Raw genomic sequence first — 56,076 nt, forward strand, 5'->3', positions numbered from 1 at the left:
AACATCAATCTGGGTAAATTCAGGCTGACGGTCGGCACGCAGGTCTTCGTCGCGGAAGCATTTGACTATCTGATAGTAACGATCGAAGCCGGACATCATCAGTAGCTGTTTGAACAGCTGCGGAGACTGCGGCAACGCGTAGAATTTACCTTTATGTACGCGCGACGGCACCAGATAGTCACGCGCGCCTTCCGGCGTAGCTTTGGTCAGCATCGGGGTTTCGATATCGAGGAACCCGTGATCGTCCATGAAGCGGCGCACGAAGCTGGTGATTTTGGCGCGGGTTTTCAGGCGCTGAGCCATTTCCGGACGACGCAGGTCCAGATAGCGGTATTTCAGGCGCGCTTCTTCGGTGTTGACGTGGTTGGAGTCCAGCGGCAGCGCTTCCGCGCGGTTGATGATGGTCAGGTCAGACGCCAGCACTTCGATTTCGCCGGTGGCCATCTCGCGGTTGACGTTACGCTCTTCGCGCGCGCGCACGGTACCGGTGATTTGGATGCAGAACTCATTACGCAGTTCGGAAGCCAGTTTTAATGCATCCGCACGATCCGGATCGAAAAACACCTGCACGATGCCTTCACGGTCGCGCATATCGATGAAGATAAGGCTACCGAGATCACGACGACGGTTGACCCAACCACACAGGGTCACTTGCTGCCCCACGTGGGACTGACGTAGCTGTCCGCAATATTCTGTACGCATGAGATATCCCTTAACTTAGCCGCAGGCGGATGTTGCCTGCCTTGCAGGCGACGAGGTCGCAGCTTTGCTGAATGTCACTACTGAATGAAAAAAGGCGGCTATTATACTGGAAATTCTGTCTGACGATAAGCCCGACGCAGTTTGTACGCTGCTTTGCTGCGCGCTTATTGCTTGTGCTCACATAAATTAACAAAATTTGTTACCCTTGAGCTGAATTAGCAACGGTATTGTAGCGGCCTGACAACAGAACAAGATACGGGGATACCATGTTAGAACTCAATGCGAAAAAGACCGCGCTGGTCATTATTGACCTGCAAGAAGGCATTTTACCTTTTGCCGGCGGTCCGCACCGCGCCGACGAGGTGGTGACGCGCGCGGCAAAGCTGGCTGAAAAATGTCGTCAACAGGGTTCGCCCGTCATCATGGTTCGAGTGGGCTGGTCCGCCGATTTCGCCGAAGCGTTAAAACAGCCGGTAGATGCCCAGACTGGCGCCGTAAAATTACCTGAAAACTGGTGGGTCTATCCGCCGGCGCTCGGCAAACAGGATAGCGATATCGAAGTCACGAAACGCCAGTGGGGCGCGTTCTACGGCACCGATCTTGAACTGCAGCTTCGCCGCCGTGGTATCGACACCATTATTCTGTGCGGCATCTCCACCAATATCGGCGTGGAATCCACCGCCCGCAATGCCTGGGAATTGGGTTTCAGTCTGGTCATCGCCGAGGATGCATGCAGCGCCGCCTCCGCCGAACAGCATCAGGGCAGTATGACCCATATCTTCCCGCGCATCGCCCGCGTGCGCAGCACTGAGGACATTCTCGCCGCCTTATGATTTATATCGGGCTCCCGCAATGGTCGCACCCTAAATGGGTGCGCCTTGGCATCACCGGCCTTGAAGAGTATGCCCGCCATTTTAACTGCGTGGAGGGTAATACCACCCTGTATGCCTTACCAAAGGCCGAGATAGTCGATCGCTGGTTTCAACAAACTCACGATGATTTTCGGTTCTGTTTCAAATTCCCGGCCACGATTTCGCATCAGGCGGCGCTGCGCGACTGCGACGACTTAAGCCACGAATTTTTTACTCGTCTGGCGCCGCTGGAATCGCGCATCGGCCAGTACTGGCTTCAGTTGCCCGCCACCTTCGGCCCGCGCGACCTCCCTGCCCTGTGGCAGTTTCTCGATACGCTACCGAAAAACTTCACCTACGGCGTTGAAGTTCGCCATCCTGAGTTTTTCGCCAAAGGCGATGCTGAACAACAGCTTAATCGTGGCTTGCACCAGCGCAACGCCAACCGCGTGATCCTCGATAGCCGCCCGGTACATAGCGCCGTCGCGCGCAACCCGGCGATGATTGACGCGCAAAAAAAGAAACCCAAAGTTCCGGTTCACGCGGTCATGACCGCGGAGCAGCCGATGGTGCGTTTTATCGGCAGCGACGATATGGCGCAGAATCGCGAATTATTTCGCGTCTGGTTACAGACGCTGCCAAAGTGGCATCAGTCAGCCACGCCATGGCTGTTTCTACATACCCCGGATATCGCCCAGGCGCCTGAACTGGTGGATACGCTATGGGAAGATTTACGTGCGGTGCTGCCGGGCGTCGGCGCCGCGCCGTCAATTCCGCAGCAATCCTCGCTTTTCTGATATCCTGCTATGATAGTCGGAGCCACCTGACATAATTAAAGGGAGTTTTGGGTATGGTCAGCGCGCTGTATGCGGTTTTGGGTGCGTTATTGTTAATCAAGTTTTCCTTCGACGTGGTACGTCTGCGCATGCAGTATCGCGTCGGCTATGGCGACGGTGGTTTTAGTGAACTACAGGTCGCTATTCGCGTTCATGGCAATGCGGTGGAATACGTCCCCATTGGGCTCATTCTGCTGTTGTTCATGGAAATGAACGGCGCGCTAACCTGGATGGTGCACGTTTGCGGTATTTTGCTGATTGCCGGACGCCTGATGCACTCGTACGGTTTCCATCATCGCCTGTTCCGCTGGCGGCGTTCCGGAATGAGCGCCACCTGGTGCTCGCTGTTGCTGATGGTGCTGGCTAACCTGTGGTATATGCCCTGGGAGTTGGTTTTCTCCCTGCGTTAGCGCACAATACGCCGTTTTCGTTTTTTCGGGTTTAACGTTATGTCTCACCGCGACACGCTTTTTTCCGCGCCGATCGCCAGTCTCGGCGACTGGACCTTTGATGAACGGGTAGCCGAAGTCTTCCCGGATATGATCCAGCGCTCTGTTCCTGGTTACTCCAATATTATTTCGATGATCGGCATGCTGGCTGAGCGTTTTGTTCAGCCAAACACTCAGGTTTACGATCTCGGCTGCTCGCTCGGCGCCGCGACGCTTTCCGTGCGTCGCAATATCGCGCATCCGGGATGCAAAATTATCGCCATTGATAACTCCCCGGCGATGGTAGAACGCTGCCGTCGTCATATTGATGCCTATAAAGCGCCGACGCCGGTTGAGGTTATTGAGGGCGATATTCGCCATATCGCCATTGAAAATGCCTCCATGGTCGTGCTGAACTTCACTATTCAGTTCCTCGAGCCGAGCGAACGTCAGGCGATCCTGGATAAAGTCTATCAAGGGCTCAATCCGGGCGGCGCGCTGGTGCTTTCCGAAAAATTCAGCTTTGAAGATGCCAACGTCGGCGAACTGCTGTTTAACATGCACCATGACTTCAAACGCGCCAATGGCTATAGCGAACTGGAAATCAGCCAGAAGCGCAGCATGCTGGAAAACGTCATGCTGACGGATTCAGTGGAAACCCACAAAGCACGACTGCGCCAGGCGGGGTTTGAACATGCCGAACTGTGGTTCCAGTGCTTTAATTTTGGTTCATTGGTGGCGGTTAAATCCGAGGAACGGGCATGATCGACTTCAGTAATTTTTATCAGTTGATCGCGAAAGGACCGCTCTCCCACTGGCTGGAAACGCTGCCCGCTCAGGTCGCGGCCTGGCAACGCGAAGCGCTGCACGGCAAGTTTCGCGAATGGGAACGCGCCGTTGAGTTTCTGCCCGAGCTGGCGCCCTGGCGTCTCGATCTATTGCATAGCGTCACGGCGGAAAGCGAAACGCCACTCAGCGAAGGCCACCAGCTGCGAATTGAGAATCTGCTGCGAAACCTGATGCCGTGGCGTAAAGGCCCTTATTCGCTGTATGGCATTAATATCGATACCGAATGGCGTTCCGACCTGAAATGGGAACGCGTGCTGCCGCATCTTTCCGATCTCACCGGTCGTACTATCCTCGATGTCGGCTGCGGCAGTGGTTATCACATGTGGCGGATGATTGGCGCCGGCGCGCATCTGGCGGTCGGTATCGACCCAACGCAGCTGTTCTTATGCCAGTTTGAAGCGGTACGCAAACTCATCGGCAACGATCAGCGCGCGCACCTGCTGCCGCTAGGCATCGAACAACTGCCGGCGCTGGAAGCCTTTGATACCGTCTTTTCGATGGGTGTGCTCTATCACCGCCGTTCCCCGCTGGATCATCTGTGGCAGCTCAAAGATCAGTTAGCCCCCGGCGGCGAGCTGGTACTGGAGACGCTGGTCATTGAAGGTGATGAGAACACCGTGCTGGTGCCCGGCGACCGCTACGCGCAAATGCGTAACGTTTATTTCATTCCTTCCGCCGCCGCGCTAAAACAGTGGCTGGAGAAGTGCGGATTCATCGATGTGCGCATTGTTGATACCTGCGTCACCACCAGCGAAGAGCAGCGCCGCACCGAATGGATGACGACGGAATCACTCGCCGACTTCCTCGATCCACATGACAGCAGCAAAACGCTGGAAGGTTATCCCGCGCCGCTGCGCGCGGTGATCGTCGCCACTAAACCAGAGACGCAGCAGTCACTGGCGAAAAAAGCAGCCGCGGCCAGAGCGTAATTGACCTCGAGCGACTACTGACGCTCGCGGGATAAAAAAAGGCCCCTGTTGAAATTGCAGGGGCCTGGTACGGGCAATCATCATATTGGGCGACATGATGTGCAGCAAAAAACGGTTAGCTTCGCGGGCTAATCCCGCGCGGCTGAAATAATTTGTTTCATTTCCGCCACCGCCTCGCCGTTAACGGCATAGCGGCAATATTCATCGGCATCTGCGTCGGTGGACATCGATAACCCCGGATTACGAAAGCGCATCGGCGATGGCAACCACTGCCCCGCTGAGCTATGCACCTCTTTGAGGCCTGCCTGCAGAAACTTTTGCAGATTGGCAGCCCGCACTCCCGCTCCGGCCATAATGATTGGAGTATCGCCCAGCGCAATTAGTTCCATAATTTTTGCAAGACCTTGCTCCGCCGTTGGCCGTTGTCCAGAAGTGAGGATACGCGCAACCCCCAGTTCAGCAAGCGAATGCCATGCCTGACGCGGGTCGGCGCACATATCAAAGGCCCGGTGGAAGGTCACCGCCAGCGGCCCCGCCGCCGCCATAATTTTTTGCATGCGGGGGATATCCACCTGGCCGTCAGCATCGAGTACGCCGATCACCAGACCAGCAAAACCCAGATCTCTGACCGTCGCTACATCATCCAGCATGGCGGCAAACTCGCCGTCGGTGTAACAAAAATCGCCGCCGCGCGGACGGATAATCGGATGAACCGGAATCGAGATATTGTTTCGCACCGAACGCAGCACGCCCAACGACGGCGTTAACCCGCCCTCCTGCGGCGCGGCGCAAAGTTCAATGCGATCGGCGCCGCAACGCTGCGCCTCCAGCGCGCATTCCATGCTATAGCAGCAAACTTCCAGTAACATCGATTCCTTCTCCATTTTCATCACGGGCAACACAGCATGTCACGATTTTTCCCCGCAGACGCCGCGCGGCTTCACACTGTTAAGTATCGGATCGCTCGCTGGCGACGATTTGCTCGATCGACCAGGGGTGGAATTTAATGGTCACTTTGCCGTCCGTGACCGCCAGCGTCGGGTTCGGCAAACGTTCACGCTCCCCTTTCGGCGAACTGGTTTTCACGAAAATCCCCGGCTGGCTGAGTCCATCATCGGAAAGCGAGGCCAGGGCGCGAGCGTTGAGGGTTTCCGGGTCACCCGGCAGAACGATTTCGATATGTTCCCAGCCTTCGTGCGGGTAACGTTTTTCACCCGGCCAGGGCAACTCCACAACCGTAAAGCGCCAGTGGGCGACACAGATAGGTTCGGCAAGCTTAAATAAGCAAATGGGGCGGCCATTAATGATATTTTCCGATAGTAACGTGCCGCAACGCTCCAGCCCCTGCCGCCAGCGCTCCGCCGTCGTATTTTGATGACAACGCAGCGAAATATGGTCGGCGTCCAGCGGCGCAAGCTCCAATCCCAACCGTTCGGCCAGCGCTTGCAGCGCATCGCTAAAACGCGGTAAATCCGCCGAAATATCATTCAGTTCATCAATTTGCTGCCAGTTCGCCATCTTGCGCCTCGGTGATCGCTAAAAAGGCTAATTTATCCTGTTTCGCCGCCCCGACCAACCGTCAATCCGCGCGCCGAAACAACGAATGGTTATTGATTAAGCGTGCTGCCCGGCAACTTGCGTGTGGTGCTGACGACGGGGCGCAAATGCAGTATACTCCCGCCTTAATTTGTCCATGTTCCGGCGCCGCCCCACAGGGGTTCTCGCGCCTTAAAAGTAAGGTATTCCGGTGAATATTCAGGCTCTTCTCTCAGAAAAAGTCAGCCAGGCCCTGATCGCGGCAGGCGCGCCTGCCGATTGCGAACCTCAGGTCCGCCAGTCAGCAAAAGTTCAGTTCGGCGACTATCAGGCCAATGGCGTGATGGCGGTGGCCAAAAAACTGGGCATGGCGCCGCGACAACTTGCAGAGCAGGTACTGTCTCATCTCGATCTGAACGGCATTGCCAATAAAGTCGAAATCGCCGGACCGGGCTTTATCAATATTTTCCTCGATCCAGCCTTCCTGGCGGACAACGTCAATCTCGCGCTTCAGTCCGAGCGCCTGGGCGTGGCGAAACCACAGCCGCAGACCATCGTTGTTGACTACTCCGCGCCGAACGTGGCGAAAGAGATGCACGTCGGCCATCTGCGTTCAACCATCATCGGCGATGCCTCGGTGCGTACTCTGGAATTCCTCGGCCATCGCGTTATCCGCGCCAACCACGTCGGTGACTGGGGTACCCAGTTCGGGATGCTGATCGCTTATCTGGAAAAGCAGCAGCAGGAAAACGCCGGCGAAATGGCGCTGGCCGACCTCGAAGGTTTCTACCGCGAAGCGAAAAAACACTATGACGAAGACGAAGCGTTCGCCGAGCGCGCGCGTAGCTACGTGGTTAAGCTGCAGGGCGGCGACGAGTACTTCCTGCAGATGTGGCGCAAACTGGTCGACATCACCATGTCGCAAAACCAGATCACCTACGATCGCCTGAATGTCACCCTGACCCGCGATGATGTGATGGGTGAAAGCCTGTACAACCCGATGCTGCCTGGGATCGTTGCCGATCTTAAAGCAAAAGGCATGGCCGTCGAGAGCGAAGGCGCGACCGTGGTCTTCCTTGATGAATACAAAAACAAAGAAGGCGAACCGATGGGCGTCATCATCCAGAAAAAGGATGGCGGCTACCTCTACACGACTACCGATATCGCCTGCGCAAAATACCGTTATGAAACGCTGCATGCCGACCGTGTGCTCTACTACATCGACTCTCGTCAGCATCAGCATCTGATGCAGGCATGGACTATCGTCCGTAAAGCCGGCTATGTACCGGAATCCGTACCGCTGGAACATCACATGTTCGGCATGATGCTCGGTAAAGACGGTAAACCGTTCAAAACACGCGCCGGCGGTACCGTCAAACTGGCCGATCTGCTGGACGAAGCGCTGGAGCGCGCACGCCGCCTGGTGGCTGAGAAGAACCCGGATATGCCGGCCGATGAGCTGGAAAAACTGGCCAATGCGGTGGGTATCGGCGCGGTGAAATATGCCGATCTGTCGAAAAACCGCACTACCGATTACATTTTCGACTGGGACAACATGCTGGCGTTCGAAGGTAATACCGCGCCTTACATGCAGTATGCCTATACCCGTGTGCTGTCGGTGTTCCGTAAAGCCGGTATCGACGAAAGCGCGCTGGCTGCCGCGCCGGTAGTTATTAGTGAAGATCGCGAAGCGCAGTTGGCTGCCCGCCTGCTGCAGTTCGAAGAAACGCTGGCCGTCGTCGCCCGTGAAGGTACTCCGCACGTAATGTGCGCCTACCTGTACGATCTGGCCGGTCTGTTCTCTGGTTTCTACGAACACTGCCCGATCCTCAGCGCCGAAAGCGAAGAGGCCCGTAATAGCCGCCTGAAACTGGCGCTGCTGACGGCGAAGACGCTGAAGTTGGGCCTCGATACTCTGGGTATTGAGACCGTAGAGCGGATGTAAAAAACAAACCCGGTGAAAGCCGGGTTTGTTTTATTAGTCGCCCCGGTACGCGCAACGCGGCCGGGGAATCTATGCCGCTATCAGAAATATTTGCGCAGATACTCCGTCAGACAAAGAATCGCCATCGCCTGGCCGTACGGCATAGAGGTGAGCGGAATTTGCCGGTAAAAATCGAGATCGGAGCCCATCCCGGTACCAAACGAGGTTTGCAGCAGTTCCCCCTCTGGTGAAATATTTCGCACAATCCCGCGTATCGCCTTTTCGGCAACCTCGATGTACTCCGCCCCGACATAACGCTTACGTATCGCTTTCAGGATGCCGTAAGCGAAGCCCGCCGTCGCCGACGCTTCAAGATAGGAATGCGGATCGTCGAGCAGGGTATGCCAGAGCCCACTCTCATCCTGACATTTCGCTAACGCGGCAATTTGCGCATTCAGTACCTGTAGCAGATAGCGGCGCACCGCACTCCCCTCTGGCAAATCCACCAGCTCAAGGAAGTCAGGGATCACGATAGTGAGCCAGCTGTTACCCCGTGCCCAGCGCGCACGCGCAAAGTTGTGCCGACCGTCGTAATTCCAGCCGTGGAACCACAGGCCTGTCTCTTTGTCCATCAGGTTCTGTACATGCAGCAAGAACTGATAGGTTGCTTCTTCAATGTATTGCGGACGATTTAGTAATTTACCGATTTTGGCTAGCGGCAGCACCGTCATCATTAGCGTGTCATCCCACATCTGCTGATGGTTCTCTTCCGCCAGGGTAATGTGCTGCATGCCTCCCTGCTCGGTGCGCGGCATCTCATGCATCGCCCACTCGGCCCAGCTATCGAGCCACGGTAGATACTCCTGGCGCCCGGTCTCTTCATAGCGATAAGCCAGCGTCAGAAACGGCGCCATGGTATTAACGTTTTTGGTGGTTGCACCTTCGGCGAAGCGATCGGCGAACCAGCCGTCAATGATATCGCGCATCGCGGTATCGCCGGTTTGTTGATAATACTGGTAGATGCCGTACAGCCCAACGCCGTGGGTCCACTCCCAACCGGCCCAACCTTTGGTATCGATGACTCGCCCATCGTCCAGCCGCAGTAAAAACTGCCCGTTGTCATCCTTAATATTCACCAGGTTTTGCGTCACATTACGGATCAATGCCTGCAGCTCACTGCGAGCGATAAAGCGCTCAGGCTGACGCAGTAATGGGCTATGTTTGACCGGCCAAACTTTCATGTTCTTAACCTCTGGTATATGTCGAATTCAAAGTGCCGCCCTGATTCAGCGCCGGGGCGGCAGGTTTATTGCGATTCAGGTAGCCAATGTTGTTATTACCCCACAGGCAGTCGTAAGGCATCCCCGCCAGCAGCTCAACCACCGCGCGGTTTTCGGCAGTCGTCTGCTCGGGCTGTGCGTAACCGATATCACGCATCACCATCGTCTCGGCGCGGAGCACGCTGTGCGTATGCAGATTGAGTTTAAAGCGCAGGGAGACCAGGAAGCCGCAGGCCAGCACCACCAACGTACCGACGCTAAGGATCAACAGAATGGTATGACTGACGCCTGCCGGCTGAATTTTTTGCCCGGAGACAAAGCCCGATAGTTGCATGATAATGCCAACCAGCATCACCGCCCCCGCCTGCGACGCTTTGCGGGTCAGCGTCATAATACCGGCGAAAATGCCCTCCCGACGCTGGCCGGTAATGACTTCGTCGACATCGGCAATATAGGTGTAAGTATTCCACGGCACGTAGTTAATGCCGCCGCGTCCCAGACCCGCGATAGCGGAAATGAGCAGTAATAATGAATAGACGTCGCTTAGCCCCGCGTAATAGAGCACCGCATAAGAGAGAGAGCTCAAACCAAACAGCACCACTACCATGCGATATGAAGGCGCCGGGCCAAAGCGAATGCAGAGCGGGATCATGGCGATAACCGCGATGAACTGGAAGATAGCCATCGTGCCGAGTAAGTTAGAGGCGACAGAAGCGTCCTGCATCAGCACAAAGACCACGTAATAGGTAAACACGGCGTTGAACACGTCCTGAGCGATATAACCGCCCAGATACATACCAAGATGTTGGCGGAAGATTTTAATTCGCAGCGTAGAGCTGAGCTCAATAAACAGGCGATTAAGACTCTGCGCGAGCGTTAAGTTGCGCTTTTCTTCTTCCGCGCGTAACGCTGCTTCAGACCACGCTTCCCGCGGACGTTCCCAGGTGAAAAACCAGACGAAGGTCAGCATTAGCGCGCACAGGACCGAAAAGACCAGGCTCGCGTAAAAAAATGAGCTGGCGTTATCTTTACCCAGTTGGGTGAGCAGGATCCCCGGTAAAAACGAGGCTAATATCGCCGACATTTGCGCCATGGAAATGCGCGCGCCGGAAAATTTGGTCTTCTGTTTGAAATCATCGGTCATCTCCGGCACCAGCGTCTCGTAGGGCACCAGAATCATGGTATAGACAATATCAAACAGCAGATAAGTTGCGAGGTAGTACCAGAACCCCATATCGCCTACCCACATCATTGAGTAGCTAAAAACGCAGGGAATACCGAGCAAAATAAAAAATTTGCGTCTGCCGAACCGCTTACCCAGCCAGGTAGAGCCAAAGTTATCGGTTAAGAAGCCCATCAGCGGGCTGACGACCGCGTCGAGCACGCGCGCGGTGGCGAAAATGAGCGTCGCCTCAATGGGCGATAGCCCGCAGAAGGTGGTGTAAAAATAGAGTAGCCATGCTGCGGTCAGCGCGGTGGTTCCCGCGCCGAGAAAATCGCCGGAACCATAGGCGAGATAATTAGCCAAACCGATTTTTCGTGTTTTCATCGCCGTAAATCCTGTCTCTTTTTATTAGATAACTTCGGTCTTACCACGGGCTATACCGAAGTTTTGCGGATACATGGCTACAGTAAGATCATGAAAACCGGCTTACCTTTGCGTTTTTGCCAGTACCAATAATTCAGTGGCAAAAAAACAAAGGGGCGGGCAACATGCATCACCGATTTATAAAACAGCGTTTCTTTTAAAGCAAAAGAGAGAATCATTTTTGCGAGTCGGCTGCCAGAATCTGATACCACATGGTCGGAGAAAGGCGTTTTTAACCGCGCGAATAACCCTTGTGGAAAAATGGAATTAGGAGTAAAGAAGGAAGAAAGGTCCCGTTGTGTATCTCAAGGAGGCTAGATGCCCTACTCTCATCTGTTAGTCGCCGTCGCCCCAACGCCGGAAAGCCGCATGTTGGTCAATAAAGCGGTGTCTATCGCACGTCCGTCCAATGCGCAGGTCAGCCTGATCACGCTGGCGACAGATCCGGAAATGTATAATCAGTTCGCCGCGCCGATGATGGAAAATTTGCGAGAGATAATGCAGGAGGAGACCCGTAGTTTTCTTAATGAACTCGCCGCCCAGGCGGACTACCCTATCAGCAAAATGACCATCGCCAGCGGCGAACTTTGCCACCACGTGAAGGATTTTTGCCTTCAGCATCACGTCGACCTGGTCATCTGCGGCAACCATAACCAGAGCCTGTTTTCCCGCGCTACCTGTTCAGCGAAGAATATCGTCGGCAGCAGCGGCGTCGATGTTCTGTTGGTATCCCTGGAATAAGCTGATGCCGAAGCATCAGCCGTTTTGACTACGCGGAGGGAGTAACTACGGTTGGCTGCTGGCAGCTATCTTCAGGCGACTTTACCCGCTTTAGATCGGCAACGAACTGCGCCTGCCAGTTATCAATATCATTACTCTCGATCGCCTTGAGCATTTTGCCATGGCGAATAATTCGCTCGGCAAGCGGCATCGTTAGCGCGCGATCCAGCGCCGCCGCCACTTCATCGCGATCGTAGGGGTTGACGATGAGCGCGGAAGTCAGTTCATTCGCCGCGCCAGCGAACTGCGATAGCACCAACACCCCAGGGTTCTCAGGGTCCTGCGCGGCGACAAACTCCTTGGCCACGAGGTTCATGCCATCGCGCAGCGGTGTGACCAGGCCCACGTCGGAATAACGAAATACCTTCATGAGCAGTTTGCGATCGAAGTGCTGATTCAGGTAATACAGCGGCGTCCATCCCAATTGGCCATAGTGGCCGTTGATGCGTCCCGCGGCGGTTTCCAGTTGGTGGCGGATATCCTGATAAGCCTGTACATCACCCCGCGAAGTGGGCGCTATCTGGGTATAGCGAATTTTCCCACGATGCTGGGGGTAGTTTTCCAGCAGCGCTTCGTAAGCCTGAAAACGCTCCGGCAGCCCCTTGGAGTAATCCAGGCGCTCAACGGAAAAAATATTCTTCACCCCTTTCAGTTCAGCTTTCAACTGAGCCAGCTTCGGCGGCAGCGGCCCGCTGGCGCTGCGCGCGACTTCCTGAGGTTCGATGCTTATTGGATAGACCGCAGTACGGAACGTCTTACCCCAGGCACGGTATTGCTGGTGACCCACTTCGCACAAGGTAGTTTGTTGGGCGACGCAATCAACAAACGCCTGCCGGTCGTTTTCGGTTTGAAAGCCCAAAAGGTCATAATCACACAGCTGCTCAAGTAGTTCGGCATGCGGGGGCAACGCATTGAATATTTCAGGCGTTGGAAACGGAATATGTAAGAAGAAACCAATGCGGTTCTTCACACCGTTTTTGCGTAATTCGCTGGCAAATGGCAACAGATGATAATCATGAACCCATACCATATCGTCATCGGCTAGCAGCGGCAGCAGCTTTTGCGCCACGGCGGCGTTAACCCGCAGATACCCCTCCCACGCCGGACGCTGAAAATTGACTAAGTCGAGACGATAGTGAAATGCGGGCCATAGCACCGCATTGGAAAACTGATTGTAGTAGAGCTCGTGATCTTCTTCGCTAAGGTTGAATGAGGCCCACGAAATATCCCCTTTACTCACCTTCTTCAACGGCTGGCTATCATCACCGATTTCCCCACTCCAACCAAACCACGTGCCGCCGCTCGCTTTCAGCGCACCTAAAATACCCACCGCCAGGCCGCCTGCGCTGGCCTTTTTATCATTTGGCGTTGCAATACGGTTAGATACTACGACTAAACGACTCATGGTCATCCCTCCCGTTAGTGAATACATCCAGGCTTTGCATATTGCCGACAACATGGCGTAACCACTGATGTACGGCGGCAACATTCGCCAGCCGCCAGCGCGCCTGTGTGTCGCCTTGTCCAACTTTAATCGATACTCCGCCTAATTGATTAACCATAGTAAAACCCGCCTCATCAGTCAGGTCATCGCCGATAAATACCGGCTTTCGTCCCGCAAAAGGCGCTTCCCGCATAAACGCGGCGATTGCTTCACCTTTGTTAATGCCACGTGGTTTGATCTCAACGACACACTTCCCTTGCTGAATGGCCAGAATCGGATAACGCTGCACGATATCCTGCGCCAGCGCCAGGATGGCGCTCTGGTGTTGTGGTGCCTGACGGTAATGCAGCGCAAAAGCGATGCCTTTATCCTCCAGTTCACTGCCAGGCAGCGCCTGTAGCGCCGAAGTTAATGCTTCGCCGATCTCACGGCTCAATGCCGGCGGCAGTGATACATCGTGCCTTTTTCCATTGATATCGCGGCGTTCAGCCCCGTGGACGCCGGCAAGCGGCAGTCGCCAGTGACGGGTTAGTTCATCAAGCTCTGTTAGTGAGCGCCCTGAAATCAATGCCACAGCATCATGTTGTCGCTGTGCCAGTAATCGCAACATCTGAAGGACGTCTTCGGGGATAACAACCTGATCGGGATGAGGTTTGATATCGGCAAGCGTGCCGTCAAGATCCAGAAAAAATGCGTGGTTTCCGGTTAGCTCAGGCGGTACAGATATCTGGTCAGCCACCCTGTGTTCCTCCTTATCATGGCCAGCATTACGCTGGTTGTTAACTAATTGTTAGCCATGTAAGTATAGACAGTGTGACCAGCCTCGCCATTTTTGATAGTCACCGCCAGCGCAGCGGGCGCCGGCGGCACATTATGATGTAGACTTAAAAGTTGCGCGCAATTAAACCGCACGTTTCGCTTTTTGCTTGTATCGGTCGAAGATAACCGCTGCCAGCAATATCACCCCGCGGACTACATATTGTGAGAATGGCGAAATATTCAGCAGGTTCATCGCATTCTCCACGGTACCCAGGATTAGGATCCCGGCCACCACATAAGAGATCTTACCGATCCCGCCTTTTAGCGATACGCCGCCCAGGACACATGCCGAGATCACAATCAGTTCATAACCAATTGAGGTCATAGGCTGGCCACTGGTCATGCGCGAAGCCAGGATAATCCCCGCCGCCGCCGATACCAGACCTGAAAGAACAAAGATGATGATCTTGGTACGAACAACCGGCACCCCTGCAAGTCGCGCCGCCTCCTCATTGCCCCCTATGGCCAGCGTGTTGCGGCCAAAGGTGGTTTTATTCAGCAGCAGTCCAAAGACGATCAGGCAGGCAACCGTCAGCCAGATTGGCGCCGGCAGCCCCAACCAGTTGGCATAACCCAGAGTGAAGAAACGTTCATCCTCAATGCCAACCGCTTTACCATCGGAAATAATATAGGCCAGCCCACGGACGATTTGCATGGTAGCCAGAGTTGTGATCAGCGCGTTGATCTTCAAACGCGCAATCACAAAACCATTTACCAACCCGCTGACAGCACCCAGCAAAAGCCCGGCGGCAATGCCAATCCATAAGCTTTCGGTAAGGTTAATCACTACCGCCGTCGTCACACCGGCGCAGGCAATGACCGAAGCGACTGACAAATCAAAATCCCCGGAGGCCAGGCAGAACAACATGCCGCAGGCCACCATTCCCGACATGGAAATCGCCAGCCCCAGCCCTTTCATATTGACGAAAGAGGCAAAGTTGGGAACAAAGATCACACAGCCGATGAACAACACTGCGAAGACCACCAGCATACCAAACTGATCCCAGATTCGACCGAAGCTGAAGGAGGATCGTGCGGCGCTCGGCGTAGTTACAGATGACATCATTCACTCCTTACTCAGGCTACGGCCTGGCTGACTTTAGGCATCGCAAGGCTCAGCGCCTGCTGTTCATTCGCATCTTCATGCAGCAATTCACCGGCCACTTCACCTTCGCGCATCACCACGATGCGGTCGGCGACGCCGAGCACCTCTGGCAGGTCGCTGGAGGCAAAAACAACCGCCACGCCAGAAGCGGCCAGCGCATAGATAACGTTGTAGATTTCATGCTTTGCGCCGACATCAATGCCGCGGGTCGGTTCATCAAGCAGAATCACCTTCATCTCTTCCGACAACCAGCGGCCCAGAATGGCTTTTTGCTGATTACCACCGGAGAGATTCATAATTAACTGCTCAGCTCCCGGGGTTTTGATATTGAGCGATTTGATATGTTGTTCGGCATTACTCGCTTCCCAGGCATTGTTAATCAGGCAGCCGGCATGAATATGCTTACGCCGCGCGCTGATATTGATGTTGTCACGCACCGAATGTACCGGAATGATGCCCTCGGCTTTACGATCCTCCGGACACAGCATCATGCCCGCCTGAATCGCCTGCGCCGGTTTGCGAATACTTATCGCCTGACCATCAATATAGACCTGACCGCTGGTAATTCTACTGCCGCCAAACAGCCCCTTCATTAGTTCGCTGCGCCCGGCGCCAACCAGACCAAACAGGCCGACAATTTCACCGCTGCGTACCGATAAACTGATTGGCATTCTGACACCTGGCGCTTTAACCTGATCCAGTCGCAGCCGCTCGCTGCCATATTCACGCGCTTTCCAGCCATAGATATCGCCAAGATTACGCCCCACCATCGCCTGCACGAGGGCATCGTGATCCACCAGCCGCATGTCGTCAAAGGTCCGCACGTAGCGGCCATCTTTAAACACGGTAATGGCATCGCTGAGGGCGAAAATTTCCTCCATACGGTGCGAGACGTAAATAATCACTCGCCCTTCTTCACGCAACTCGCGAATCACGCGAAAAAGGTTGTCGATTTCGCGCGCAGAGAGTGAGCTGGTTGGTTCATCAAACGCAATAATCTTCGCGTTACGCGCCAGCGCCTTGGCGATCTCCACCATCTGCCACTGGCCGATCGACAAATACTTCAGCGGCGTTTCCGGGTCGATATCCAGTCCCAGATGTTCCAGCTGCAGCCGCGCTTCATAATTCAATAAAGACCGATTCACAATGCCGCCTTTATGCGGCAACTGACCAAGATAGATATTCTCGGCAACGGTCATTTCCGGGATCAGATGAAGTTCCTGATAAATAATCGCTACGCCAGCATTTAGCGCAGCGGTAGTATTCGTAAATGCCATTTGCTGACCATCAATTTGCAGATGCCCGGCAGTTGGAATGTAGTTACCGCTGAGAATTTTTAAGAGGGTGGACTTCCCGGCGCCGTTTTCACCCATCAACGCGTGGATCTGCCCGCGATAGCAGTCAAAGCTGATGTCAGACAGTGCTTTAACGCCCGGGAACGTCATGGTGATACCGCGAAATGAGAGATAAGGGATAGATTGTTGCATAACGACTCCGCTCTTCTACGCATAACCTCCCGCCAGAGCGGGAGGCAGAATGAACCCGGCCTTACAGCCCTTTCTTCGCCAACTCTTGTTTAAAGTTGTCGCGGGTAATCAGCACCACGTCAGTCACGGCGGTAAATTTCGGCGGCTCGGTGCCTTTGGTCACCCAGTTGTAGAGCATCTCACTGGTTTTATAGCCATGGATATCCGGGCTTGGCAGCAGAGATCCATAGAACCCCGTCGGCTGGGCTTTCGAAAGCTCGTTCACCGCGTCGACACCGTTAATACCGATGCCGATAACATCCGGCGCTTTAAAGCCCTGGCCTTCAGTTGCCCTTACGCCGCCCAGCACGGTGTTATCGTTCATACCCACGATTAACCAATGCTTAACCTGCGGATGCTGCACCAACATGGAGTTACCGGCATCGAACGCTCCTGGAATGTCGTTAGATTTGGTCGGTACACGATAGATCTGTTTTTCCGGGAAACCCGCTGCTTTCAGCGCGTCAATCGAGCCGGTGGTGCGGCGGCGGGCAGTATCCAGTTCATCGGCGGTAATCGCCATCACGCCGGTATCTTTCACATCCCAGCCGCGTTTTTGCATCTCTTTATATAATTCCTGCCCCTGACGAGCGCCGATTTCGCTGGCGGCCATCATGACCAGCGGCACGCTCTCCATCGGCTTACCTTTGGCATTCACAAACTGATCGTCAACGGTGATAACTTTCATGTCATAGCCGCGAGCCTTCGCAACAATCGCCGACCCCAGTTTTGGGTCCGGCGTGCAGATGACAAATCCCTTCGCGCCGCTGGCGGCGAGACTGTCGATCGCATTAAGCGTCTTTTCACCATCTGGCACCGCGATTTTAATCACCTCAAAGCCCAAATCCTTGCCGGCTTTATCAGCAAACTTCCACTCGGTCTGGAACCAGGGCTCCTCTGGTTGCTTCACCAGGAAACCGAGCTTGAGGGTTTCAGCCATAGCTGATTGTGACATAACCGCCGCGAGGCCAATGGCCGCCAGCGCTTTAGTAAATTTGTGCATGGTAAACTCCAGCTTTAATTCGCTTTTCTGTAGGGGAAAATCGGACTTAAATTTTTTATCGGTCTTAAAACAAGGCATTAGAAAAATCGCAATCAATATTGCCGTTGTTAAAATAGTTTTAACTGGAAATTATTTATCCATACGAGAGCGTCATCACACCGCAGAATTACAGTAGTTGCGTACATAAATTCAGCAAAAAATGACATAAAAAAAACGCTAATTGTCAGACAATTAGCGTTATGCGTGGCACAATAATCCATATCACCAGCAGACTTATCCTTGTAGGTTCGCTAACGCCATCCCGGGCTACTCTGTCCTGCGATTTGCCGCCAGCTTATATGTTATTCTTCAACTTCCAACAAAAGATGATCTATCACAAGTTCATTATCCTCTCGCTATTTTCGAATAATGAATAAGCTATGATCGATATATGAATTTACCGTTAAATCAACTTCATTAATACAAATTTACCAGCCCTACGAACCCTTAAATATAACCATTTAAATTCAATGTATTACGATTTAAATCCACAAAAAAGACAATTAAAACAAGCAGTAAAACTGATGTTGTAACAAATCGTAAATAACGCATGTTGAGAGTTTTCTTATTCGGCACATAAGGGTATTCTTGATGTATCGGCAGATATAAATAAATAGTCACGTGCAAATGGATTGCACCGTGTTTATTTCCTGCCTATTGCGTTGCGCTTGCAAAACTCGCCTGTGCGAGGCGATGGTAGCGCGTCATACTTCCCTTGCGGATAAATAAGGATATTGTTATGGCAGTTCCAGGAATGGTTCAGAAATTAAATACCCAGATTAATCTTGAGTTTCACGCATCAAATGTTTATCTACATTTAGGTGAATGGTGCGCGCAACAACGTCTCAACGGCACAGCAACCTTCTTGCGCACCCGTGCGCAATCCAGCGTGACGTTAATGATGCAGGTTTTTGACTATATGAAAAAGGCCGGCGCCTGGCCAATTGTCAAAGCCGACGAAAGCTATCCCCCGCAATGCACAACGCTTGAAGAAGTGTTTGCCAAAACTCTCGAAGAGTATCAGCAACGTAGCAGCATGCTGTCCGGCCTGGCGCAGGAAGCAAAAGCGCAGCGCGATGACACGACATGGCGTTTTTTGACCCTGCTGGAGAAAGAGCAGCAGCAAGATGGGCGGTTACTGCAAACCGTCCTTGAAGAAATACGTACGGCTGATAAAGCCGGGCTCGGTATGGAGCAGACAGACCGTCGACTACTTAATCTCATCTCGCCACAACAGCACTAACTGAATTTGGCCGTTCCAGACTGGAACGGCCAGACAATCAACTTCTCAGAGTTAGAGCTAGTGCGCTTCACCCTGCGGGGTAAATTTCAGTTCAATCAGTGCAATTGCTTTTTGTACTGCGCGCAGCGTCACCGGATCCGCCGAAGCAGGGTTACTCGCAAAATCAATCGCTTTTAACTGCGTCGCCATTTTTTCGCGCACTTCGACCGGGGCGATAACGTCAATCACATCAAGGATTTGTTTGATGACCAGCTGGCATGCGACGACATCGGAAACCAACTCATCTTGTTCAGTGAAAGGTTGAGACATTTTTTACTCCTATTTTCAGGAGCGTAATAGTAACCTAAATCGCACCAGATAAAAAAACATGTACGGGAGCGGCGAAAAGAAAACGTACCGCAAAGATACTTATTCATTTTGCTATGGCAACGACACAATGGGTACAACAACAATTACGCCAAAAACAGGCGCTTTTTCCGCCCCGGCATTATTGGTGGCTGGCGCTTTCTTTATGGAATTTCTCGATGGCACGGTCATCGCTACCGCCCTGCCTGATATGGCGAAGGATTTTGGCGTAGCGGCGGTCGCGCTCAATATTGGCATCAGCGCCTACCTGATCACCCTCGCGGTACTGATCCCCGCCAGCGGCTGGATCGCCGACCGCTTCGGCGCGCGGAAAGTGTTTACTCTGGCCCTCGCCATTTTTACCCTCGCCTCCGTATTCTGCGGTTTATCGCGCAACATCGAAAGCTTTGTGACAATGCGCATTCTACAGGGCGTTGGCGGCGCGCTGATGGTCCCCGTCGGGCGCCTGGCGGTATTGCGCACCACTCCCAAAGATCAGCTCATCAAGGCAATAGCCACGCTGACCTGGCCGGCATTGGTCGCACCTATAATCGGCCCGCCGCTCGGGGGTTTCATTACCAGTTACGCCAGCTGGCACTGGATCTTTTTTATTAACGTGCCGCTCGGGCTACTGGCGATGGCGCTCTCGCTACGCATCATTCCCAATATCCGTGAAGAAGAACGCCGCCCCTTCGATCTACCCGGTTTTCTGACGACGTCACTGGCGATGATAAGCCTGGTGGCAGCGATGGAACGACTCGGCGACCGACAGCCACAGAGCTGGCAAACGCTGGCGCTCATGGCGACAGGTATCGGCTGTATGTTTTTCGCTCTACGCCATTTCCGCCGCGCCGCCTGGCCAATGGTACGGTTGGACGCTTTGCAGGTTCCTACATTCCGGGTAACCATGTACGGCGGTTCACTGTTTCGCGCGTCGATAAGCGCCGTCCCATTCCTGCTTCCATTGCTATTCCAGGTGGGTTTCGGCATGGATCCTTTTCATTCTGGACTGCTGGTGCTGGCCGTTTTTGTCGGCAATCTCACTATCAAGCCTGCAACCACGCCGCTCATCCGCTGGTTGGGGTTTCGCCGCTTATTGCTGATTAACGGTGCGCTGAATGTTGCCTCGCTACTTGCCTGCGCGCTGTTAACGCCGCAAACGCCGGTATGGCTGATAATGTTGATCCTCTATCTTGGCGGGGTGTTCCGTTCCATCCAATTTACCGGCGTCAGTACGCTCGCTTTTGCCGACGTTCCTTCCGCGCAGATGAGTTATGCCAATACGCTGTTCAGCACCGCTTCACAGCTGGCGGTTGGGCTCGGTATCACTCTCGGCGCCATCGGCATCCGCATCGGTGAACAGTTGAGCGAGTGGTTGAATCTGACGACTCTACCGGGAATTAGCTTCCGCTTGGCGTTTGTCTTTATTGCGCTGATTTGTTTGGTAGGGATGATTGATACGCTACATCTTACGCGAGATGCCGGCAGCACGGTATCCAGTAAAACACGACCATAACAAACAGGCCCGCGTAGTGATGCAGGCCTGTTTGAAAAGCCCTATTAGCCTATAATCTGGCGTACGAAAGCTTCGATTTCTTTATCCTGGCAGTTTTCGAAGAAGCATTGCTGGAACCGCGGCCCGGAAACGGCGGTTTTTACCAGTTCCGGATCGATAGCTCGTAAGGTATCAAGATAATTTTCTTTCACCACCGCCGCTTTCACTTTATTCAGGATCCCGGCATTGCGGACCTGCGGCTCTTTACGTTCCGGCGGATACCCCTCCCCATTACGGCCGGTGAACGCCTTCTCAAAAATAAAGCGCACGTTCAATTCCGCCCCCCAGCCAAAGCCTTTAGCAAAAGGCAGAGACAACGCGTTACCGTTGTTGATTTGGGCAAACAGGAAGGCATCCGCAGGGTCAATACAATAACCACAGACCACTCCCGGATGGATATTCAATGACATCAGCGCCCCCTGGCCAGTGCCGCAACCGGTCACCACGAAATCGACCGCTTTAGAATTCAGCAGGATGCTGGCCATGATTCCCAGATGGATATAGGTGAGATGATGATCGTGCTCATCGCTCATTCCTACGTTGTAAACCGGGAAGCCTTTTTCATCGGCAACGGCGTTTAACTCGTTGAGGATGATGGCATTTTTGCTGGCCTGGCTGTTTTCCATCATCAGTGCGATTTTCATGCTTCACTCTCCTGAATGCTCTGCGGGCACGGCCCGATAGTTCGTTAGCGTTAACAGGACTCTACTACTTCATAAATGCGTTTTCAAACTTTATGAAAAGCTGTTTTACAAAAATCTTAGCGCGTCACATTTTGAGCCTCCCTCAGCCCAGTTTTCCCCTTTCAGGTTCAGAACATTAAATATTCGTCGTTTCGCTTCACGCGATAATTTACGAAATAAATATCAAATTAAAACCATTCTCATTTATTATTATATTGCCAATGCGTTTTATTCCCATTTGCATTTTTAATAATTAATTTTTTAATTTACTTTTTGCAAATAAATTACTAACAAATTATAGTGACGGCACATTATGATTTAATCTTTATTTCCGGAGTGGACGCCATGCTGAAAGCAGAAATGATCGAAAAACTTAATGAGCAAATGAATCTTGAGCTTTATTCTTCTTTGCTTTATCAGCAGATGAGCGCATGGTGCAGCTACCATAGCTTTGAAGGTGCAGCCGCCTTTCTCCGCCGCCACGCGCAGGAAGAAATGACGCACATGCAGCGCCTGTTCGACTATTTGACCGATACCGGCAGCCTGCCGCGTATTAACGCCATTAGCTCGCCGTTTGCCGAATATGCTTCACTTGATGAACTGTTCCGCCAGACCTATGAACATGAACAGTTAATTACGCAAAAAATTAATGAACTGGCGCATGCCGCGATGACTAATCAGGATTACCCGACCTTTAATTTCCTGCAATGGTACGTAGCAGAACAGCATGAAGAAGAGAAATTATTCAAATCTGTTATTGATAAACTGACCCTTGCCGGTAAAAGCGGTGAAGGCCTGTACTTTATCGATAAAGAACTGGCAACCCTCGACACGCAAAACTAATTCCCACAGCGGCGGCCGCCCTGGCCGCCGCGCGCTCAATGACGGCAAATTTTACTCTCGCTGGTATTGAAACCCTCTTCCACCGCAATGAATTTACCTTTCTGCTGCAAAAACGTCACCAGCTGCGCCGCGTCCAGATCCTGCGCCGAACAGGTGTGAAAGCGAGCATCTTCGCCAAATTGCCTCTTAATGGCCGCTTCGAGACTGGCAACGCTGTACGACTCGCCCGATGCGATCATCATCTGTAATACTTCATGACCGTGAATAGATGACATAGCTCCTCCTGTAAAGCAGGCAGCATATATCAGCATGCGCCTGGCGGCTTTGCGCCAACGCAGTCTTTTCTGTCCTCCAGAGACGTAAAGATATAATTACACCACTTGTAACCATCATTTGACGAAATCACTCATTTCACATACTCTGCGCGACATAATTATTCGTTCCTTCCTTCATAGATAGAGAAAAGCGTGAAGAACCGCACTCTGGGTAGTATTTTAATCGTTGCCGGCACCACCATTGGCGCCGGTATGTTGGCGATGCCGCTCGCTTCGGCGGGAGTCGGTTTTGGCGTCACCCTGGTATTACTGATCTCGCTGTGGGCGCTGATGTGCTATACCGCCCTGCTGCTGCTGGAAGTTTATCAACATGTCCCTGCGGATATGGGGTTAGGCTCACTGGCGGCGCGCTATCTCGGCCGCTACGGCCAATGGGTTACCGGTTTCTGTATGCTTTTTCTGATGTATGCGCTAACGGCGGCCTACATCAGCGGCGCCGGCGAGCTGCTGGCCTCCAGCCTTAATCAGTGGCTGAACTGGAGCCTACCGCCTTCTGCCGGCGTATTGCTCTTTACCGGCATTGGCGGCGCGGTGGTGTGCATAGGGACTTCTCTGGTCGATCTGTTTAACCGCTTTTTATTTAGCGCCAAAATTATCTTCCTCGCGGTGATGCTGGTGCTGCTGCTGCCGCATATTCACCAGATAAATCTCCTGACTCTGCCGCTACAGCAGGGCCTGGCGCTGTCCGCTATTCCGGTGATTTTCACCTCGTTTGGTTTTCACGGTAGTATTCCCAGCATCGTTAGCTATCTGAATGGCGATATTCGTAAGCTGCGCCGCGTCTTTATCATCGGTAGCTTTATTCCGCTGGTCGCCTATATTTTCTGGCAACTCGCCACGCTTGGCAGCATCGACTCTCCGGCCTTTACCGCCGTGCTAGCGCAGAATTCCGGCCTGAACGGCCTGCTGGCAGCAATCCGCGACGTTGTCGCCTCGCCGCATGTAGAGGTGGCGGTACATCTGTTCGCCGACTTCGCTCTGGCGACGTCTTTTCTCGGCGTCGCATTAGGTTTGTTTGATTACCTGGCAGATTTGTTTCAGCGTAAAAACACCCCTGCCGGACGTATACAGAGCGGCGTCATCACTTTCCTGCCGCCGCTGGCCTTCGCCCTGTTTTATCCGCGAGGTTTCGTGATGGCGCTGGGCTACGCCGGCGTGGCGCTCGCCGTACTGGCGCTGATGTTGCCATCATTATTAGTAATGAAAAGCCGAAAACTGCACCCACAGGCAACCTGGCGTGTTCCGGGCGGCTCGATTGCGCTCTGGCTGGTATTGGGCTGTGGAGTGGCGATAGTGGCCATTCAATTCTGCATTGTGGCAGGATTATTACCCGCTGTGGGGTAAACAAAAGGGGCCTGGTTGGCCCCTTTTGTTATTTAGCTAAACAACACTGCTTATACTTTTTGCCGCTACCGCAGGGGCAAGGATCATTACGCCCCACCTTGGTCTCATTTCTTACCGGTTGCTGCACGGCCGTCGGCTGAGCGTTCTCCATCCAGTAATTATATAAAGCCAGCGCGGCGGGCTTGATGCTATCAACGCTTTCGACAAATTCATCCGCGGTCAGCGTATCGAGCGCTTCGAAACGTTCTTCCGTTCCGTGCAGCGCAATGGCATCAAGCTGTGGCTGCAGTTCCGCAGGTAACGTCGACCAGTCGCAGAGGGCAACGCCACGCATATAGCCGAAGCACCACTCTTCAACAATGGTCAGTTCCTGGCCTTCAAACTCGCGGGTGCCAAACAGCGGATCAAACTGCTCCGGATAGTCAGCCAGGCGTTCAGCGATGTCGCTCATATGCTGCAGCGTCAGGTTAACGAAACGGTCGCGCTCGCGGTCGTTAGCCCAGCGCGGTACATTATCCGCCCCGCCCCAGATAGCAAGCAGCCACTGCGCTGGTTCGATTTCGCTCGGCCCGGATAAGATAGCCGTTAACAGACCATCAAGTTCGGAGACATCAAGGATGGCGCCCTCGGTGGCATATTTCGACAGGATCTCATCCAGCCACTCAAGTTCACTTTCGTTCAGGGGTCCGGTTTTCATTACAGGCTCATGATGGTAGAAAAATGGCGCTTACAGTAGCGAAAATGGGAGGAGAAAACCACCCGCTCTCGCTCACACAGGTGAATTTATTAACGCCGGGCAAGCCCGGCGGCGGATCGGTTACATATCTTTAATGATATTAGCACGCATCACTTCGTATTCACTTGCGCTAATAACGCCGTCATCAAGCATTTTCTTAGCCTGTGCCAGGCGCTCTCTGACATCATCCGCGGCAGTACTCTTGCCCATCGTATTACCGCCGCTGTTGTCATCGTTCTGTTCATCACCAAAGCGGTTGCTGCCAATGGTACCACGGGTGAAAATCATCCAAATCGACATTATCAACGCGGCCAGGCCGCCCAGCGCGATCACCCATACCCATACTGCGGCTCTGCCCTCTTCGACGGTAGCGGCAATACCAATCAGACCGATCAGCATAATGCCGTAGGGCGCCAGCAACCACCAGCCGGATTTGTTGAGATCGTGCAAACGACGCACCGCAACCGCGATCCCCGGAATGATAATAATTAACCCGAAGATACCGCCAACGACGGGGATCAATCCCAAGATCGCGGACAATATAAAGTTAGCAATGGTAAAAACCACATATTCCTGGCGCGCGGATCGGCCGCGGAAAGTGGCATATTTTCGAAAACAGTTCCCGTAGCTTTCAAGCAACGTGGCCATAAGATCCCTCATATATAGTTATCATTGCCATAAAGGCATCACATACCCAAAGAATATCAATACAGCGTTAACATTAACGCCAGTGATATATTACCTTAAATGGCTGGCGAATTACCTGATAAACATAGGTAAGGGAAAGGCGGTAAACTTCAGCGTAGATCCAGCTTATCCATGACCGATTTGACATCGTTAATGGCCTCCGCGGAGAGCGGGGCCAACGGTCGCGGTAAACACTCTACTTCGGCTAGTTCAAGAATAGAGGCGGCAGCGGCAATCACTTTGAGACTACCGTGCTGTCTGAACAATGCCCATAATGGCTCCAGCCGTTCGCTTAGTGCCGATGCCTGCTGCCGCTCGCCACTTAACGCTGCCGCGGTAATATTTTGGGCAATTTGCGGGAACAGACCGGCGCAAACGGAATACCACAGATTACAGCCGCCGTTTAACCCTGCCGCGGCAAAAGCGTCGCCGCTGACGCCAATACTCACTCGCTGCGGCAATCGCTGACGAAGCGTCGCCACTCTGACGCCAGCCTGGTCGGCCGGCAAACCGGGGATCTTGATTGATGCGATATTGGATAACGAAGCAATACGCTCAACAAGCGCATCAGAAAAGGCTCTGTGGGTGGTGCGCGGGTTATCATAGATACAAATAGGTACCGACACATGGCGGTTAACCGTCTGGAACAGTGTAAACACCTCATCATCCGTCAGAGGCTGGTAGTTCAGCACCGGTAGCAGCACAGCATCCGCACCCGCCTGCTGAGCATCCTCAGCAAGACGTAGAATCATATCCGTCGCCATCGCGCCTATCCCGACCATCATCGGGACCCCTTGCGCATGTTGTTTTGCCGCCAGGACCACCATTTTGCGTTGCTCGCGGCTCAAATAGGCGTAGCTGCCGGTTGAGCCCAGAATGCCCAGCGAATCAACTCGCGCCGAGACCAGACGATCGATGATTTTTATTAGCGCGCGGCTATCCACCTCATTATTGCGCAGTGGCGTCAGCGGAAAAGTACACAATCCGGTAAACATATTTCCCCTACTCCTGTTGCCTGGTTCGAAAATCACGTTAAGCGTAGCAAGCACCGCAGGTTTTGTCATAGGACAAATAACGTTTATAGCGCTCAGAGTCTATCTCTGCAGGTGGAGTATGTTAGGAATGATGTCAGGAAATGACGTTTCAGAAATGAAAAAACCACCCGGAGGTGGTTTCACGACACTGCTTATTGCTTTGATTATTCTACTTTATCCCAATGGTACCCGGAGTGGGACTTGAACCCACACAGCGCGAACGCCGAGGGATTTTAAATCCCTTGTGTCTACCGATTCCACCATCCGGGCTCGGGATATAAAGTGGAGGCGCGTTCCGGAGTCGAACCGGACTAGACGGATTTGCAATCCGCTACATAACCGCTTTGCTAACGCGCCTTTAATACCTAAACACCCGCTACTGCCGATGCTTTTAATTTGGAGCGGGAAACGAGACTCGAACTCGCGACCCCGACCTTGGCAAGGTCGTGCTCTACCAACTGAGCTATTCCCGCATCATCAAGTAGATTAGCTAATCACTTGATTTTGTTATCGTCTGGAAGACTGTGCCGCCGTTCGATGCGTTGCATTCTACTTATCTCACGCGGTGAGTCAACGGTATTTTTCGCAACTTCGTGTCGTTTGCTGAAATTTGCGTCGAAACGATCACTGTTCAAGCAAATCGCCGCGCGCAGCGTTCAAATATTGTAACATTGACCACAGCGTCAACACCGCAGCAACCATGAACAGAACGATACCAGCCCACTCCACCCACACATTAGGCCGCCACAGCATCCAGACCAGCGCCGCCATCTGGGCCGTCGTTTTCACTTTACCAATCCATGATACGGCTACGCTGCTGCGTTTACCCAGCTCAGCCATCCACTCGCGCAGAGCAGAAATAATAATTTCACGCGCGATCATTGTCGCTGCCGGCAAAGTCACCCACCAGGTATGATAGTGTTCTGCGACCAGCACCATGGCAATAGCCACCATCACCTTATCGGCAACCGGATCAAGGAAGGCGCCAAAACGAGTGCTCTGGTTCCAGCGACGCGCCAGATAGCCATCAAACCAATCGGTAACAGCGGCTACAAAGAAAATCAACGCGCAGACAAAAGGCGCCCAGCTAAAAGGCAGATAGAACGCCAGTACGAAAAACGGTATCAGAATAACGCGAAACAGAGTGAGCAACGTCGGAATATTAAATCGCATGGTAACGGGTAACTGTATGTTGTAAGTGTTAATTAGCCCTATGGTGCTACAGAGCCCCTAATGTTTCAACGAGTAGTAGATCTTTTCTGCCAGTCCGTGAGATATACCCGGTACTTGCGCAATTTCCTCTACGCTGGCTTTCTGCAACCCCTGCAGACCGCCCATATATTTCAACAACATTTGTCGGCGTTTCGGGCCAACACCTTCAATCGTCTCAAGCGTACTGGTACTTTTCACCTTCGCCCGTTTTTTACGATGCCCTGAGATAGCGTGATCGTGGGATTCGTCGCGAATGTGCTGGATAACATGCAGAGCAGGAGAATCCGGCGGCAGACTAAAGCCCTCACCTTCTGGCTCAAAGAACAACGTCTCCAGCCCGGCTTTACGATCGCTCCCCTTCGCCACCCCCAGTAGCAGCGGATGATTTTTATCCCATGGCACATCCAGTTCGGCAAACACGGCTTTGGCCTGACCAAGCTGGCCCTTACCGCCGTCGATCAGGATAACGTCCGGGATTTTATTCTCTTCAATTGCTTTACCGTACCGGCGTCGTAATACCTGATTCATGGCCGCGTAATCATCACCAGGGGTAATACCGGTAATATTGTAGCGGCGGTATTCCGCCCGTAGCGGACCATTGCTATCGAACACCACGCAGGATGCGACGGTTTGCTCCCCCATGGTATGGCTGATATCAAAGCACTCCATCCGCGTCACCGCCGGCAGCTTAAGTAGTGTCGCCAGAGCCTGCAGACGTTGGCTGATCGTTGATTGTTGCGACAGTTTGGTCGTAAGCGCAACGGCGGCGTTGGTGCGCGCCAGCTTCAGATAGCGCGCGCGGTCTCCGCGGGGTTTAGTCTGCACATTCACCCGACGACCGGCCAGCTCGGACAACGAATCCGCAAGCAGGGTTTTATCGCTCAAGTTGAAATCGAGTAAAATTTCCCCCGGTAAGGTTCGCATCTGGCTGCCCTGTAGATAGAACTGCCCCACAAAGGTTTCCACTACCTCACCCAACTCAGTGCCACCCGGAACTTTCGGGAAATAACTGCGGCTACCGAGAACCTTACCCTGGCGAATAAACAGCACATGCACACAGGCCATTCCGGCATCAAAAGCCACGCCGATAACATCCAGATCGTCACCATTATTGGAAACGAACTGTTTCTCCGTCACCCGACGTACCGCCTGGATCTGATCGCGGATGCGGGCGGCTTCTTCAAATTCAAGCGCCTGGCTGGCCTTTTCCATCCGGGCAATCAGTTGCGTCAATACCTGATCGTCTTTCCCGGCGAGAAACAGCCGCACGTATTCTACCTGCTGCTGGTACTCTTCTTCACTTACCAGTCCGGCGACGCACGGTCCTAAACAACGGCCAATTTGATATTGCAGACAGGGACGAGAGCGATTGCGGTATACGCTGTTTTCACATTGGCGAATGGGGAAAATTTTTTGCAGCAGCGCGAGCGTTTCGCGAACGGCATAGCCGTTAGGGAATGGACCAAAATATTCGCCTTTGGCGTGTTTAGCGCCACGGTGCATCGCCAGTCGTGGATGGGTATCGCCGCTGAGGAAAATAAAGGGATAGGATTTATCGTCACGCAGCAGCACGTTATAACGCGGTTGATACAGCTTGATGTAGTTATGCTCAAGCAGCAGCGCTTCCGTTTCGGTATGGGTAACGGTCACGTCAATTTGCGCGATCAACGCCACCAGAGCCTCGGTTTTACGCGAAGCCAGGTTGCTGCGAAAATAGCTGCTAAGGCGCTTTTTCAGATCTTTTGCTTTGCCAACATAAATGACGGTACCACCAGCATCATACATACGATAGACGCCCGGTTGGCTGGTCACCGTCTTGAGGAAAGCTTTTGCGTCAAAAACATCACTCACTGACTTGCTAACGACTCCGCATTGCACAGGCCATGGCGAATTGCCAGGTGAGTTAGCTCCACATCGCCATGAATGTTTAATTTGCTGAACATTCGATAACGATAGCTATTCACCGTCTTGGGACTCAGATTTAACTGTTCTGAGATCTCATTGACCTTTTGGCCCTTAGTGATCATCAGCATAATCTGCAACTCACGTTCAGACAAACTGGCAAACGGTGATTCCGTTTTTTCCGGTTCAATCTGACTGAGCGCCATCTGTTGGGCGATATCGGAAGCGATATAACGTTGACCCGAAGCAACACAACGAATCGCATTTACCACTTCCTGCGGGGCAGCGCCTTTACTTAAGTAACCGGCGGCGCCAGCCTGCATGACCTTCGCAGGCAGCGGATTTTCAGTATGCACGGTCAACATGATCACTTTGGTATCGACAATGGAGCGCGCGATTTTTCGTGTCGCTTCAAGCCCCCCAATACCAGGCATGTTCATATCCATCAGGACGACGTCCACAGGATTCGCACGGCACCACTTAACGGCATCCTCGCCGCAGCAGGCCTCACCGACAACTTTAATCCCTTTTATATCTTCCAGAATGCGTCGTATCCCTGCGCGCACTAGTTCGTGGTCATCAACAAGAAGTACGTTGATCAAAGGAATAATCTCCAGAATTAGGGATAACGCTACTGATAGTTTATCTCCCATATATTACCGGGTTTTATCGTAACTTTAAAAGCCCAAAAAGTGTCCTGAAGAAGATTTCCCTCCCATTTATGGCAATTTGTCTCCACACCAGGTGGAAACCTATACAGAACATATAGTTGGATTATGTTTCTTTTTTAACATTCACCCTACAGAAGGCGCAAAAAAAGCAACAGAACGGGTTGCGGATTAATAGGATTCGAAAGATGTAACAATAATTAACTTCCGCCAAAAGCGGCGGAAAATATTAACGATGAGCACTTAGATGAACAGATATTATTCAGTAAATTTAACCGCTCAGCGCGCAACATCAGCAACACAAATCACGCGCTCCTTTTTTTTCTACCGCTTGTGGTATACTGCGCCGCCTTAACATTTAGTATTGCGCAACAGCGCTGATAGCAAACGAGGATATCGATGAGCACACCAGATTTTTCCACTGCAGAAAATAATCAACAGCTGGCGCAGGAAGTCTCCTGCCTGAAAGCCCTACTGACGCTAATGCTTCAGGCTATGGGTCAGGCAGATGCTGGCCGCGTGATTATTAAAATGGAAAAGCAAATCGCGCAGATGGAAGATGAGGCTCAGGCTGCCGTATTCTCCAGCACCGTTAAGCAAATTAAACAAGCTTACCGTCAGTAAGAAAGGACCGGCTGAAAGCGATCGCTGACAGCCGGTTTCACGTCTGACACGCAGAACGAGCGATTCGCTCAAATTAATCCTGTTGCGACGGCATAACAGGCAATTTGCGTTTTGTTGGGGGCGTTAAATTTCCGCTGCATATTCTTCTGATGAAAATTGACCGTATTTTCTGAAATAGACAATATCATCGCCACCTCTGCCGAGGTCTTTCCTTCTGCGGTCCATTTTAGGATCTCCAGCTCGCGCCGGCTAAACTTCATCTCCGGCGGCATCACCATTTCATCCTCCAGCCGCAGCAACGCCAGCAGGCTAAGCTCGGTCAGCGTTCTTAGACGTAACTCTAATTCGTCCTCGTGATACGGACCCGGCTGCGCATTTTTAGCAGAAACCGATAAGAAGCCCAACGCATGATTTGGCAAGGTCAGACACTGCGTCACGCCTTTATTTAAACCATGATCGCGCGCGCCATTCCACAATTCTGGGGTCTCGCAAAAAAGCTGGTCATTCCATGGTAGATGTCCACGAAGAAAATTTTCTCTGCGTAATACCGGATCAATAGCAAAATAATTCTCCGCCTGATAATGTGACATCCAGGCCTGAGGATAAGTTGATTGCAACGTCAGTTTCGGGCGTGTAAAAGGCACCGGATGGCGCACACAGAGTGCGTAGTAGTCGTATTCCAGTTCTTCTGTTTGCTGTTGGAGAAGGTTATAAACCGAATCCCCATCATGAGTTGACTGGAATTGTTGCAGCATTTCCCGCCGCCAGCTGAAAAAATCAATGTCCCTCATAGCCTACCAAATAACCCCTGATTGATAATCATTATTATAAATACATAAAACTAACACATAAATCTTATTTATATGTATAAAATAACGTAGCCATCGCATTATTCGATTTTCGCTGACGATTATTTATCGAACTAAGGAAGAAAATATGTTCTGCCTCGCCAGCAACGGCGGTGATTGGCAGGTTGTCCGATCGCGGTCCCCAGCCAATTGTGAGGACCACGATGAGAGAGAAGTGTTACTGCATGAGAAATTTTTCGAGGAACTGGCGCGTACGAGGTTGCTGCGGGTTAGCAAATAGCTCTCTGGCCTTACCTTGTTCGACGATACGCCCCTGATCCATGAAAATGGCGCGGTCGGCGACATCGCGAGCGAAACTCATCTCATGGGTGACAATAACCATGGTGCGCTTTTCCTGCGCCAGTTGACGGATGGTGTTGAGTACCTCGCCCACTAACTCTGGATCCAATGCAGAAGTTGGCTCATCAAAAAGAATAACATCCGGGCGCATTGCTAACGCGCGGGCAATCGCCACACGCTGCTGCTGCCCGCCGGATAAACGACGCGGATAGCTATTCTCTTTTCCCGACAACCCTACCTTTGCCAGCAGTTCACGCGCCAGAGAAATGGCCTCGTTCTTATCTTCGCCTTTTACGATAACCGGCCCTTCAATAATATTTTCCAGCACCGTACGATGCGGGAAAAGATTGAAGTTCTGGAACACAAAGCCAACATGCTGTCGCAGACGGCGGATCAACCCTTTTTGCTGGCCAATACTACGCGAAGTATCGATAGTCACATCGCCTACGCGAATGGTACCGCTTTCGGGGTATTCAAGCAGGTTAATGCTGCGCAACAGCGTGGTTTTACCAGAGCCGCTCGGGCCGATAATCGCCACGACCTCCCCTTCCTGAACCTCGAGATCGATACCGTGCAGCACGGTCTGCCCGTGGAATTTCTTCACCAGTTTTTTGACTTCAATCGCACTCATTTTGGATCACGCTCCTGGCGATTCAGCTGATTTTCAAAATAATTCTGCAAGGTGGATAGTACGGTCGCCATCACCCAATAGATCAGCGAGGCGGCCAGATACATCGTAAATACTTCCAGCGTACGTGAGGTAATTAACTGTGCCTGGCGGAATAGTTCCGGTACCTGAATCGTCGCCGCCAGCGAAGTATCTTTGACAAGGCTGATAAAGCTGTTAGAGAGCGGCGGCAGCGCCACGCGGGCAGCCTGCGGTAAAATAGCCCGTCGCAAGGTCTGCCACGGCGTCATACCGATACTCGCTGCCGCTTCCCACTGCCCTTTATCTATAGAGGCAATCGCCGCTCGCAACGTTTCCGCCGCATAGGCCGCGGTGTTCAATGACAGGCCAATCATCGCCGCCGGAATCGGATCCAACTCAATGCCGAACTGCGGCAGACCGTAATAGATCATAAACAGTTGAGCAATCAACGGAGTTCCGCGGAAAATGGAGATATACATCCGCGCCAGCCATCTGATCGGCCAGATGGACGACATGCGCATCAGTGCGAGGATAAATCCCAGCAGCAGGCCGAAGAACATGCCACCGATGCTCAGTTGTAACGTAAAAACCGCGCCCTTTAACAGGTATGGTGCGGAATCAATGACCAGTTGGATACTTTCGTGCATTCGATTTATTCTGCATTAGACGTGCGGATGATAAGCAAACAGCGCGGGCGCGCCACCGGTATGGATAAACAGAATCGGCCCCTCATCCTTAAAGCGGTTCTGATTAATGCCGTCAATCAGCCCGGCCATGGCCTTTCCGGTATAAACCGGATCCAGCAGGATACCTTCCAGCTGCGCCAGCAGTTTCACCGCTTCCATGCCTTCTTCATTGGGCGTACCGTATCCGGGAGCAAAATAATCATCCCACAAGGTAATCTCCGCTTTGGCCTGCAGCTCAAGACTGTTGGCAACGGCCTGCTGCAGCGTCACCACCTTAGGCAACTGGTCGGCAACGCTACGTGACACGGTCACCCCTATTAATTCTGCATTTGGCATCAGCTGTTCCAGGCCTACCGCCAGCCCGGCATGAGTACCCGCGCTGCCGGAGGCAACCACTACCGAAGAGATCTCCACCGCTCCTTCACATTGCTGGGCGATTTCCAGTGCGCTTTCGACATAACCTAACGCGCCCAGGGCGTTAGATCCGCCAACCGGAATGACATAAGGCCGGTATCCCTGAGCTTCAATACGTGTCGCCAGCTCTTCAAGCTGCGCGTTGGGATCGGTCAATGCATCACACATCTCAACCTGAGTATTGAACAGATCCAGCAGCAGGCGGTTACCGTTAGTCAGATAATTTTCAGCACGCGTGCCTATCGGATTTTCCAACAACGCGACGCAGTGCAACCCCAGTTTCGCAGCCACGGCTGCCGTCTGGCGCACATGGTTCGATTGAATCGCCCCTGCGGTGATCAGCGTATCAGCTCCCTCGCGCAGCGCATCGGCGGCGAGGAACTCCAGCTTACGCAGTTTATTTCCTCCCATCGCCATGGGGGTGACATCATCGCGTTTTATAAAAATATCCCGTCCGAGATGATCGGACAGGCGTGGTAGATATTCCAGCGGCGTCGGCGCGCCAATAAACTCCAGGCGCGGAAAACGCGTTAAATTTTGTAGTGACATGGCACCTCCAGACTCAGTTATCCTTATTATGCACGCAGTTGCTGGCGAAATAAAAAAAGGCGCCGTTATCAGCGCCTTTTTTCATCTTCAGACGTTACTTAGTGACGTCAGCACCAAACCATTTTTCTGAAAGCGCCTTCAGGCTGCCATCTTTCTGCATATCTGCAATAGCGGTGTCCACCGCTTTCAGCAGATCTTCATTTCCTTTACGTAACGCCACCCCGGACTCCTGACGGGAGAATGCTTCACCGGTTACAGCCAGAGTGTTGTTCGTTTTCTTGACCAAATCCAACGCTGCCAGACGGTCAACCAAAATGGCGTCAATACGGCCTACGCGCAGGTCCTGATATTTTGTCGGGTCATCATCATAGGTGCGGATATCAACGCCCTGTACGTTCTGGCGCAACCACTCTTCATAATTGGTACCCAGACCAACGCCGACTTTTTTACCTTTCAGGTCCGCCGCGGTTTTAATCACGCCTTCGTTACCCTTTTTCACCAGCGCCTGAACACCAGAAATAGTATAAGGGGTGGAGAAGTCGTATTTTTTCTTGCGCTGGTCGGAAATAGTGACCTGGTTAATCACCACATCAATACGTTTAGAATCGAGAGAAGCCAGCATGCCGTCCCATTTGGTGGGTTTGAGATCGGCTTTCACCCCGATGTGTTTCGCCAGTTCATTGGCAAACTCAACTTCAAAACCGGTCAATTTGCCATCATCGCCTTGATAACTAAACGGCGGGTATGTACCTTCCAGGCCAACGCGTAGCGTGCCGCGCTCTTTGACCTGATTAAGCAGATTTTCAGCGGCGAAGGTTTTCACGCTTACACCAGCCATCAATGCTACGGCCATTGCGCCCATCAGCGCCTGACGACCCAGAAGTGCTAATTTCATAGATACCCCGAATATAATGAGATTTTCGTGTAGTGTAAGGCGTTTAGCAGCAGCCTACCAACATCTATCCGCTACATCTTATGCCAATTTATTATATATGCGGCCATTTAGGGTATAGCGAAAAAGCAACGAAATTATTCATATTTGCCAGTTATCTCCCATACTGCAAAGGTCAGCTTGATGACGCCAGGAGCATGGAAGATGAAAAATCCCACGTTGTTGCAATGTTTTCACTGGTATTACCCGGAAGGCGGCGAGTTATGGCGGGAAGTAGAAGCCCTTGCGCCAAATCTCAATGAAATTGGCATTAATATGATTTGGTTGCCGCCCGCCTATAAGGGCGCTTCCGGCGGTTATTCAGTTGGCTACGATAGTTACGATCTTTTCGACCTCGGTGAATTCGATCAGAAAGGATCGGTTGCCACCAAATACGGCGATAAAGCTCAGCTGTTAGCGGCGATTAATGCGCTAAAAGAACATCAAATTGCTGTACTTCTTGATGTCGTAGTAAACCACAAGATGGGCGCCGATGAGAAAGAACGCATCCGCGTACAACGCGTTGATGAACAGGACCGCACGCAAATCGCGGAAGAAATCATCGAATGTGAAGCCTGGACCCGCTATACCTTTCCGGGCCGCGGTGGCAAATATTCACAATTTATCTGGGACTATAAATGTTTTAGCGGTATCGACCATATCGAAAATCCCGATGAAGATGGCGTATTCAAAGTTGTTAATGACTACACCGGCGATGGCTGGAACGATCAGGTCGACGATGAAATGGGCAACTTCGATTATCTCATGGGCGAAAATATCGATTTCCGTAACCATGCCGTGACCGAAGAGATAAAATATTGGGCCCGCTGGGTCATTGAACAGACCGGCTGCGATGGTTTCCGCCTGGATGCCGTCAAACACATTCCGGCATGGTTTTATAAAGAGTGGATTGAGCATGTACAGGGGTCCACCGATAAACCGCTATTCATTGTTGCCGAATACTGGTCACACGAGGTGGATAAGCTACAGCAGTACATCGACCTTGTTGACGGTAATACCATGCTGTTTGATGCGCCGCTGCAGATGAAATTCCATGAAGCCTCGCGTCAGGGCCGCGATTACGACATGAGTCAAATCTTCACCGGGACGCTGGTGGAAGCCGACCCATTCCATGCGGTCACGTTGGTCACAAATCATGACACCCAACCGCTTCAGGCGCTGGAAGCGCCGGTCGAGGCCTGGTTTAAGCCGTTAGCCTATGCGCTGATTTTACTGCGTGAAAACGGTGTTCCCTCGGTATTTTACGCCGACCTGTTTGGCGCAAGTTATGAAGATACCGGCGGAGATGGCCAGACATACTCCATCGAGATGCCGGTTATCGAGCAGCTTCACGAACTCATCGATGCGCGTCAGCGTTTCGCCCACGGCGTACAAACGCTGTGGTTCGATCATCCTAACTGTATCGCCTTCAGCCGCAGCGGCACCGATGAACATCCTGGCTGCGTAGTGGTGCTCTCCAACGGCGACGATGGCGAGAAAACGTTACCGCTTGGCGAGAATTATGCAAATAAACGCTGGAAGGATTTTCTCAATAATCGACAAGAGGTTATTGAGACTGATGACGAGGGCAATGCCGTATTCACCTGTAATGCAGGCAGCGTAAGCGTGTGGGTGATTGAAGAGGTGCTTTGAGGTCAGCGGGCTGGCTTTATAGCCGGTCCGCCAACATCGATTACTGCGCGGTCGTACTCGCCGTCTGGTTCTTTTTCCAGGCCTGCTCGCATTCCGGCGTTAAGCGTTCAACACGGGTTAACGTCATTCGATCGTATTCCAGCGTGTTTCCAGTACGTTCAATAGGATAAATATCGAGGCTGCTGGTCACATTATAAACCTGATTGTCGCGGTTCATTAATTTTCCCGGCTCAGCAATTACCCGCTGCCACTGACGGCAATCGAGAGTATCTCCGTCTTTGGTAACGATAAACGTCGCTATCGCCTCAGGACTTACCATTGCGCTCTGCGGTCCCTTCGATTGCCAGAACCCTTCCAGCCCTGCAGGCGCCGGCGCTTTGACCACCGCCTCATAGGTATCAACCTGAACGCATCCGGCCAGGGTAAGCAGCGCGCCAGCCATAACAATCTTTTTCATCATCCATCCCACAAACCGATAAAAAAGTATTGTGGCATTAAAGCGTTAAGGCCGCCACCCCTGCGCGATGCTCCCGTTGCTTAGCCTCGCCTTCAATCTCAGCGTTTATTCTTACCGATTATTATTAGTTGTATGAAACCTGAATGACAAATGCATTTTTTGAATAGAATATAGCCAGCGCCAATTTAATAGGCTGCCCCTCCATAAGGATAATCCGAAAATAAATTACAATTCTGGCGATGATATGCCGCGACACCGGGCATTATTACTGTCAGGGTCTGTTTATTCTTTTTCTATGGCTTTACTTTGAGAATATTCCTGGCAAATTATGAGTATTATTAGCAAATAGTTTAGCTTGGCTAATGCTTTCCGCATAAAGTCAGGTGTTACAAAAATGGACTTCATCACACGGCCTGGGCCAGATGAATTATCGTTACGTGTTGATTGAGGATGGGTCATGTCAACGATTATCATGGATTTGTGCAGCTATACCCGGCTAGGTTTAACCGGATATCTGGCAAGCCGGGGAATAAAGAAGCGCGATATCATTGAGGTGCGTAGCGCACAGATTTTGAAAGAGCGCTGCGAATCGCTGCGTCCGGCGGTTGTGTTTCTCAACGAGGACTGTTTTATACATCACGAAGAGAGCAACCAACTTATCCGCGACATCATTACCACCTACCCCGATACTCTATTTGTTATTTTTATGTCGCTGGCCAACATCCATTTTGATCACTATTTACTGGTACGCAAGAATTTACTTATCAGCTCAAAATCCCTTACGCCGAAAGACCTTGATAACATACTGGGTAATTATCTGCAGACCGATAGCGCCAATAATCTAAACCAATTACGCACCCGCATTCCCACTCTATCGCTCAGTCAGGCCGAATCGAATATGCTGCAAATGTGGATGGCCGGCCACGCTACTTCACATATTTCCAGGCAGATGAATATCAAAGCAAAAACCGTTTCGTCACATAAAGGTAATATTAAGAAAAAAATCCAGACGCACAATAAACAGGTGATTTACCACATTGTTCGGTTGGCTGAAAACATTACTTCCGGCATTTACGTCAATATGCGCTGATGGCAAACTGGCGGCGATTACCGCCAGTTTCTGAATGGGGCCTACTCTGCTTTCTCAACAAAGATGCCGTCCGGGTGCCCCACTTCATTGAAAAACCAGATCCCCAGCGGGTAATCTTCCAGCGCCACAAGATACATGGTTCCTTCACTAAACGACTCAATTGCCAGTACTACCCCCGATCGACGTGGGCCACCGTCGGTCTTTACCGTGACACGATCGTTTACCTGCATAACTCGCCTCCTCTCGTTTTGAGCCAGTGTAGAACAAAAGCTGACTTCACGCAGCGTTCAGCCAGCGCAACTGGCGTTTTTATAGACCGTCTATACTTAAAGAGGCCCTTTCAGAGCCGAGCGAGGTAGTGATGATGAAATCCGCTAAAGACCACGGTGTGATGAATACCGACGGGATTGACGTTAATGTCGATGCCCTGCTGGCGGCGATCAATGAGATTAGCGAAAGCGAAGTACATCGTAGTGAAGATGATCCGCATCATGTCAGTATCGATGGCCGTGATGAACACACATGGCGCGAGCTGGCCGAAGCCTTTGAGCTTGATATTCATGACTTTAGCGTTACTGAAGCCAATCGCTAAGCTCAGATGAAAAAAAACCCGACTCGCAGGAGTCGGGATCAAACTTGCTAATGCAAGAAGCACTTGAAAATTCGTTACACCGGGAAATCCGATGCATGGAAGACATTATCCTCAATTATTTTGCATGACAAGAAGTATTCATGATGAGAATTATTGAGAAATGCGGCTTATATGTACAACCTATTTAATAACCCAGGCGCGACAAGGCTTGCCTGTTATCGTTCTTTTACGAACGGTATGCTTGCGCCATGCATTTTTTAAGAATTTTCCCATACCGAAGAGCAACAACACGGCAATAAAGGTGAGCATCCTCACATTACCAGGCCCTACCCAGCCGAACAAACCCGATTACGTCCATTCTGCTTTGCCAGATACAGGCGATGATCGGCAATCGACTGCAGCTCCTCAAAGTTAAACTCATCTGATGTTTCGCTACTACTGATCCCCAGCGAGGCGCTGATCCGCAAACTAACGCTATTGTGCAACAATATCTCCCGGCTATGGATACGCAGACGAATACGCTCAGCAATCGCACGCGCTTGCGGCAGTTGGGTATTGGGTAGAACGATACAGAACTCTTCACCACCAACGCGTCCGGCAATATCCTGCTCGCGAATCTGTCCCATAATAGTACTGCCAACCAACGTCAAAACACGGTCCCCTGCCTGGTGACCATGTTTATCATTGATGCCTTTAAAATAATCCAGATCCAGCTGTATGACGGATATCGGTTGATTATTCCGCCGGCAGCTTCGGGCCGCCGCGATCGCCCGTTCAAACAGAGCGCCGCGATTTAGCAGCCGCGTTAATGCGTCATGCCAGGCCTGCCACTCAAGGGACGCCTGCAACACGCTCATGTTGATGACCATACGGCGAATAACCCCCCACGACACAATCAACATGAGGGTAAACATTAACCACATCAGGGTCAGTGCGATGGAAATCGTCCCGAAATCACCACGCACTCCTTCCTTCAAAGTATGAATATGCAACAGTACGCCGTCAAAGTTGCGGATCTTTTCCCAACTGATATAGCGAGTTAACTGACGTATGCCGCCATGGTTATCATTGGTCAACGCATAACGAAGTTGTTCTTGTTCCTTTGGCGAGAGCGGCGTCAGGACATCATCCGGCGCCGAAGAGGCGAGCAAATTGAGCTGCTTGTCATACAGTTGATACTCGCCCATTTGCCCTCCTTTTACCGCACTGACCAGAAAATTCTGCAGGTCGCGGATGGAAAAATCCATCGCCAGCACCCCCAGCCAGTAGTGCTCATAATCAAGAGGGATCGAGGCCGTAACCACCTGCGGTTGCGTATACCCGTCTTCTTGTTGAGTCGTTTGCCAGAGGATCCCTCGCCCTGGATTATCACGCTGGGTTTGCCGCATAAACCATGCTGACCCCGTATCTCGCGAGAACTGCGCCAGCACCTGGCTGGAACTGCGCGGGGCATCGGTAGTGGTATAAAACCCGCTGCGAGAAACGTAGGACATGCGCTCGCTGAAAATTCTGTTGTTATTGGTCAAACGCAGAAGATAGCCCAGCTCAAGGGTAGCCATCAGTTCATTGCTGGCCTGAGGATTATTACGCGACAACAGATCATCAGCGTCGACAAAAGAATCTGAAACCCCGTATACCGTCAGAGTACGCCGGTTGTTTAGCTCGACTGACCAGATGGGATCATGACGTTTACTGATGTACTCCTGTTCGGCCCGGCGCAGAATGGCGAAATCCAGCGGATTCTCCAGTGCTGATTGCATGCTGTTGCGAAAAAAGAGCAGACGATTGAGATTAAATTGCAACAGCCCATCCATTTCATGGGCCACGTTCTCAAGATTATTACGTTGGTTGGCGACGTAGGCTTCTTCCAGTACGCGGATTTCTCGCCAGATGAGCAACGTTGAAAAGAACAGCACCACGATGAAACAGATATTGACCACTCGCCCCGGATTGAAGAGGCGATGAAACTTTTTTGGCCAGAGCGGCTTATCCATTATTTACTCGCAGTACGGTCAAAGAAACCAACAACATCAACGCTCCTTGTCCGAACGTAATCAATATTAAAAGCGCCCGCACCAGCGGGCGCTGCACATCTAATTATGCTGCGAATGTTGCCCTTCGCCGCGGACCAACTCATCTTCACGGAAGGCTTCACGCTGTACGACCTGTCCGTCATACCACCGGCACTCGACCATATCGTCGGCAATGCCGGTGACGACCATTCGCGGCCCGCCATTTTTTCGTCTGACTTCATCACTGACCAACAAGACCATTTTTGCCTCCGGTATCAGGAAGAAACTGTTTCACCTTAGACGACCCCGGCCCATTTTGCGTAGCCGGCGCAGGGATTTATTTCGCTTTACCGCGTAACGCGGTGATAGCTTTAACGACGCCAAAGACGATAGCGCCAATGATAAATCCTAGCACCAGATTAGCGGCCACAGGCAATGTGGATGCCAGCATTCCGCTTAGCCCATGGGCAAAATTCTCGATGAAATGATGCAGCGGCGCTACGCCGTGAACCACGATACCGCCGCCAACCAGAAACATCGCCAGGGTACCGACGAAAGTCAGAATTTTCATCAATCGCGGCGCGATGGCCAGGAGCGCTTTTCCAACCCACTGCGCCAGTGCGCTTTTCTTCTCCGCCAGCCAATATCCCATGTCATCGAGCTTAACAATGACGCCCACCAGGCCATAAACCCCAACGGTCACGAGAATGGCGATGCCGGATAAAATCAGGATCTGATTAAGCAATGGCGCATCAGCTACAATACCCAGGGTAATCGCGACGATTTCGGCTGATAAGATAAAGTCGGTACGGATCGCCCCTTTTACTTTATCGCGCTCAAAGGCCTGCGGATCCTGGGCTGCAAGCGTTTCCAGCCGCTGCTTGCGCAATTTCGGATCCTCCTTATTCTTGCGCGCGTGCAGGTTATGCAGCACTTTTTCAAAGCCTTCAAAGCAGAGAAATGCGCCGCCCAGCATCAATAGCGGCGTAATGGCCCAGGGAATAAAGGCGCTGATGAGTAACGCCAGCGGCACCAGAATCACTTTATTCAGGAACGAGCCTTTTGCCACTCCCCATACCACCGGGAGCTCGCGGTTGGCTCTTACGCCTGTGACCTGCTGCGCATTGAGAGAAAGATCATCGCCCAGTACGCCAGCCGTTTTCTTGGCCGCCAGTTTTCCCATGACGGAGATATCGTCCAGCAGCGTGGCAATATCGTCCAATAAGGTTAAAAGACTACTTCCCGCCAAAATGTGCTTCCTTCAATTTCTGTTTATGAAACATAGAGTATGAGGCAAAAGCGCCCTCTCGCCCAGAGATGTCATTAGTCAACAAAAATATAACAAAAAAAGCACATTGAAAGCGCTCGCCAGCACGTTAGTTTTCACGTTAACTATATGTTCCCTTTCTATCTCTTTTCGTCGCGAGGAAGTATGTCTACCCGTCAGCTGTTACCCCTTATCGGCGCGCTGTTTGCGCTGTATATCATTTGGGGTTCAACCTATTTTGCTATCGCTATTGGCGTTGCCAGCTGGCCGCCGTTGATGATGGCCGGGATCCGCTTTCTCTCTGCCGGCGGCGTGTTGCTTATCTATTTACTGGCCACCGGCCATAAACTCCCGGCCCGCCGGCCGCTACTTAATGCGGCCCTGATAGGCATCCTGTTGCTTGCCGTCGGCAATGGCTTCGTCACCCTTGCAGAACATCAGCATGTACCATCAGGCATCGCAGCGGTGATGGTCGCCACCGTACCGCTGTTTACGCTCTGCTTCAGCCGTTTTTTTGGCATTGCTACGCGCAAGCTGGAATGGTTCGGTATTGCGATCGGTCTGGCGGGAATAGTGATGCTCAATAGCGGCGGCAACCTCAGTGGCAATCCCTGGGGCGCATTGCTGATTCTGATTGGTTCCCTGAGCTGGGCATTTGGCTCGGTTTACGGTTCCCGTATTGAATTACCAACCGGGATGATGGCGGGCGCGATTGAAATGCTGGCGGCAGGGATGGTGCTTTCCGCGGCATCCTGGTTCTCAGGCGAAAAACTCGCTCAAATGCCCTCCTGGTCTGGAATATTTGCCGTTGCGTATCTGGCCATTTTTGGCTCGCTTATCGCCATCAACGCCTATATGTATCTGATACGTAACGTAACGCCGGCGGTTGCTACCAGCTATGCCTATGTCAATCCGGTTGTCGCCGTGCTGCTGGGGACCGGATTTGGCGGCGAAAGTCTCTCATTTATCGAATGGCTGGCGCTGGCGGTGATTATTTTCGCGGTCGTGCTGGTGACACTAGGTAAATATCTCTTCCCTGCCCGCTCAACCGTTACGCCTTGTCAATCGGATCGATAAAACCGATTCCCTGAGTGTCGATCTGCGCGCAATCGCCACCGCCGCAGATCCACTCCTCCAGACGATCGCATAAAGCCTCATCGCTTAATTTCTGCCGCCCGCGGAGCGCGCACTCCCAGACAATCAGCACCCGCCAGCCTTGTGCTAACAACATCGCTAGATCGCGGCGATCGCGCTGCACGTTAGCGCCAATCTTTTTCAGCCAGAAATCGGTACGGGTCGCCGGTACTTTAAACAGATAACAGTGATGATGATGCCAAAAGCAGCCATGGGTGAAAATAACGCAGCGGTAGTCAGACAGCAGAAAATCAGGCCGCCCCGGTAGCGATGCCTCCTGAACGCGAAAAGTGAATCCGGCCTGCGTTAGCAGCGCCGCCAGCCGCTTCTCAATTGCCGTATCGCGGGTCGCGATAGCGCGCATATTTTTACTACGGGTGCCCTTATCATGAACGTCCGCCATCGCTATCTCCTGCAACGCGCCGCTTTACCGCCTCGGAAATTCGCGGCGCCAGCAGCTTCGCTACCGCGGCAAACACCGGAACAATCACCGAGTTGCCGAACTGGCGATAGGCCTGGGTATCGGAAACCGGAATACGAAAACGGTATTCTCCAGGGGCTTCGAACCCCATCAACCGTGCGCATTCACGCGGCGTTAAACGCCGCGGGCGGCGCTGTTGATTTTGTGGATCGTCAAAGTGCTTTTCGCCCAATGGCTTATCCCAACCGCGATCGACCAGAATCTCAGCGCCATCTTTGTAGTAGCGCGCCGAAAGCGTTCGCGCAACGCTGCCTGGATTGGTCGGGTCGACCAGACCGTAGCCAAAACCGTTGCCACGCGCCTGGTGTTTACGCGCGTAACGGTAGAGATATTTCCATAAAACCGGCGTCAGGATGAATTTAGCATCGACGGTAGGATCCAATAACTCGCCAAAGGTCGGCCGCTGCGGCGGGTACAGGCTGGCGATATCGCGCAGCGTAAATCCTTCATGCAATTGTAAATCGCGACGGAAACCCACCAGCACGATACGCTCACGGTGTTGGGGTAAGAAATGACGCCCATCGATCACTTTTGGATCATCGACGCCCGCATGATCGGCATCCGCCACCTCATAGCCTAGTTCATCCAGCGTCTGCATGATAATACGGAAGGTTCTTCCTTGATCGTGGCTCTTCAGATTCTTGACGTTTTCCAGCACGAAGATCGGCGGACGGTGGGCGGCAATAATTCTAACGACATCAAAAAACAGCGTTCCCTGAGTTTCACAGGCAAAACCATGAGCGCGCCCCATGGCATTTTTCTTGGATACTCCCGCGAGCGAAAAAGGCTGACAGGGGAAGCCCGCGAGCAGTACATCATGTTGCGGGATCGCCTCACGGATAGACTTCGCCGCCTCTTCATCACTGATATCGGCGCGCTGGCTGAGAGTGATTTCGCGGATATCGGCGTTAAAGCTGTGCTCTTGCGGATCGCAATACCAGTTAGCTTTATAGGTACGTACGGCGTGTTTATTCCACTCGCTGGTAAATACGCACTGCCCACCAATAGCTTCAAAGCCGTGACGAATGCCGCCGATGCCGGCGAAGAGATCGATAAAACGAAAGGCATAGTCCGGATGATGGCGCGGCGGGGCCGGTAACAGGCTCGCCAGATGAGCGCACTCCGCGTTAGTCAATCTACTTGCCGCACGGCTCACCGTCGCCACCCGTTTGAGTATCGCCGGGCTCCAGTGCTGGTCGCCAACCGCGACCAGCTGTGCGACCAGGGTTTTGACATCATATATCGTCATCAGCTGGCGCAACAACGCCTGCGCGTGTTCCCCTGACGGTAAAGACAGGAGGTTTTTTTGGGATAAATTTTGCGGCATAACCTCAACCAGCACGGACAATTTTTGCAGAGAGTACCACAAATAGTCGCAACGGATTTAAACCGCTGGCGCAAAGCGGCGTAAAACCGCTTCATCCAACGACAACGGGTCGCCACGCAGTTCGGCGCTCAGCTTCGCCATAAATTGCACCAGAAATTGGGCGTTATGCACCGCCAAGGCTCTTCCCTGCTCCGTTTGCATGGTCTCAGGCAGACGGAGCAATTTGCTCTGGAAATGGTCGAGAGCATATTTCTTGTCATCAAGATCGCGCTGGTCAGCAAAGGGGTCGTTAGCATCAAATAAAATCGTGTTTAGCGCGCCTGAAACGGCAAAGACACGGGCCAGGCCAATTGCGCCCAAAGCTTCCAGACGATCGGCATCCTGGACTATTTTTGCCTCTACGCTTTGTGGCAGTATTGCCGCACTAAAGCTATGCGCTTCAATGGCATGCATAACAGCAGGATAACGGTCGGCTGGAAAGTCGGGGAAAGCGCTTTGCAGGATAGACCGCGTTTTCTGCGCCGCCATGCGTGAAGAATGATGACGTTGAGGATGGTTTTTAGCCAGGCTGACAATATCGTGAAAGTAGCAGGCCGTCAGGATAACCAACTCGTCAGCGCCGCTCTCGTCGACCAGTTGCTGCGCGGTACTCCAGACGCGGCGAAAGTGCGAAATGTCATGCGCCGCATCTTCCTGTGCATGATGCGTATTTAACCAGTTTTCAAATCGTTGTTGCCATTCAGCTAATAACATGAGCGTTTCCTGATGCCTGGGACTAGCCACGAGCATAGCAACTTTAATCGCGCTGTTCATGTACCTGAATAGGGGGACGCGTGTACCAGGCTATCGCCCCAAGGATTAACCCCACTGCCCCCAGCACCAAAAAACCCAGCAGCGCGCCAATCCATTTGCCCGCCGTTGATCCCCATTCACCATCAATGCTGGCGCCGGGAACACTTTGAATCCGCCCCACTATCCACCAGTACCGTACCATCGCCCACACAAAGTAAGCGCAAAAAGCGTAAAAAGCCCATAACGCCAGCTTTCCAACGGGCCCCCGTTTCGCTTTCGTGTCCATTAAATCCTTCTCCATACATCAACCACAACGCATCATCGTCAACCACACATTTGTGACGCAAATCACATTATACAATTATCATGCTTATCTGGAAGCATGAGTGTAGTACTGAGCGCTTTTGGACATCCGTGAACGCAGGAGCGGTACTCCCCTATATATTACGGCTGTGTTCATGCTTTTAAATAAGACGATTTGCTGAAATTCAGCGATGTTCGTTATCAAACAAAATTATTTCAAATGATGACTTATCACTTTATAACCGATGATATTATTATGCCATTTACAATACACATATCATTATCATAAAAAATTAAAAAACCTTTAGTATCAACAACCATAATAAGTCACTAATAAGCCACGGAAATACTCATTACCCAAAGAATAGAAAATACATATATTGAATATAAAATAAATATTTTGAAATATTTTAATATACCTTTATTACATTTTTTATTTAATTAAAAATGAACTTAAGCGGCTAGTATCGATTTGTCATTCCACAGGGAATTAGACAATTCATATTAATTATGATTAAAGGGAATACATAATGAAAAGAAAAGTATTGGCTATTATGCTGCCAGCGTTATTAGCAGCAGGCGCGGCGCACTCTGCGGAAATTTATAATAAAAACGGCAATAAACTGGACCTCTACGGAAAAGTTGACGGCCTGCACTATTTCACTGACGATGCTTCTGAAGATGGCGACCAAACCTACGTACGTTTCGGCCTGAAAGGCGAAACACAGATCAACGATCAGCTGACCGGCTACGGCCAGTGGGAATACAATATTCAGGCTAACACCACTGAAGGTGAAGGCGCTAACTCCTGGACTCGTCTGGGTTTCGCGGGTCTGAAATTTGCTGATTACGGTTCACTGGACTACGGCCGCAACTACGGCGTTATTTATGATGTTGAAGCCTGGACCGATGTGCTGCCGGAATTCGGCGGCGATACCTACACCCAAACTGACGTCTTCATGCTCGGCCGTACCAACGGCGTGGCGACCTACCGCAACAGCGATTTCTTCGGCCTGGTAGATGGTCTGAACTTTGCCCTGCAGTATCAGGGTAATAACGAAAACGCGGGTTCTGGCGAAGGCACCAATAACGGTGGCGATCGTAAACTGGCGCGTGAAAATGGCGACGGCTTCGGTATCTCTACTTCCTACGATTTCGGTATGGGCATCAGCTTCGGCGCGGCATATGCTTCTTCCGATCGTACCAACAATCAGGTGGCTGCCTCTGCCAGCAGCGCATACGCCGGCGGCGATAAAGCCGATGCCTGGACCGTAGGCGCGAAATACGATGCTAACAACATCTACCTGGCAGCGATGTACGCGGAAACCCGCAACATGACCTCCTTCGGTAAATCCACCAGCTATCTCGGCGGCGGTATTGCCAACAAGACGCAGAACTTCGAAGTCGTTGCCCAGTATCAGTTCGATGATTACGGTTTACCGCTGCGCCCATCCGTTGCATATCTGCAGTCTAAAGGTAAAGACCTGTACAACAGCGGCGACAAAGACCTGGTTAAATACGTTGATGTGGGTATGACTTACTACTTCAACAAAAACATGTCCACCTATGTTGATTACAAAATCAACCTGCTGGACGAAGATGACTACTTCTACCGCGCAAACGGCATCGCCACCGATGACGTTGTCGCGCTGGGTCTGGTCTACCAGTTCTAAGATCCCCTCATGACCAAAGCCTGCCACGCGCAGGCTTTTTTATTTTAACGGTCAGCCAATACTGCCTCGCGCGACGTCGGCATCAATTCACTGAATTCATTTAAATTTCGCCAAGGAAGTGGCTCAATAGCACTTCAGCAGCGGAAGGGATACTCGCGAGCGCACGAGAGCGGAAACGCTGAAATTTAGTCCTGGTCTGAGTCAGAAAATGAGAAGATTCTTTGGCGCCCTTGTCTGCTTCAGCGCTATGCTTTTTTGTAAAGGGATTGTCTCAGCGGGATATGCATCACTGAAAAGGATAAGCGTAAGTGATTGAATAGTGGCGGAGAGAGGGGGATTTGAACCCCCGGTAGAGTTGCCCCTACTCCGGTTTTCGAGACCGGTCCGTTCAGCCGCTCCGGCATCTCTCCGCTGTTGAGGTTGCTATAATGCCAGGTTCTTTGGCATTTTAATAGCTCCAGTCCCTTAAATTGAGTTCAAGTGACGACTTTGCGAGCGATATGATGTTTAAATGGCCGTGGAAAGCAGAAGAACAGACAGGCAATGGCGAAATCCCGTGGGAACAAGCGGTTGCCATTCCGGTTTTAGCAAACCTCACTCATCAGGAACAGCAACAGCTGTGCCAAATGGCAGCACGTTTTTTACAGCAAAAACGTCTGGTGCCGTTACAGGGATTTGAGTTAACCCCATTACATAGCGCGCGTATCGCCCTACTCTTTTGTCTGCCGGTGCTGGAGCTTGGCCTTGAGTGGTTAGATGGCTTCCATGAAGTCCTGATCTACCCAGCGCCCTTCGTCGTCGATGACGAATGGGAAGATGACATCGGCCTGGTGCATAATCAACGCATTGTGCAATCCGGGCAAAGCTGGCAGCAGGGTCCCATTATCCTTAACTGGTTAGATATTCAGGACTCTTTCGATGCCTCAGGTTTTAACCTGGTGGTGCACGAGGTCGCGCATAAACTGGATTCACGTAACGGCGATCGCGCCAGCGGCGTCCCTTTTATTCCCTTGCGTGAAGTCGCTGGTTGGGAACACGACCTGCATGCGGCGATGAACAACATTCAGGATGAAATCGATCTGGTCGGCGAAAGCGCCGCCAGCATTGATGCCTATGCGGCAACCGATCCGGCTGAGTGCTTTGCGGTGCTCTCAGAATATTTCTTTAGCGCACCGGAGCTATTCGCACCTCGCTTCCCGGCGCTATGGCAGCGGTTCTGCCTGTTCTATCGTCAGGATCCGCTACAGCGTTTACGGGAAAACGATCTACTGGATGAAGACGACGCGCGCGTTGTTCATTAAAAGCCCACTTTGAACTAAATTTCGCCAATTGAATCAGCTGGTTAAATTTAGTGTTGACACTAAAATGCGAGGCCATTAGTATGCGCCTCGTTCACACGATTCCTCTGTAGTTCAGTCGGTAGAACGGCGGACTGTTAATCCGTATGTCACTGGTTCGAGTCCAGTCAGAGGAGCCAAATTTAAAAAGCCTGCTTTCGAGCAGGCTTTTTGCTTTTTAACATCCACGCCAGTTAAAAACTGCTTTCTACCGCTGAACGACTAATATTCACCGGCATCCCGGAGCGCCTCTGTAACGCTGAATCCGCGCGCCCGACATTCACGCCCGCGCCCTGTACAAACTCACGGATTGCCGGGGTATATGGCAGCGGTACTTTACGGTCTGACTGAAATTCAGCGCGATTACGCGATAACGGTTCATGCACTTCCAGCCAGCGGCTACCGTCCGGTTCAGTCGTGTATTTTACCGGCTGATCGATAATCTGTACTCGCGTGCCAACGGGCACATTATCGAACAGGTATTTGATGTCATCGTTGCGCAGGCGAATACAGCCCTGGCTCACCCGCAGGCCAATGCCAAAATTGGCATTCGTTCCATGAATGGCATACAACCTGCCAATATAGATAGCATACAGCCCCATCGGATTATCTGGCCCGGCGGGCACCATCGCCGGCAGGGTTTTACCTTCTTTGGCATACTCGCGACGGGTATTCGCCGTCGGCACCCAGGTAGGCCCTTCCTGCTTACGTTCCACCGCCGTCACCCAATTACGCGGCGTCTCGCGCCCCGCCTGACCGATACCGATCGGTAACACCTCGACGGTAGTGCCCTCAGGCGGATAATAATAAAGCCGCATCTCGGCGACGTTTATCACGATACCGCTACGTACAGTAGCAGGCAGGATCAATTGCTGTGGGATAATCAACGAGCTTCCCGATTTGGGCAGATAGACATCGACGCCGGGGTTAGCCTCCAGCATATTGCTCAGCCCCTGCCCGTACTGCGCGGCAAAGGTTTCCAGCGGTTGGGTATTACGCTCGGGCACGTTAATTTTCATCGGGCTGCCAACCAGACGACTCCCTTCCGGCGGCAACGGATAACTTACCGCCAATGCGCTGTGGCTGGCCAACATCATCACCAGAGAGCAAAGCAACATCATACGCCGCACCATCATTTTCCCTTCCTCAGTCGCGACTCACGTGAATGAATTATAGCTGCTTTGTCGCCTCCCGCTTGCCCGCTGGCCGCACTCAGATTTGATAATCGATCGCCACTTCCTCCGGCTCCATCGCCTGGCGCTTAATCTCATCCAGCGATAGTCCAGCATTGCACAGTTCAATGAAGCGCCAGACGTAGTTACGTTGTAACTGACCGCGTTTGAGCCCCAACCAAACGGTATTGGCATCAAAGAGATGGCGTGTTTCCAGCCGGGTAAAGGTATCCGCTTCGCGAGCATCGCCGGATTGCTCCGCCACCAGCCCCACGCCCAAGCCCAGCTCCACGTAAGTTTTGATCACATCCGAATCCTGGGCGCTGAGGACGATATCCGGCATCAGCCCTTTACGGGTGAAAGCTTCATCAATACGCGAGCGCCCGGTGATCCCCTGACGGTAGGTAATTAACGGCCAGCGCGCAATAGCCTCGAGCGTGAGCGGCGTAACCTCAATCAGTGGATGATCTTTTGGCACTAACAGACTGTGGTGCCAGCGAAACCAGGGGAATGCCACCAGCGTCGGGTCGTTACTTAAGCGCTCGCTGGCGATACCAATATCCGCCCCGCCGTTGTGCAACAACGCCTCGATTTCCTGCGGCGTCCCTTGCACCAGTTCCAACCGCACTTCGGGGAAAAGTTCGCGAAAAGCTTTAATTACCGGCGGTAGGCTATAACGCGCCTGAGTATGCGTGGTGGCAATAGTTAATACGCCTGAAGCGTCATTGGTAAAAAGATCGGCCAGCCGGCGAACATTGCTGGCCTCGTTGAGGATCCTTTCGGCAATGGAAAGCAGCGCTTTACCGGGTTCGGTCATCCCCAGAAGACGCTTACCGCGGCGGATAAAGATTTCTATCCCCAGCTCTTCTTCCAGCTCACGAATATGGCGGCTGACGCCAGATTGCGAGGTGTACAGCATATTAGCGACTTCCGTCAGGTTGTAATCCCGACGGGCCGCCTCGCGAATAATTTTTAGTTGCTGGAAATTCACCTTTTCCCCCAGGTCTTCAGACATAACATGATGTCTATTGTTAAAGTCTGTTTACCCGGCAAACAAATAATAAAAACCAGCAACTTATTCCTTAAAAGAATATAACCTAACTGACCAGCTGTAATTCACGATTCTCCAACGAAGGACGGCTGACCAGCGACAGCAGGATATCTTTGACCGCCTGAGCCTGAGGAGATAAACCGCCGCGCGCCGAGGTATTCAGTGAGAGCGACAGGCTCATCGACGGGGTGCTGATGCGCGCCATCCAGCCATTTGCCGTAGCACACAGCGAGCGCGCCGCCGATTCCGGCAGTACGGTAACGCCCATTCCACTGGCGATAGCGGCAGTTAATGTAGTGATGGATTCGATCTCGCCGATCACTTTTGCCGACAGGCGGCGTAAGGTAAAGGCTTCCGTCACCCTGGCACAGACAGCGCTATAGTCACGCGGTAAAAACAGACTCATCTCCGCCACCGCAGAGAGATCAACGCTTTGTCCCGGGCAGTTTTGCGTGCCGACCAGATACAAATCCTCTTTTAGCAACGGCTGGCTGACCACTCCCGCTACCGGCGAACGTTCGTACAACACCGCCATATCCAGTTGGCCGCCAAGCAGCTTGTCATTTAAAACGCTGCCGCTACATTCCTGCAGATAGACGTTGACCTCGGGAAGCTCATTACGCACGGTCTGCAGCAACGGCATGGTGATCGCCGAAGCCGCCGTTCCCGGTGCAAGGCCAATCGCCACCTGCCCGCTCAGCGTCTGGCCCACATTATGTACCGCCAGATGCGCCTGTTCACACTGACGCAAAATGGTTCGCGCGTGGGTATAGAGAATTTTCCCCGCTTCGGTTGGCGTAACGCCTCGTTTGGTGCGGATCAGCAGTTTCTGCTCCAGTTCACCTTCCAGGGTCGCTACCTGCTGACTCAGCGCCGGTTGTGCGATATGCAAGACTTCAGCGGCCTGGGTCAGACTGCCGATATCGACGATTTTCACAAAATACTTCAGTCGTCTTAAGTTCATTTTGCCTCCTGTAAGGGAATGCCACTACTGGCCATTAAGTTACAGGGATTTTGCAAGATGCTTGCCAGGTTTTACGTAGCCGCTCACCGCCCTGCTGGCGCGGTAAAATAAGGGTTAGTGATAATACTGCTGGCTTCCATGAGCGCATGATATGCCCCATTAGGGGTATAAATGCACCATTTCGGTGCATTTCCGCCGGCGTTTACTCTAAAAGGGTTTTGATTGTTGAAATTGTCAGCAGTCGAACGCTTTATGGCGATTCAGCCTTTGACAACACCCTAAGTCATCGATAATATGCGCCCCGTTCACACGATTCCTCTGTAGTTCAGTCGGTAGAACGGCGGACTGTTAATCCGTATGTCACTGGTTCGAGTCCAGTCAGAGGAGCCAAATTTAGAAAAGCCTGCTTTCGAGCAGGCTTTTTGCTTTTATTTGCTTTATACACCTTCTGCTTTGATTATCACTTGCGTTAAGGTAGCGTCATCGTTCGTTTCACCAGATGATCCTGCATGTTTATCGTTACCGACACCTTCCGCGATTTACCTTTTATTCAGCATGCCGAGTGCGGCTATCTTCGCGCTGACCCGGCGTTAAAATTCTGTCGGGTACGTTTCGCCAGGACACAATTACAGGACGCACTTTTCAACCAATACGCCGTCCCGTTCCCTTCTTCTCTTGCGGGCGCCGTCGTAAAACGTAAAGCCGAATATCTGGCCGGGCGCTACTGTGCGCACTATTTACTGCGACAAGCCGGCTGCTTAGAGCCGGTGTTAAGCGCCGCCGATCGCGCGCCAGTTTGGCCGGCAGGCTGGCGAGGAAGCGTCTCGCATAGCGAAGATATCGCCATCGCGGTGGTTGCCGCAGAGGCCGACGGCCGGTATCCCGGGGTCGATATCGAGCATCTGCAACCGGGGGTCATGCGGGAAAGCGCCGATATGTTTGTCTCGAAAACGGAACAGGCGCTGCTTTCCTGTTGTGGGCTGGATATGGAGTGGGCACTGCTGCTGGCTTTCTCAGCCAAAGAGAGCCTGTTCAAAGCGCTATATCCGCGCGTACAGCAGATGTTTGATTTTGATGCCGCCGCCATAGTCGCAGTCGACCCGGCAAAACAGCGTTTCACGTTACGCCTCAATAAAACGCTCAGCGACGCCTTTGCCGCAGGTAGCCCGTTCAGCGGCGAATATCACTTCAGTGAAGGTACCGTTCTTACCTGCCTGTGCTAGCTGTTCATTTCGCCCCTTCGGGATTATGATGGCGCTAACTATTTGACCTGCATACAGTGATAGATAAATGGATGTCATCGGCATCATTATGTCAGCGGGGAAATCCTCCGTCGACGTAGCGCTTTATACCTTATTACCCATTATGGTCGTCATGCTGATCATAATGAAATATCTCGAAGTCCGCGGAATTCTCGACATCATCGTGCGCTGGCTGGCGCCGCTGCTAAAACCCTTTGGGTTGACCGGCATGAGCGCCTTCGCGCTGATTCAGATAAATTTTGTGAGTTTTGCCGCCCCGCTCGCCACGCTGGCGATTATGGATAAACGTGGTGTTTCCGACCGACAAATGGCCGCCACCCTGGCGATGGTGTTCGCCATGGGCCAGGGCAACGTTTTCTACCCCTTAACGCCGTTTGGCCTGCACTGGCTGGCCGCAATCACCATTTCTATTGTCGGTGGACTCTGCGCCGCAGCGGTCTGCTGGTACGCCACCGGGCGTAAGTTATCCATTGTCGAGAGCAGCCGGGCAGAAGTACTCCCGGAAAGCGAACAAAATAATCACGGGCTGATTGCGGTGATCAATAGCGCCGGCGCCGACGCTATCCGCCTGGCGCTTGGTGCCGTGCCGATGCTGATTTTATCTTTGACCATCGTCGGCCTGATGCAGGCGGCTGGCGTCATCGAAATGCTGCAGCGCGTGCTGATGCCGCTGCTGCAATGGCTACATATCCCGGAAAACTTCGTTCTGCCCGCGCTGGTGAAATGTGTGGCGGGCGGTACCGCCTATTTTGGGGTTATCTCCGAGCTGGCGCAGCAGGGAAAAGTGACGCTCAGCCAGATTAACGCCTCCGCGGGGCTGCTCATCCAGACTTTCGACCTACCCGGCATCGGCATTTTCCTTGGCGTCAGCTCAAGATTTGTGCGTCTTTTCCGCTTCGTCGCCCCTGCCGCCCTCATCGGTATTGCGCTGCGGACGGTATTGCACATCCTGGTGTTCTGAGCCCAACGGTAGACGCTGATCAATCCGCTGCAGCAGGTAGGGGAAAAACGGGTTAGAGGTGGCGCGCATTAACGTATCAAGACCGACGCTCAGCGTCGCGGTCTCGCCGCGTAGCGAAATGGTGCCAAGACTAATACCGCTAAGGTTTTTCTCCGTCGGCTCGCGGCCATACAGCGAATCGGTGATGGGGAACGGCACCGCGATATGCGAAAGCGAGTACATATCCTGCGGCCAGGACAAATGCAGCGCCTGGGTTCTCTCGGCGGTTTGCCCCGCCAGCGTCAGGCGCGCGACGGTATCGAGGGTGTGCTGAGTCGCATTCGTCACGATCGTCGTGGAGTACGGACGCGGCGCCGGAGGTAACAAGGTATTCACCGCCGAATAAGTCGCCGGACGAAACAGCGCCCGCAGGTTCGCCGCCTGATTAATATCGAAAATCACCAGTTCGCTGCCGTTGTCCGGCAAATAGCGGTATAACGAATCAACCACTGCTCGAGTACTGACCGTAGAATCAATCACCGACTGAAAGGTTAACACCGGCGCAATAGAAGTTAGCCGCTGGCTCTGCGCCGCCTGGATAATCTGTTTTTGTAAGGCCTGGGTCAGCAGCCACGACTGGCGCGCTGCCTTTACCGGAAATGAATTGTACTTATAAGGGTTAAACTCCGGAATGACGTTTAGCCACGCCGCGCGCGCAAAGGCGGGAAACACCGAAGGCAGGCCAGCCAACCCGGCGAAACGGGCGAAAGCGGTGACGCCAATCATCGGCGAAAGTAGAATAATCTGCTGCGGCCTGACCAGCGATTTATCGGTCAGTTCATCAAGCGCATACTTCAACGCCAGCGCGCCGCCGTTAGAATATCCCACCAGATGCAGCGGCACATCCCCACCGGCAAGTCGCGTCGCTTCTCGTACCGCCAGGCGAGTTGTCGCCAGCCACTGTTGCCAATCAACGTGGGTTAATGCGCCAGGCGCGGTACCGTGGCCGGGTAAGCGCGGCGCCACCGCGACAAAACCTTGCCGTTGATACTCTTCCGCCAGATAGCGCACGCTGTAGGGAGAGTCGGTTAATCCATGCAGCAACACCACCGCCCCACGCGGTTTGCCGGATGGCAGTAGGATAAAGGAGCGATTCCAGTCTGGCGTAAAGCGTTGTGGGTAGACCAGGCTGTCGCGATAAAAGCGATTTAGCGGCGTTTTGTCAGCGGCTGATAGCTGGTCACTGACCTCACGCCGCAAATCAGCAAATATTTCATCTTCCCGCTTGAGATAGCTGGCAAAGCTGGCGCGGTCGATTTCACCGGCGGTCATCTCATCCCCA

General features: G+C 52.4%; 57 protein-coding genes and 6 tRNA genes (2 of these 63 cut by a window edge). 22 read left to right on the plus strand and 41 right to left on the minus strand.

All coding sequences use genetic code 11. The annotated features are described in order from the left end of the window. A protein-coding gene (gene aspS / locus ABLV08_RS11175; RefSeq protein WP_020078458.1) for an aspartate--tRNA ligase crosses the window boundary here: on the minus strand, positions 1–702 show its 5' portion. It extends 1,086 nt beyond the left edge of the window; the window shows 702 of its 1,788 coding nt (coding positions 1–702); its start codon is at positions 700–702; the stop codon falls past the left edge of the window. A 266-nt stretch (positions 703–968) separates the two neighbouring features. Between aspS and ABLV08_RS11180 the strand changes: the two genes are divergently transcribed. From ABLV08_RS11180 to cmoB, 5 genes are read left to right on the plus strand one after another with little or no spacing between them, the layout of a single operon-like run. Further along, complete coding sequence (locus ABLV08_RS11180; protein WP_015705959.1) at positions 969–1,535, plus strand: hydrolase; 567 nt, start codon at positions 969–971, stop codon at positions 1,533–1,535. Then, positions 1,532–2,350, plus strand: coding sequence for a DUF72 domain-containing protein (locus ABLV08_RS11185; protein ID WP_015705960.1), 819 nt, complete (start codon positions 1,532–1,534; stop codon positions 2,348–2,350). The genes ABLV08_RS11180 and ABLV08_RS11185 overlap by 4 nt, the downstream gene beginning before the upstream one ends. Before the next feature lie 53 nt (positions 2,351–2,403). Then, the gene (locus tag ABLV08_RS11190; protein ID WP_015365982.1) at positions 2,404–2,799 is read left to right on the plus strand and encodes an MAPEG family protein; all 396 of its coding nucleotides are present in this window, start codon (positions 2,404–2,406) and stop codon (positions 2,797–2,799) included. Between the two features lie 39 nt (positions 2,800–2,838). Continuing rightward, a complete protein-coding gene (gene cmoA / locus ABLV08_RS11195; protein ID WP_015365981.1) occupies positions 2,839–3,582 on the plus strand; it encodes a carboxy-S-adenosyl-L-methionine synthase CmoA in 744 nt (247 codons plus the stop codon). Beyond that, the gene (gene cmoB, locus ABLV08_RS11200) at positions 3,579–4,595 is read left to right on the plus strand and encodes a tRNA 5-methoxyuridine(34)/uridine 5-oxyacetic acid(34) synthase CmoB (protein WP_015365980.1); all 1,017 of its coding nucleotides are present in this window, start codon (positions 3,579–3,581) and stop codon (positions 4,593–4,595) included. The genes cmoA and cmoB overlap by 4 nt, the downstream gene beginning before the upstream one ends. A 128-nt stretch (positions 4,596–4,723) precedes the next feature. Here the strand turns inward: cmoB and cutC are convergent, their stop codons facing one another. Further along, entirely contained in the window at positions 4,724–5,464 is a 741-nt protein-coding gene (gene cutC, locus ABLV08_RS11205; protein WP_015365979.1) for a copper homeostasis protein CutC, read from the minus strand. A gap of 79 nt (positions 5,465–5,543) precedes the next feature. After that, positions 5,544–6,113 carry a VOC family protein gene (locus ABLV08_RS11210; RefSeq protein ID WP_348855844.1) on the minus strand — a complete coding sequence of 190 codons (570 nt, stop codon included), beginning with the start codon at positions 6,111–6,113 and terminating at the stop codon, positions 5,544–5,546. A gap of 229 nt (positions 6,114–6,342) precedes the next feature. On the opposite strand from ABLV08_RS11210, the gene argS reads away from it, so the two are divergent. After that, entirely contained in the window at positions 6,343–8,076 is a 1,734-nt protein-coding gene (gene argS / locus ABLV08_RS11215; protein ID WP_015365977.1) for an arginine--tRNA ligase, read from the plus strand. Between the two features lie 80 nt (positions 8,077–8,156). Here argS and ABLV08_RS11220 read toward each other — a convergent pair whose 3' ends face one another. Further along, positions 8,157–9,296, minus strand: coding sequence for a glycoside hydrolase family 105 protein (locus ABLV08_RS11220; protein WP_348855845.1), 1,140 nt, complete (start codon positions 9,294–9,296; stop codon positions 8,157–8,159). Positions 9,297–9,300: 4 nt separating this feature from the next. Then, positions 9,301–10,884: an MFS transporter gene (locus ABLV08_RS11225; RefSeq protein WP_042893375.1), complete on the minus strand. Its 1,584-nt coding sequence runs from the start codon at positions 10,882–10,884 to the stop codon at positions 9,301–9,303. 357 nt (positions 10,885–11,241) lie between these two features. Between ABLV08_RS11225 and uspC the strand changes: the two genes are divergently transcribed. Further along, entirely contained in the window at positions 11,242–11,664 is a 423-nt protein-coding gene (gene uspC / locus ABLV08_RS11230; RefSeq protein ID WP_015705964.1) for a universal stress protein UspC, read from the plus strand. Between the two features lie 28 nt (positions 11,665–11,692). Here the strand turns inward: uspC and otsA are convergent, their stop codons facing one another. From otsA to ABLV08_RS11255, 5 genes are all read right to left on the minus strand, one after another. After that, the gene (otsA, locus tag ABLV08_RS11235) at positions 11,693–13,108 is read right to left on the minus strand and encodes an alpha,alpha-trehalose-phosphate synthase (protein WP_015365972.1); all 1,416 of its coding nucleotides are present in this window, start codon (positions 13,106–13,108) and stop codon (positions 11,693–11,695) included. After that, a complete protein-coding gene (gene otsB / locus ABLV08_RS11240) occupies positions 13,083–13,886 on the minus strand; it encodes a trehalose-phosphatase (RefSeq protein ID WP_348855846.1) in 804 nt (267 codons plus the stop codon). Before otsB ends, otsA begins: the two co-directional genes overlap by 26 nt. Positions 13,887–14,048: 162 nt before the next feature. Then, positions 14,049–15,029 carry an L-arabinose ABC transporter permease AraH gene (araH, locus tag ABLV08_RS11245; RefSeq protein ID WP_015365969.1) on the minus strand — a complete coding sequence of 327 codons (981 nt, stop codon included), beginning with the start codon at positions 15,027–15,029 and terminating at the stop codon, positions 14,049–14,051. A gap of 14 nt (positions 15,030–15,043) precedes the next feature. Further along, on the minus strand, positions 15,044–16,558 hold the full coding sequence (araG, locus tag ABLV08_RS11250) for an L-arabinose ABC transporter ATP-binding protein AraG (RefSeq protein ID WP_032711937.1): 1,515 nt from the start codon (positions 16,556–16,558) through the stop codon (positions 15,044–15,046). Positions 16,559–16,619: 61 nt separating this feature from the next. Then, positions 16,620–17,600 carry an arabinose ABC transporter substrate-binding protein gene (locus tag ABLV08_RS11255; protein WP_045376344.1) on the minus strand — a complete coding sequence of 327 codons (981 nt, stop codon included), beginning with the start codon at positions 17,598–17,600 and terminating at the stop codon, positions 16,620–16,622. 778 nt (positions 17,601–18,378) lie between these two features. Here ABLV08_RS11255 and ABLV08_RS11260 point away from each other — a divergent pair. Next, on the plus strand, positions 18,379–18,882 hold the full coding sequence (locus ABLV08_RS11260; protein WP_015365965.1) for a non-heme ferritin-like protein: 504 nt from the start codon (positions 18,379–18,381) through the stop codon (positions 18,880–18,882). Positions 18,883–18,939: 57 nt separating this feature from the next. Here the strand turns inward: ABLV08_RS11260 and ABLV08_RS11265 are convergent, their stop codons facing one another. Next, positions 18,940–19,191, minus strand: a complete 252-nt coding sequence (locus tag ABLV08_RS11265) for a DUF2766 family protein (RefSeq protein ID WP_015365964.1) — start codon at positions 19,189–19,191, stop codon at positions 18,940–18,942. Positions 19,192–19,318: 127 nt separating this feature from the next. On the opposite strand from ABLV08_RS11265, the gene ABLV08_RS11270 reads away from it, so the two are divergent. Beyond that, the gene (locus ABLV08_RS11270; protein ID WP_026612266.1) at positions 19,319–20,743 is read left to right on the plus strand and encodes an MFS transporter; all 1,425 of its coding nucleotides are present in this window, start codon (positions 19,319–19,321) and stop codon (positions 20,741–20,743) included. A 44-nt stretch (positions 20,744–20,787) separates the two neighbouring features. On the opposite strand, the gene ABLV08_RS11275 is transcribed toward ABLV08_RS11270, so the two are convergent. Further along, on the minus strand, positions 20,788–21,426 hold the full coding sequence (locus tag ABLV08_RS11275) for an RpiB/LacA/LacB family sugar-phosphate isomerase (RefSeq protein ID WP_015705970.1): 639 nt from the start codon (positions 21,424–21,426) through the stop codon (positions 20,788–20,790). 384 nt (positions 21,427–21,810) lie between these two features. Between ABLV08_RS11275 and ftnA the strand changes: the two genes are divergently transcribed. Then, positions 21,811–22,308 (plus strand): non-heme ferritin, encoded by a 498-nt coding sequence (ftnA, locus tag ABLV08_RS11280; RefSeq protein ID WP_015365960.1) that lies wholly within the window; start codon positions 21,811–21,813, stop codon positions 22,306–22,308. Between the two features lie 35 nt (positions 22,309–22,343). Here the strand turns inward: ftnA and ABLV08_RS11285 are convergent, their stop codons facing one another. Then, positions 22,344–22,583, minus strand: coding sequence for a YecH family metal-binding protein (locus ABLV08_RS11285; protein WP_015365959.1), 240 nt, complete (start codon positions 22,581–22,583; stop codon positions 22,344–22,346). A 192-nt stretch (positions 22,584–22,775) separates the two neighbouring features. Between ABLV08_RS11285 and tyrP the strand changes: the two genes are divergently transcribed. Beyond that, on the plus strand, positions 22,776–23,987 hold the full coding sequence (gene tyrP / locus ABLV08_RS11290) for a tyrosine transporter TyrP (protein WP_064736976.1): 1,212 nt from the start codon (positions 22,776–22,778) through the stop codon (positions 23,985–23,987). A 28-nt stretch (positions 23,988–24,015) separates the two neighbouring features. Here the strand turns inward: tyrP and ABLV08_RS11295 are convergent, their stop codons facing one another. The 9 genes from ABLV08_RS11295 to uvrY form a co-directional block, all read right to left on the minus strand. Further along, complete coding sequence (locus tag ABLV08_RS11295) at positions 24,016–24,684, minus strand: YecA family protein (RefSeq protein ID WP_015705973.1); 669 nt, start codon at positions 24,682–24,684, stop codon at positions 24,016–24,018. 120 nt (positions 24,685–24,804) lie between these two features. Then, positions 24,805–25,383, minus strand: a complete 579-nt coding sequence (locus ABLV08_RS11300; RefSeq protein WP_306767659.1) for a DUF805 domain-containing protein — start codon at positions 25,381–25,383, stop codon at positions 24,805–24,807. Positions 25,384–25,520: 137 nt separating this feature from the next. Continuing rightward, positions 25,521–26,405 carry a dihydrodipicolinate synthase family protein gene (locus ABLV08_RS11305; protein ID WP_348855847.1) on the minus strand — a complete coding sequence of 295 codons (885 nt, stop codon included), beginning with the start codon at positions 26,403–26,405 and terminating at the stop codon, positions 25,521–25,523. Positions 26,406–26,627: 222 nt separating this feature from the next. Further along, positions 26,628–26,714 (minus strand) — tRNA-Leu (locus tag ABLV08_RS11310). Between the two features lie 13 nt (positions 26,715–26,727). Then, positions 26,728–26,801: transfer RNA gene (locus ABLV08_RS11315), tRNA-Cys, on the minus strand. 40 nt (positions 26,802–26,841) lie between these two features. Continuing rightward, positions 26,842–26,917: transfer RNA gene (locus ABLV08_RS11320), tRNA-Gly, on the minus strand. Between the two features lie 151 nt (positions 26,918–27,068). Continuing rightward, positions 27,069–27,617: a CDP-diacylglycerol--glycerol-3-phosphate 3-phosphatidyltransferase gene (gene pgsA, locus ABLV08_RS11325; protein ID WP_015365912.1), complete on the minus strand. Its 549-nt coding sequence runs from the start codon at positions 27,615–27,617 to the stop codon at positions 27,069–27,071. Between the two features lie 57 nt (positions 27,618–27,674). Further along, the gene (gene uvrC, locus ABLV08_RS11330) at positions 27,675–29,507 is read right to left on the minus strand and encodes an excinuclease ABC subunit UvrC (protein ID WP_125992495.1); all 1,833 of its coding nucleotides are present in this window, start codon (positions 29,505–29,507) and stop codon (positions 27,675–27,677) included. Beyond that, positions 29,504–30,160: a UvrY/SirA/GacA family response regulator transcription factor gene (gene uvrY, locus ABLV08_RS11335; protein ID WP_015705978.1), complete on the minus strand. Its 657-nt coding sequence runs from the start codon at positions 30,158–30,160 to the stop codon at positions 29,504–29,506. The genes uvrC and uvrY overlap by 4 nt, the downstream gene beginning before the upstream one ends. Positions 30,161–30,625: 465 nt before the next feature. Between uvrY and ABLV08_RS11340 the strand changes: the two genes are divergently transcribed. Then, positions 30,626–30,850 carry a DUF2594 family protein gene (locus ABLV08_RS11340; protein WP_015365908.1) on the plus strand — a complete coding sequence of 75 codons (225 nt, stop codon included), beginning with the start codon at positions 30,626–30,628 and terminating at the stop codon, positions 30,848–30,850. Between the two features lie 68 nt (positions 30,851–30,918). Here the strand turns inward: ABLV08_RS11340 and sdiA are convergent, their stop codons facing one another. The 5 genes from sdiA to tcyJ all read right to left on the minus strand — a co-directional run bounded on the left by sdiA (position 30,919) and on the right by tcyJ (position 35,191). Beyond that, positions 30,919–31,641, minus strand: coding sequence for a transcriptional regulator SdiA (gene sdiA / locus ABLV08_RS11345; protein ID WP_020078446.1), 723 nt, complete (start codon positions 31,639–31,641; stop codon positions 30,919–30,921). A gap of 235 nt (positions 31,642–31,876) precedes the next feature. Next, positions 31,877–32,629, minus strand: coding sequence for an L-cystine ABC transporter ATP-binding protein TcyN (tcyN, locus tag ABLV08_RS11350; protein WP_020078445.1), 753 nt, complete (start codon positions 32,627–32,629; stop codon positions 31,877–31,879). Further along, a complete protein-coding gene (tcyL, locus tag ABLV08_RS11355; protein WP_020078444.1) occupies positions 32,626–33,294 on the minus strand; it encodes a cystine ABC transporter permease in 669 nt (222 codons plus the stop codon). Before tcyL ends, tcyN begins: the two co-directional genes overlap by 4 nt. 15 nt (positions 33,295–33,309) lie before the next feature. Further along, complete coding sequence (dcyD, locus tag ABLV08_RS11360) at positions 33,310–34,296, minus strand: D-cysteine desulfhydrase (protein ID WP_015365903.1); 987 nt, start codon at positions 34,294–34,296, stop codon at positions 33,310–33,312. A gap of 94 nt (positions 34,297–34,390) precedes the next feature. Continuing rightward, positions 34,391–35,191: a cystine ABC transporter substrate-binding protein gene (gene tcyJ, locus ABLV08_RS11365; protein WP_015365902.1), complete on the minus strand. Its 801-nt coding sequence runs from the start codon at positions 35,189–35,191 to the stop codon at positions 34,391–34,393. Positions 35,192–35,392: 201 nt separating this feature from the next. Between tcyJ and amyA the strand changes: the two genes are divergently transcribed. Further along, positions 35,393–36,880, plus strand: a complete 1,488-nt coding sequence (gene amyA, locus ABLV08_RS11370) for an alpha-amylase (RefSeq protein WP_045365625.1) — start codon at positions 35,393–35,395, stop codon at positions 36,878–36,880. A 40-nt stretch (positions 36,881–36,920) separates the two neighbouring features. Here the strand turns inward: amyA and yedD are convergent, their stop codons facing one another. After that, entirely contained in the window at positions 36,921–37,340 is a 420-nt protein-coding gene (yedD, locus tag ABLV08_RS11375) for a lipoprotein YedD (protein ID WP_026612265.1), read from the minus strand. 454 nt (positions 37,341–37,794) lie between these two features. On the opposite strand from yedD, the gene rcsA reads away from it, so the two are divergent. Further along, on the plus strand, positions 37,795–38,427 hold the full coding sequence (rcsA, locus tag ABLV08_RS11380; protein WP_020078442.1) for a transcriptional regulator RcsA: 633 nt from the start codon (positions 37,795–37,797) through the stop codon (positions 38,425–38,427). A 41-nt stretch (positions 38,428–38,468) separates the two neighbouring features. Here the strand turns inward: rcsA and dsrB are convergent, their stop codons facing one another. Next, complete coding sequence (gene dsrB, locus ABLV08_RS11385; protein WP_015365898.1) at positions 38,469–38,657, minus strand: protein DsrB; 189 nt, start codon at positions 38,655–38,657, stop codon at positions 38,469–38,471. A gap of 134 nt (positions 38,658–38,791) precedes the next feature. Here dsrB and yodD point away from each other — a divergent pair, with 134 nt between their 5' ends. Beyond that, complete coding sequence (gene yodD / locus ABLV08_RS11390) at positions 38,792–39,019, plus strand: YodD family peroxide/acid resistance protein (RefSeq protein ID WP_032705990.1); 228 nt, start codon at positions 38,792–38,794, stop codon at positions 39,017–39,019. A 326-nt stretch (positions 39,020–39,345) separates the two neighbouring features. On the opposite strand, the gene dgcQ is transcribed toward yodD, so the two are convergent. The 3 genes from dgcQ to ABLV08_RS11405 all read right to left on the minus strand — a co-directional run bounded on the left by dgcQ (position 39,346) and on the right by ABLV08_RS11405 (position 42,280). Next, positions 39,346–41,013 carry a cellulose biosynthesis regulator diguanylate cyclase DgcQ gene (gene dgcQ, locus ABLV08_RS11395; protein ID WP_015365896.1) on the minus strand — a complete coding sequence of 556 codons (1,668 nt, stop codon included), beginning with the start codon at positions 41,011–41,013 and terminating at the stop codon, positions 39,346–39,348. Positions 41,014–41,112: 99 nt separating this feature from the next. Beyond that, entirely contained in the window at positions 41,113–41,292 is a 180-nt protein-coding gene (locus ABLV08_RS11400; RefSeq protein ID WP_015365895.1) for a DUF2158 domain-containing protein, read from the minus strand. 76 nt (positions 41,293–41,368) lie between these two features. Beyond that, positions 41,369–42,280: a DUF808 family protein gene (locus tag ABLV08_RS11405; RefSeq protein WP_348855850.1), complete on the minus strand. Its 912-nt coding sequence runs from the start codon at positions 42,278–42,280 to the stop codon at positions 41,369–41,371. A gap of 183 nt (positions 42,281–42,463) precedes the next feature. Here ABLV08_RS11405 and yedA point away from each other — a divergent pair, with 183 nt between their 5' ends. Next, positions 42,464–43,375, plus strand: coding sequence for a drug/metabolite exporter YedA (gene yedA / locus ABLV08_RS11410; RefSeq protein ID WP_015365893.1), 912 nt, complete (start codon positions 42,464–42,466; stop codon positions 43,373–43,375). On the opposite strand, the gene ABLV08_RS11415 is transcribed toward yedA, so the two are convergent. From ABLV08_RS11415 to drpB, 4 genes are read right to left on the minus strand one after another with little or no spacing between them, the layout of a single operon-like run. Next, positions 43,350–43,835: a very short patch repair endonuclease gene (locus ABLV08_RS11415; RefSeq protein WP_348855852.1), complete on the minus strand. Its 486-nt coding sequence runs from the start codon at positions 43,833–43,835 to the stop codon at positions 43,350–43,352. The genes yedA and ABLV08_RS11415 overlap by 26 nt on opposite strands. After that, positions 43,819–45,240, minus strand: coding sequence for a DNA cytosine methyltransferase (locus ABLV08_RS11420; protein WP_348855854.1), 1,422 nt, complete (start codon positions 45,238–45,240; stop codon positions 43,819–43,821). The genes ABLV08_RS11415 and ABLV08_RS11420 overlap by 17 nt, the downstream gene beginning before the upstream one ends. A gap of 57 nt (positions 45,241–45,297) precedes the next feature. Beyond that, on the minus strand, positions 45,298–45,993 hold the full coding sequence (locus ABLV08_RS11425) for a phosphohydrolase (protein WP_325896538.1): 696 nt from the start codon (positions 45,991–45,993) through the stop codon (positions 45,298–45,300). Between the two features lie 43 nt (positions 45,994–46,036). After that, the gene (drpB, locus tag ABLV08_RS11430) at positions 46,037–46,318 is read right to left on the minus strand and encodes a cell division protein DrpB (RefSeq protein ID WP_015705988.1); all 282 of its coding nucleotides are present in this window, start codon (positions 46,316–46,318) and stop codon (positions 46,037–46,039) included. A 547-nt stretch (positions 46,319–46,865) separates the two neighbouring features. Between drpB and ompC the strand changes: the two genes are divergently transcribed. Continuing rightward, positions 46,866–48,008, plus strand: coding sequence for a porin OmpC (gene ompC / locus ABLV08_RS11435; protein ID WP_015705989.1), 1,143 nt, complete (start codon positions 46,866–46,868; stop codon positions 48,006–48,008). Between the two features lie 320 nt (positions 48,009–48,328). Here the strand turns inward: ompC and ABLV08_RS11440 are convergent. After that, positions 48,329–48,418 (minus strand) — tRNA-Ser (locus ABLV08_RS11440). Between the two features lie 90 nt (positions 48,419–48,508). On the opposite strand from ABLV08_RS11440, the gene mtfA reads away from it, so the two are divergent. Next, the gene (mtfA, locus tag ABLV08_RS11445) at positions 48,509–49,309 is read left to right on the plus strand and encodes a DgsA anti-repressor MtfA (protein ID WP_348855856.1); all 801 of its coding nucleotides are present in this window, start codon (positions 48,509–48,511) and stop codon (positions 49,307–49,309) included. A 100-nt stretch (positions 49,310–49,409) separates the two neighbouring features. After that, positions 49,410–49,485 (plus strand) — tRNA-Asn (locus ABLV08_RS11450). Positions 49,486–49,539: 54 nt separating this feature from the next. Here ABLV08_RS11450 and ldtA read toward each other — a convergent pair. The 3 genes from ldtA to nac all read right to left on the minus strand — a co-directional run bounded on the left by ldtA (position 49,540) and on the right by nac (position 52,532). Further along, complete coding sequence (gene ldtA / locus ABLV08_RS11455) at positions 49,540–50,481, minus strand: L,D-transpeptidase (protein WP_058675534.1); 942 nt, start codon at positions 50,479–50,481, stop codon at positions 49,540–49,542. A gap of 76 nt (positions 50,482–50,557) precedes the next feature. Continuing rightward, positions 50,558–51,508: an HTH-type transcriptional regulator Cbl gene (gene cbl, locus ABLV08_RS11460; protein ID WP_015705998.1), complete on the minus strand. Its 951-nt coding sequence runs from the start codon at positions 51,506–51,508 to the stop codon at positions 50,558–50,560. Positions 51,509–51,614: 106 nt separating this feature from the next. Continuing rightward, on the minus strand, positions 51,615–52,532 hold the full coding sequence (nac, locus tag ABLV08_RS11465) for a nitrogen assimilation transcriptional regulator NAC (RefSeq protein ID WP_015365883.1): 918 nt from the start codon (positions 52,530–52,532) through the stop codon (positions 51,615–51,617). A gap of 314 nt (positions 52,533–52,846) precedes the next feature. On the opposite strand from nac, the gene ABLV08_RS11470 reads away from it, so the two are divergent. The 3 genes from ABLV08_RS11470 (at position 52,847) to ABLV08_RS11480 (ending at position 54,755) form a co-directional block, all read left to right on the plus strand. Next, positions 52,847–52,922 (plus strand) — tRNA-Asn (locus tag ABLV08_RS11470). A 119-nt stretch (positions 52,923–53,041) separates the two neighbouring features. Next, entirely contained in the window at positions 53,042–53,755 is a 714-nt protein-coding gene (locus tag ABLV08_RS11475; RefSeq protein WP_045389789.1) for a 4'-phosphopantetheinyl transferase superfamily protein, read from the plus strand. 67 nt (positions 53,756–53,822) lie between these two features. Then, the gene (locus ABLV08_RS11480) at positions 53,823–54,755 is read left to right on the plus strand and encodes a nucleoside recognition domain-containing protein (RefSeq protein ID WP_020078391.1); all 933 of its coding nucleotides are present in this window, start codon (positions 53,823–53,825) and stop codon (positions 54,753–54,755) included. On the opposite strand, the gene ABLV08_RS11485 is transcribed toward ABLV08_RS11480, so the two are convergent. Then, positions 54,666–56,076, minus strand: the 3' portion of a protein-coding gene (locus ABLV08_RS11485) for an alpha/beta hydrolase (protein ID WP_183268816.1). Its footprint extends 158 nt past the window's final position; only the last 1,411 of its 1,569 coding nucleotides appear in the window; its start codon lies beyond the right edge, outside the window; its stop codon occupies positions 54,666–54,668. The two genes, ABLV08_RS11480 and ABLV08_RS11485, sit on opposite strands and share 90 nt — an antisense overlap.

The sequence above is a fragment of the Klebsiella sp. CN_Kp088 genome (assembly GCF_040064335.1).
In the GTDB taxonomy this organism is placed as follows: Bacteria; Pseudomonadota; Gammaproteobacteria; order Enterobacterales; family Enterobacteriaceae; genus Klebsiella; species Klebsiella aerogenes.

What these genes read in the sequence shown, in the direction of transcription:
- ABLV08_RS11180 (WP_015705959.1), top strand. Translation starts at nt 969, where the DNA reads ATGTTAGAACTCAATGCGAAAAAGACCGCGCTGGTCATTATTGACCTG.
- ABLV08_RS11185 (WP_015705960.1), top strand. Translation starts at nt 1,532, where the DNA reads ATGATTTATATCGGGCTCCCGCAATGGTCGCACCCTAAATGGGTGCGC.
- ABLV08_RS11190 (WP_015365982.1), top strand. Translation starts at nt 2,404, where the DNA reads ATGGTCAGCGCGCTGTATGCGGTTTTGGGTGCGTTATTGTTAATCAAG.
- cmoA (WP_015365981.1), top strand. Translation starts at nt 2,839, where the DNA reads ATGTCTCACCGCGACACGCTTTTTTCCGCGCCGATCGCCAGTCTCGGC.
- cmoB (WP_015365980.1), top strand. Translation starts at nt 3,579, where the DNA reads ATGATCGACTTCAGTAATTTTTATCAGTTGATCGCGAAAGGACCGCTC.
- cutC (WP_015365979.1), bottom strand. Translation starts at nt 5,464, where the DNA reads ATGTTACTGGAAGTTTGCTGCTATAGCATGGAATGCGCGCTGGAGGCG.
- ABLV08_RS11210 (WP_348855844.1), bottom strand. Translation starts at nt 6,113, where the DNA reads ATGGCGAACTGGCAGCAAATTGATGAACTGAATGATATTTCGGCGGAT.
- ABLV08_RS11220 (WP_348855845.1), bottom strand. Translation starts at nt 9,296, where the DNA reads ATGAAAGTTTGGCCGGTCAAACATAGCCCATTACTGCGTCAGCCTGAG.
- ABLV08_RS11225 (WP_042893375.1), bottom strand. Translation starts at nt 10,884, where the DNA reads ATGAAAACACGAAAAATCGGTTTGGCTAATTATCTCGCCTATGGTTCC.
- uspC (WP_015705964.1), top strand. Translation starts at nt 11,242, where the DNA reads ATGCCCTACTCTCATCTGTTAGTCGCCGTCGCCCCAACGCCGGAAAGC.
- otsA (WP_015365972.1), bottom strand. Translation starts at nt 13,108, where the DNA reads ATGAGTCGTTTAGTCGTAGTATCTAACCGTATTGCAACGCCAAATGAT.
- araH (WP_015365969.1), bottom strand. Translation starts at nt 15,029, where the DNA reads ATGTCATCTGTAACTACGCCGAGCGCCGCACGATCCTCCTTCAGCTTC.
- araG (WP_032711937.1), bottom strand. Translation starts at nt 16,558, where the DNA reads ATGCAACAATCTATCCCTTATCTCTCATTTCGCGGTATCACCATGACG.
- ABLV08_RS11255 (WP_045376344.1), bottom strand. Translation starts at nt 17,600, where the DNA reads ATGCACAAATTTACTAAAGCGCTGGCGGCCATTGGCCTCGCGGCGGTT.
- ABLV08_RS11260 (WP_015365965.1), top strand. Translation starts at nt 18,379, where the DNA reads ATGGCAGTTCCAGGAATGGTTCAGAAATTAAATACCCAGATTAATCTT.
- ABLV08_RS11265 (WP_015365964.1), bottom strand. Translation starts at nt 19,191, where the DNA reads ATGTCTCAACCTTTCACTGAACAAGATGAGTTGGTTTCCGATGTCGTC.
- ABLV08_RS11270 (WP_026612266.1), top strand. Translation starts at nt 19,319, where the DNA reads ATGGGTACAACAACAATTACGCCAAAAACAGGCGCTTTTTCCGCCCCG.
- ABLV08_RS11275 (WP_015705970.1), bottom strand. Translation starts at nt 21,426, where the DNA reads ATGAAAATCGCACTGATGATGGAAAACAGCCAGGCCAGCAAAAATGCC.
- ftnA (WP_015365960.1), top strand. Translation starts at nt 21,811, where the DNA reads ATGCTGAAAGCAGAAATGATCGAAAAACTTAATGAGCAAATGAATCTT.
- ABLV08_RS11285 (WP_015365959.1), bottom strand. Translation starts at nt 22,583, where the DNA reads ATGTCATCTATTCACGGTCATGAAGTATTACAGATGATGATCGCATCG.
- ABLV08_RS11295 (WP_015705973.1), bottom strand. Translation starts at nt 24,684, where the DNA reads ATGAAAACCGGACCCCTGAACGAAAGTGAACTTGAGTGGCTGGATGAG.
- ABLV08_RS11300 (WP_306767659.1), bottom strand. Translation starts at nt 25,383, where the DNA reads ATGAGGGATCTTATGGCCACGTTGCTTGAAAGCTACGGGAACTGTTTT.
- ABLV08_RS11305 (WP_348855847.1), bottom strand. Translation starts at nt 26,405, where the DNA reads ATGTTTACCGGATTGTGTACTTTTCCGCTGACGCCACTGCGCAATAAT.
- pgsA (WP_015365912.1), bottom strand. Translation starts at nt 27,617, where the DNA reads ATGCGATTTAATATTCCGACGTTGCTCACTCTGTTTCGCGTTATTCTG.
- ABLV08_RS11340 (WP_015365908.1), top strand. Translation starts at nt 30,626, where the DNA reads ATGAGCACACCAGATTTTTCCACTGCAGAAAATAATCAACAGCTGGCG.
- sdiA (WP_020078446.1), bottom strand. Translation starts at nt 31,641, where the DNA reads ATGAGGGACATTGATTTTTTCAGCTGGCGGCGGGAAATGCTGCAACAA.
- tcyN (WP_020078445.1), bottom strand. Translation starts at nt 32,629, where the DNA reads ATGAGTGCGATTGAAGTCAAAAAACTGGTGAAGAAATTCCACGGGCAG.
- tcyL (WP_020078444.1), bottom strand. Translation starts at nt 33,294, where the DNA reads ATGCACGAAAGTATCCAACTGGTCATTGATTCCGCACCATACCTGTTA.
- dcyD (WP_015365903.1), bottom strand. Translation starts at nt 34,296, where the DNA reads ATGTCACTACAAAATTTAACGCGTTTTCCGCGCCTGGAGTTTATTGGC.
- tcyJ (WP_015365902.1), bottom strand. Translation starts at nt 35,191, where the DNA reads ATGAAATTAGCACTTCTGGGTCGTCAGGCGCTGATGGGCGCAATGGCC.
- amyA (WP_045365625.1), top strand. Translation starts at nt 35,393, where the DNA reads ATGAAAAATCCCACGTTGTTGCAATGTTTTCACTGGTATTACCCGGAA.
- yedD (WP_026612265.1), bottom strand. Translation starts at nt 37,340, where the DNA reads ATGATGAAAAAGATTGTTATGGCTGGCGCGCTGCTTACCCTGGCCGGA.
- rcsA (WP_020078442.1), top strand. Translation starts at nt 37,795, where the DNA reads ATGTCAACGATTATCATGGATTTGTGCAGCTATACCCGGCTAGGTTTA.
- dsrB (WP_015365898.1), bottom strand. Translation starts at nt 38,657, where the DNA reads ATGCAGGTAAACGATCGTGTCACGGTAAAGACCGACGGTGGCCCACGT.
- yodD (WP_032705990.1), top strand. Translation starts at nt 38,792, where the DNA reads ATGAAATCCGCTAAAGACCACGGTGTGATGAATACCGACGGGATTGAC.
- dgcQ (WP_015365896.1), bottom strand. Translation starts at nt 41,013, where the DNA reads ATGGATAAGCCGCTCTGGCCAAAAAAGTTTCATCGCCTCTTCAATCCG.
- ABLV08_RS11400 (WP_015365895.1), bottom strand. Translation starts at nt 41,292, where the DNA reads ATGGTCTTGTTGGTCAGTGATGAAGTCAGACGAAAAAATGGCGGGCCG.
- yedA (WP_015365893.1), top strand. Translation starts at nt 42,464, where the DNA reads ATGTCTACCCGTCAGCTGTTACCCCTTATCGGCGCGCTGTTTGCGCTG.
- ABLV08_RS11415 (WP_348855852.1), bottom strand. Translation starts at nt 43,835, where the DNA reads ATGGCGGACGTTCATGATAAGGGCACCCGTAGTAAAAATATGCGCGCT.
- ABLV08_RS11420 (WP_348855854.1), bottom strand. Translation starts at nt 45,240, where the DNA reads ATGCCGCAAAATTTATCCCAAAAAAACCTCCTGTCTTTACCGTCAGGG.
- ABLV08_RS11425 (WP_325896538.1), bottom strand. Translation starts at nt 45,993, where the DNA reads ATGTTATTAGCTGAATGGCAACAACGATTTGAAAACTGGTTAAATACG.
- drpB (WP_015705988.1), bottom strand. Translation starts at nt 46,318, where the DNA reads ATGGACACGAAAGCGAAACGGGGGCCCGTTGGAAAGCTGGCGTTATGG.
- ompC (WP_015705989.1), top strand. Translation starts at nt 46,866, where the DNA reads ATGAAAAGAAAAGTATTGGCTATTATGCTGCCAGCGTTATTAGCAGCA.
- mtfA (WP_348855856.1), top strand. Translation starts at nt 48,509, where the DNA reads ATGATGTTTAAATGGCCGTGGAAAGCAGAAGAACAGACAGGCAATGGC.
- ldtA (WP_058675534.1), bottom strand. Translation starts at nt 50,481, where the DNA reads ATGATGGTGCGGCGTATGATGTTGCTTTGCTCTCTGGTGATGATGTTG.
- nac (WP_015365883.1), bottom strand. Translation starts at nt 52,532, where the DNA reads ATGAACTTAAGACGACTGAAGTATTTTGTGAAAATCGTCGATATCGGC.
- ABLV08_RS11475 (WP_045389789.1), top strand. Translation starts at nt 53,042, where the DNA reads ATGTTTATCGTTACCGACACCTTCCGCGATTTACCTTTTATTCAGCAT.
- ABLV08_RS11480 (WP_020078391.1), top strand. Translation starts at nt 53,823, where the DNA reads ATGGATGTCATCGGCATCATTATGTCAGCGGGGAAATCCTCCGTCGAC.